Source organism: Sporanaerobacter sp. PP17-6a (assembly GCF_900095615.1).
Taxonomy (GTDB): Bacteria; Bacillota; Clostridia; order Tissierellales; family Acidilutibacteraceae; genus Acidilutibacter; species Acidilutibacter cellobiosedens.
Genome location: NZ_FMIF01000013.1, coordinates 57,672 through 115,342, shown reverse-complemented (window position 1 = coordinate 115,342; position 57,671 = coordinate 57,672). Strand labels below are relative to the sequence as shown.

Annotated in this window: 57 protein-coding genes and 1 pseudogene (2 of these 58 cut by a window edge); 8 read left to right on the top strand and 50 right to left on the bottom strand. The window is 33.3% G+C overall.

The window, feature by feature from the left end; genetic code table 11:
* The 8 genes from pcrA to PP176A_RS06795 all read right to left on the bottom strand — a co-directional run.
* Positions 1-692, bottom strand: partial view of a DNA helicase PcrA gene (gene pcrA / locus PP176A_RS06830; protein ID WP_071139715.1) — the 5' portion only. Its footprint begins 1,501 nt before the window's first position; the window shows 692 of its 2,193 coding nt (coding positions 1-692); it begins with the start codon at positions 690-692; the stop codon falls past the left edge of the window.
* Positions 693-835: 143 nt separating this feature from the next.
* Positions 836-1,297: a flavodoxin family protein gene (locus tag PP176A_RS06825; protein WP_071139714.1), complete on the bottom strand. Its 462-nt coding sequence runs from the start codon at positions 1,295-1,297 to the stop codon at positions 836-838.
* 105 nt (positions 1,298-1,402) lie between these two features.
* Positions 1,403-2,665, bottom strand: a complete 1,263-nt coding sequence (gene hutI, locus PP176A_RS06820; protein WP_071139713.1) for an imidazolonepropionase — start codon at positions 2,663-2,665, stop codon at positions 1,403-1,405.
* 73 nt (positions 2,666-2,738) lie between these two features.
* On the bottom strand, positions 2,739-4,745 hold the full coding sequence (locus PP176A_RS06815) for a urocanate hydratase (RefSeq protein ID WP_071139712.1): 2,007 nt from the start codon (positions 4,743-4,745) through the stop codon (positions 2,739-2,741).
* Positions 4,746-4,784: 39 nt separating this feature from the next.
* Positions 4,785-5,402 (bottom strand): cyclodeaminase/cyclohydrolase family protein, encoded by a 618-nt coding sequence (locus PP176A_RS06810; protein ID WP_071139711.1) that lies wholly within the window; start codon positions 5,400-5,402, stop codon positions 4,785-4,787.
* 23 nt (positions 5,403-5,425) lie between these two features.
* Positions 5,426-6,325, bottom strand: coding sequence for a glutamate formimidoyltransferase (gene ftcD, locus PP176A_RS06805; RefSeq protein ID WP_071139710.1), 900 nt, complete (start codon positions 6,323-6,325; stop codon positions 5,426-5,428).
* Positions 6,326-6,399: 74 nt separating this feature from the next.
* Positions 6,400-7,935 carry a histidine ammonia-lyase gene (gene hutH, locus PP176A_RS06800; protein WP_071139709.1) on the bottom strand — a complete coding sequence of 512 codons (1,536 nt, stop codon included), beginning with the start codon at positions 7,933-7,935 and terminating at the stop codon, positions 6,400-6,402.
* 252 nt (positions 7,936-8,187) lie between these two features.
* Complete coding sequence (locus PP176A_RS06795) at positions 8,188-8,499, bottom strand: YerC/YecD family TrpR-related protein (RefSeq protein WP_071139708.1); 312 nt, start codon at positions 8,497-8,499, stop codon at positions 8,188-8,190.
* Between the two features lie 252 nt (positions 8,500-8,751).
* Between PP176A_RS06795 and PP176A_RS06790 the strand changes: the two genes are divergently transcribed.
* The gene (locus PP176A_RS06790; protein WP_200796072.1) at positions 8,752-9,399 is read left to right on the top strand and encodes an MBL fold metallo-hydrolase; all 648 of its coding nucleotides are present in this window, start codon (positions 8,752-8,754) and stop codon (positions 9,397-9,399) included.
* Between the two features lie 253 nt (positions 9,400-9,652).
* Here PP176A_RS06790 and mtnA read toward each other — a convergent pair whose 3' ends face one another.
* Positions 9,653-10,690 carry an S-methyl-5-thioribose-1-phosphate isomerase gene (mtnA, locus tag PP176A_RS06785; RefSeq protein ID WP_071139707.1) on the bottom strand — a complete coding sequence of 346 codons (1,038 nt, stop codon included), beginning with the start codon at positions 10,688-10,690 and terminating at the stop codon, positions 9,653-9,655.
* Between the two features lie 371 nt (positions 10,691-11,061).
* On the opposite strand from mtnA, the gene PP176A_RS06780 reads away from it, so the two are divergent.
* Both PP176A_RS06780 and PP176A_RS06775 read left to right on the top strand, forming a co-directional pair.
* Positions 11,062-11,985, top strand: coding sequence for a hypothetical protein (locus PP176A_RS06780; protein ID WP_071139706.1), 924 nt, complete (start codon positions 11,062-11,064; stop codon positions 11,983-11,985).
* Between the two features lie 259 nt (positions 11,986-12,244).
* Positions 12,245-13,648 carry a sigma-54 interaction domain-containing protein gene (locus PP176A_RS06775; protein WP_071139705.1) on the top strand — a complete coding sequence of 468 codons (1,404 nt, stop codon included), beginning with the start codon at positions 12,245-12,247 and terminating at the stop codon, positions 13,646-13,648.
* Positions 13,649-13,851: 203 nt separating this feature from the next.
* Here PP176A_RS06775 and PP176A_RS06770 read toward each other — a convergent pair whose 3' ends face one another.
* The 9 genes from PP176A_RS06770 to PP176A_RS06730 are packed head-to-tail and all read right to left on the bottom strand — an operon-like array spanning position 13,852 to position 21,396.
* The gene (locus PP176A_RS06770) at positions 13,852-14,526 is read right to left on the bottom strand and encodes a class II aldolase/adducin family protein (RefSeq protein ID WP_071139704.1); all 675 of its coding nucleotides are present in this window, start codon (positions 14,524-14,526) and stop codon (positions 13,852-13,854) included.
* Positions 14,499-15,029, bottom strand: a complete 531-nt coding sequence (locus PP176A_RS06765; RefSeq protein WP_071139703.1) for a hypothetical protein — start codon at positions 15,027-15,029, stop codon at positions 14,499-14,501. The genes PP176A_RS06770 and PP176A_RS06765 overlap by 28 nt, the downstream gene beginning before the upstream one ends.
* 21 nt (positions 15,030-15,050) lie before the next feature.
* A complete protein-coding gene (locus PP176A_RS06760; RefSeq protein ID WP_071139702.1) occupies positions 15,051-16,412 on the bottom strand; it encodes a PTS galactitol transporter subunit IIC in 1,362 nt (453 codons plus the stop codon).
* Between the two features lie 21 nt (positions 16,413-16,433).
* Positions 16,434-16,718, bottom strand: a complete 285-nt coding sequence (locus tag PP176A_RS06755; protein ID WP_071139701.1) for a PTS sugar transporter subunit IIB — start codon at positions 16,716-16,718, stop codon at positions 16,434-16,436.
* A 26-nt stretch (positions 16,719-16,744) separates the two neighbouring features.
* Entirely contained in the window at positions 16,745-17,266 is a 522-nt protein-coding gene (locus PP176A_RS06750) for a YjbQ family protein (protein WP_071139700.1), read from the bottom strand.
* Positions 17,267-17,281: 15 nt separating this feature from the next.
* Positions 17,282-17,968, bottom strand: a complete 687-nt coding sequence (locus PP176A_RS06745; RefSeq protein WP_071139699.1) for a triose-phosphate isomerase — start codon at positions 17,966-17,968, stop codon at positions 17,282-17,284.
* Between the two features lie 3 nt (positions 17,969-17,971).
* Positions 17,972-18,820, bottom strand: a complete 849-nt coding sequence (locus PP176A_RS06740) for a class II fructose-bisphosphate aldolase (RefSeq protein WP_071139698.1) — start codon at positions 18,818-18,820, stop codon at positions 17,972-17,974.
* Positions 18,821-18,851: 31 nt separating this feature from the next.
* Positions 18,852-19,307, bottom strand: coding sequence for a PTS sugar transporter subunit IIA (locus tag PP176A_RS06735; protein ID WP_071139697.1), 456 nt, complete (start codon positions 19,305-19,307; stop codon positions 18,852-18,854).
* A gap of 16 nt (positions 19,308-19,323) precedes the next feature.
* Positions 19,324-21,396 carry a BglG family transcription antiterminator gene (locus tag PP176A_RS06730; RefSeq protein WP_071139696.1) on the bottom strand — a complete coding sequence of 691 codons (2,073 nt, stop codon included), beginning with the start codon at positions 21,394-21,396 and terminating at the stop codon, positions 19,324-19,326.
* Between the two features lie 554 nt (positions 21,397-21,950).
* On the opposite strand from PP176A_RS06730, the gene ald reads away from it, so the two are divergent.
* Together ald and PP176A_RS06720 are read left to right on the top strand one after the other, a co-directional pair.
* Entirely contained in the window at positions 21,951-23,072 is a 1,122-nt protein-coding gene (ald, locus tag PP176A_RS06725) for an alanine dehydrogenase (RefSeq protein ID WP_071139695.1), read from the top strand.
* Between the two features lie 261 nt (positions 23,073-23,333).
* Positions 23,334-24,671 (top strand): APC family permease, encoded by a 1,338-nt coding sequence (locus PP176A_RS06720; protein WP_200796070.1) that lies wholly within the window; start codon positions 23,334-23,336, stop codon positions 24,669-24,671.
* 94 nt (positions 24,672-24,765) lie between these two features.
* On the opposite strand, the gene PP176A_RS06715 is transcribed toward PP176A_RS06720, so the two are convergent.
* The 7 genes from PP176A_RS06715 to PP176A_RS06685 form a co-directional block, all read right to left on the bottom strand.
* Positions 24,766-25,620 carry a MurR/RpiR family transcriptional regulator gene (locus PP176A_RS06715; protein WP_071139693.1) on the bottom strand — a complete coding sequence of 285 codons (855 nt, stop codon included), beginning with the start codon at positions 25,618-25,620 and terminating at the stop codon, positions 24,766-24,768.
* 242 nt (positions 25,621-25,862) lie between these two features.
* Entirely contained in the window at positions 25,863-26,753 is an 891-nt protein-coding gene (gene dapA / locus PP176A_RS06710; protein ID WP_200796068.1) for a 4-hydroxy-tetrahydrodipicolinate synthase, read from the bottom strand.
* A gap of 54 nt (positions 26,754-26,807) precedes the next feature.
* Positions 26,808-27,758: a D-2-hydroxyacid dehydrogenase gene (locus PP176A_RS06705; protein WP_071139692.1), complete on the bottom strand. Its 951-nt coding sequence runs from the start codon at positions 27,756-27,758 to the stop codon at positions 26,808-26,810.
* Positions 27,755-28,558 (bottom strand): HpcH/HpaI aldolase family protein, encoded by an 804-nt coding sequence (locus PP176A_RS06700; RefSeq protein ID WP_071139691.1) that lies wholly within the window; start codon positions 28,556-28,558, stop codon positions 27,755-27,757. Before PP176A_RS06700 ends, PP176A_RS06705 begins: the two co-directional genes overlap by 4 nt.
* Positions 28,559-28,576: 18 nt before the next feature.
* Positions 28,577-29,512: a phosphoglycerate dehydrogenase gene (locus PP176A_RS06695; protein ID WP_234958856.1), complete on the bottom strand. Its 936-nt coding sequence runs from the start codon at positions 29,510-29,512 to the stop codon at positions 28,577-28,579.
* A 36-nt stretch (positions 29,513-29,548) separates the two neighbouring features.
* The gene (locus PP176A_RS06690; RefSeq protein WP_071139690.1) at positions 29,549-30,154 is read right to left on the bottom strand and encodes a KpsF/GutQ family sugar-phosphate isomerase; all 606 of its coding nucleotides are present in this window, start codon (positions 30,152-30,154) and stop codon (positions 29,549-29,551) included.
* A gap of 16 nt (positions 30,155-30,170) precedes the next feature.
* On the bottom strand, positions 30,171-30,611 hold the full coding sequence (locus PP176A_RS06685; RefSeq protein ID WP_071139689.1) for a PTS sugar transporter subunit IIA: 441 nt from the start codon (positions 30,609-30,611) through the stop codon (positions 30,171-30,173).
* A 191-nt stretch (positions 30,612-30,802) separates the two neighbouring features.
* On the opposite strand from PP176A_RS06685, the gene PP176A_RS06680 reads away from it, so the two are divergent.
* Positions 30,803-31,732 carry a hypothetical protein gene (locus tag PP176A_RS06680; RefSeq protein WP_071139688.1) on the top strand — a complete coding sequence of 310 codons (930 nt, stop codon included), beginning with the start codon at positions 30,803-30,805 and terminating at the stop codon, positions 31,730-31,732.
* A gap of 90 nt (positions 31,733-31,822) precedes the next feature.
* Here PP176A_RS06680 and PP176A_RS06675 read toward each other — a convergent pair whose 3' ends face one another.
* From PP176A_RS06675 to PP176A_RS06585, 19 genes are all read right to left on the bottom strand, one after another.
* The gene (locus PP176A_RS06675) at positions 31,823-32,674 is read right to left on the bottom strand and encodes a ketose-bisphosphate aldolase (protein ID WP_071139687.1); all 852 of its coding nucleotides are present in this window, start codon (positions 32,672-32,674) and stop codon (positions 31,823-31,825) included.
* A gap of 3 nt (positions 32,675-32,677) precedes the next feature.
* Positions 32,678-33,745: a zinc-dependent alcohol dehydrogenase gene (locus PP176A_RS06670; protein ID WP_071139686.1), complete on the bottom strand. Its 1,068-nt coding sequence runs from the start codon at positions 33,743-33,745 to the stop codon at positions 32,678-32,680.
* Between the two features lie 23 nt (positions 33,746-33,768).
* Positions 33,769-34,476, bottom strand: coding sequence for an RraA family protein (locus PP176A_RS06665; protein WP_071139685.1), 708 nt, complete (start codon positions 34,474-34,476; stop codon positions 33,769-33,771).
* Positions 34,477-34,493: 17 nt separating this feature from the next.
* Complete coding sequence (locus PP176A_RS06660) at positions 34,494-35,474, bottom strand: D-isomer specific 2-hydroxyacid dehydrogenase family protein (protein WP_071139684.1); 981 nt, start codon at positions 35,472-35,474, stop codon at positions 34,494-34,496.
* A 75-nt stretch (positions 35,475-35,549) separates the two neighbouring features.
* Positions 35,550-36,410 (bottom strand): PTS system mannose/fructose/sorbose family transporter subunit IID, encoded by an 861-nt coding sequence (locus tag PP176A_RS06655; protein ID WP_071139683.1) that lies wholly within the window; start codon positions 36,408-36,410, stop codon positions 35,550-35,552.
* Positions 36,400-37,164, bottom strand: a complete 765-nt coding sequence (locus tag PP176A_RS06650; protein WP_071139682.1) for a PTS mannose/fructose/sorbose/N-acetylgalactosamine transporter subunit IIC — start codon at positions 37,162-37,164, stop codon at positions 36,400-36,402. The genes PP176A_RS06655 and PP176A_RS06650 overlap by 11 nt, the downstream gene beginning before the upstream one ends.
* A gap of 34 nt (positions 37,165-37,198) precedes the next feature.
* Positions 37,199-37,690, bottom strand: a complete 492-nt coding sequence (locus tag PP176A_RS06645) for a PTS system mannose/fructose/N-acetylgalactosamine-transporter subunit IIB (RefSeq protein ID WP_071139681.1) — start codon at positions 37,688-37,690, stop codon at positions 37,199-37,201.
* 514 nt (positions 37,691-38,204) lie between these two features.
* Positions 38,205-38,927, bottom strand: coding sequence for a sugar isomerase domain-containing protein (locus PP176A_RS06640; protein WP_071139680.1), 723 nt, complete (start codon positions 38,925-38,927; stop codon positions 38,205-38,207).
* Positions 38,928-38,959: 32 nt separating this feature from the next.
* Positions 38,960-39,673: an N-acetylmannosamine-6-phosphate 2-epimerase gene (locus tag PP176A_RS06635; protein WP_071139679.1), complete on the bottom strand. Its 714-nt coding sequence runs from the start codon at positions 39,671-39,673 to the stop codon at positions 38,960-38,962.
* 93 nt (positions 39,674-39,766) lie between these two features.
* Complete coding sequence (locus PP176A_RS06630; protein WP_071139678.1) at positions 39,767-40,588, bottom strand: PTS system mannose/fructose/sorbose family transporter subunit IID; 822 nt, start codon at positions 40,586-40,588, stop codon at positions 39,767-39,769.
* Positions 40,588-41,355, bottom strand: a complete 768-nt coding sequence (locus PP176A_RS06625; RefSeq protein ID WP_071139677.1) for a PTS mannose/fructose/sorbose/N-acetylgalactosamine transporter subunit IIC — start codon at positions 41,353-41,355, stop codon at positions 40,588-40,590. Before PP176A_RS06625 ends, PP176A_RS06630 begins: the two co-directional genes overlap by 1 nt.
* A gap of 27 nt (positions 41,356-41,382) precedes the next feature.
* The gene (locus tag PP176A_RS06620) at positions 41,383-41,883 is read right to left on the bottom strand and encodes a PTS system mannose/fructose/N-acetylgalactosamine-transporter subunit IIB (protein ID WP_071139676.1); all 501 of its coding nucleotides are present in this window, start codon (positions 41,881-41,883) and stop codon (positions 41,383-41,385) included.
* 50 nt (positions 41,884-41,933) lie between these two features.
* Positions 41,934-42,347, bottom strand: a complete 414-nt coding sequence (locus tag PP176A_RS06615) for a PTS sugar transporter subunit IIA (protein ID WP_071139675.1) — start codon at positions 42,345-42,347, stop codon at positions 41,934-41,936.
* Positions 42,348-42,449: 102 nt separating this feature from the next.
* Positions 42,450-45,305, bottom strand: coding sequence for a sigma 54-interacting transcriptional regulator (locus tag PP176A_RS06610; RefSeq protein WP_071139768.1), 2,856 nt, complete (start codon positions 45,303-45,305; stop codon positions 42,450-42,452).
* Positions 45,306-45,661: 356 nt separating this feature from the next.
* On the bottom strand, positions 45,662-46,318 hold the full coding sequence (locus PP176A_RS06605; RefSeq protein WP_071139674.1) for a rhomboid family intramembrane serine protease: 657 nt from the start codon (positions 46,316-46,318) through the stop codon (positions 45,662-45,664).
* A gap of 122 nt (positions 46,319-46,440) precedes the next feature.
* Complete coding sequence (locus PP176A_RS06600; protein WP_071139673.1) at positions 46,441-47,013, bottom strand: GNAT family N-acetyltransferase; 573 nt, start codon at positions 47,011-47,013, stop codon at positions 46,441-46,443.
* A gap of 16 nt (positions 47,014-47,029) precedes the next feature.
* On the bottom strand, positions 47,030-47,797 hold the full coding sequence (locus tag PP176A_RS06595) for a nucleoside phosphorylase (RefSeq protein ID WP_200796066.1): 768 nt from the start codon (positions 47,795-47,797) through the stop codon (positions 47,030-47,032).
* A gap of 250 nt (positions 47,798-48,047) precedes the next feature.
* A complete protein-coding gene (locus PP176A_RS06590) occupies positions 48,048-48,809 on the bottom strand; it encodes a DpnI domain-containing protein (protein WP_071139672.1) in 762 nt (253 codons plus the stop codon).
* 4 nt (positions 48,810-48,813) lie between these two features.
* Positions 48,814-49,014: a DpnD/PcfM family protein gene (locus PP176A_RS06585; RefSeq protein WP_071139671.1), complete on the bottom strand. Its 201-nt coding sequence runs from the start codon at positions 49,012-49,014 to the stop codon at positions 48,814-48,816.
* Between the two features lie 267 nt (positions 49,015-49,281).
* Here PP176A_RS06585 and PP176A_RS16745 point away from each other — a divergent pair.
* Positions 49,282-49,530, top strand: a pseudogene (locus PP176A_RS16745) (Fic family protein); the annotation flags it as partial.
* Between the two features lie 55 nt (positions 49,531-49,585).
* On the opposite strand, the gene guaA reads toward PP176A_RS16745, so the two are convergent.
* Together guaA and guaB are read right to left on the bottom strand one after the other, a co-directional pair.
* Complete coding sequence (gene guaA / locus PP176A_RS06575) at positions 49,586-51,106, bottom strand: glutamine-hydrolyzing GMP synthase (RefSeq protein ID WP_200796065.1); 1,521 nt, start codon at positions 51,104-51,106, stop codon at positions 49,586-49,588.
* 17 nt (positions 51,107-51,123) lie between these two features.
* Entirely contained in the window at positions 51,124-52,575 is a 1,452-nt protein-coding gene (gene guaB, locus PP176A_RS06570) for an IMP dehydrogenase (protein WP_071139668.1), read from the bottom strand.
* Positions 52,576-52,847: 272 nt separating this feature from the next.
* On the opposite strand from guaB, the gene PP176A_RS06565 reads away from it, so the two are divergent.
* A complete protein-coding gene (locus PP176A_RS06565) occupies positions 52,848-54,023 on the top strand; it encodes a CD0519/CD1768 family membrane protein (protein WP_306341340.1) in 1,176 nt (391 codons plus the stop codon).
* 145 nt (positions 54,024-54,168) lie between these two features.
* Here the strand turns inward: PP176A_RS06565 and PP176A_RS06560 are convergent, their stop codons facing one another.
* The 4 genes from PP176A_RS06560 to PP176A_RS06550 form a co-directional block, all read right to left on the bottom strand.
* Positions 54,169-55,398: a metallopeptidase TldD-related protein gene (locus PP176A_RS06560; RefSeq protein ID WP_071139666.1), complete on the bottom strand. Its 1,230-nt coding sequence runs from the start codon at positions 55,396-55,398 to the stop codon at positions 54,169-54,171.
* A 15-nt stretch (positions 55,399-55,413) separates the two neighbouring features.
* Positions 55,414-56,751, bottom strand: a complete 1,338-nt coding sequence (locus PP176A_RS06555) for a TldD/PmbA family protein (RefSeq protein ID WP_071139665.1) — start codon at positions 56,749-56,751, stop codon at positions 55,414-55,416.
* A gap of 34 nt (positions 56,752-56,785) precedes the next feature.
* Positions 56,786-56,947 (bottom strand): hypothetical protein, encoded by a 162-nt coding sequence (locus PP176A_RS16205; protein ID WP_159429045.1) that lies wholly within the window; start codon positions 56,945-56,947, stop codon positions 56,786-56,788.
* Positions 56,948-57,188: 241 nt separating this feature from the next.
* Positions 57,189-57,671 carry the 3' portion of a hypothetical protein gene (locus tag PP176A_RS06550; protein ID WP_071139664.1) on the bottom strand. Its footprint extends 426 nt past the window's final position, so 483 of the gene's 909 nt are visible here — the last part of the coding sequence; its start codon lies off the right edge, out of view — the gene reads right to left on this strand; the stop codon is at positions 57,189-57,191.

Below are 57,671 nucleotides of genomic sequence, written 5' to 3'. Positions count from 1 at the left end.
AGTTCATATTGGGATTTATTAGTATCCTGATATTCATCAACAAATATATACTCAAATTTGCTTTGATATTTCTCACGAATTCTTTCATCGGATTTAAGAAGAAAAACAGTTTTCAAAATCAAATCGTCAAAATCCAATGCGTTGTTCTTCTTAAGTTTTTCTTCATAAAGGTCATATATTTCTCCCACATTTCTTCTATAATAATCCTTATAATTTTCATTTATGTAGTCATCGGGATCAATCATGTCATCTTTCAGAGAACTGATAATACTAATTATAGGCTTTTCCTGAAAAGTTTCCTTATTTAAATTTTTTTCTGTTATACATTCCTTTACTAAAGTCTTTTGATCGAGAGAGTCATATATGGAAAAGTTTCTTTTATAACCAATTGATTCAATTTCTCTCCTCAATATTCTTACACACATGGAATGAAAAGTTCCCATCCATATATCTTCCACTCTCCCCTTAAGCAAACCCTCCACCCTTTCTTTCATCTCTTTTGCTGCTTTATTCGTAAAGGTTATGGCCAAGATATTGCTCGGAAATACTCTCTTTTCCTCAATCAGATAAGCAATTTTATGAGTGATAACTCTGGTTTTCCCGGAACCGGCTCCCGCCAATATTAACAATGGGCCTTCCGTGTGAAGAACCCCTTCCTTTTGTTTTTCATTAAGTCCCTGTAGATAATCCACATCATTTCCACCTTTCCCTAAAATATCTCGGAAATTATTTTTCTAAATTATTATATCATATATTATCTTTCTTAACATATTAGTTAAAAAAGACTTTTCCATAGGAAAAAGGGATTTTCCTTATTGAAAATCCCTTTTTAAAATTAGTTTATATTATTGAATTTGTCTGAAATGGTATGAGTAAATTTTTCTGCGTTTTTTAAATCTTCTTCATCAGGATGTCCCTTGGCAAATCCTCCCCACAATTTAAATATAAAAAATGTATCATACCCTGTACAGCTAAATTCACCTAAGACATTTGCTCCCTTTTCCTTTAAGGATTTTATAGCATGATCGTTGCAGTTAGTATTTCCGCTTCCTCTCGTGGAAAATACAAAAACATTCTTGCCCTTCAAGTCCGCATTCTCAATTATATTTCTCATGTTTTTATGATATCTTCCCGCATATATTCCTGAGCCAAAGCCGATTAAATCGTAATCCCCTATCATACCGTTGTCAAAATCAACATCCTTTATCAGCTTTCCATCCAATGCGGCGGATATCCTTTCGGCAACCTTTTTTGTGTTAAAATGATGAAAAGATGAATAAACAATTAACGCTTTCATTTTCATTCTCCTTCTAACAAAAAATTTTATCCATTAAAATAATTATATCATTTTAAAGGATAAAAATAAACATTATGGTAAATAAACTAATAATATCTTTTTATATTACTTTATTCCATTACTATAAACCAATACTCCATTCTTTATAACTTTCTCCACTATATTAACTCCTGTGTTATAAGGAAGAAATTTATAAGAAGGATATTCCAATACAACCAAATCTCCTTTTTTACCAACATCTATGCTGCCTATGGTATCTGCCCTGTCTAAGGCTGCCGCTCCGTTTATAGTCATGGCTGTAATTGTTTCTTCTATTGTCATATTCATGTATATGGCAGATAAAGCAAAGATAAGGGGTATCGAATTGGTAAAACCGCTTCCCGGGTTGAAATCAGTTGCCAATGCTACTCCACAACCATTATCTATCATATATCTACCCTTTGCAAATGGTTCCCTTAAACAAAAAGCCGTCGTCGGAAGCAATGTACTTACAACTTTTCTTTCAGCCATATCTTTTATTCCCTTATCGGAAGCATGGAGAAGATGATCTGCAGAGACGGTTCCCAATTCTGCACCCAGCTCTGCTCCTCCAAGAGAAGCTATTTCATCTGCATGAATTTTTAATTTCATCCCCAACTCTTTTGCCTCTAAAAGAATTTTTCTTGATTCTTCTACGGAGAAAACTCCTTCTTCACAGAAAACATCACAGAATTCCGCTAATTCGTTTTCCGCTACATAGGGCATTACTTTCTCTATCATAAAATCTATATAATCATTCTGCTTTCCTTTATATTCAGCGGGAACAGCATGGGCACCCAAAAACGTTGATACTACATCCACCGGATGGATATCATTAAGTTCCTTCATAACTTCCAACTGTTTTATTTCCGTATCATAATCCAATCCGTATCCGCTTTTCCCTTCCACCGTCGTTACTCCAAAATGCAGCATGGAATCCAATCTTTTCTTTCCTAAGCCTATAAGTTCTTCTCTTGAAGCTTCTCTTGTAGCTTTGACAGTATTGGCAATGCCTCCTCCTCTGTTCATTATATCCATATAGCTGTCACCCTTAAGCCTCCAGGAGAATTCTTCTTCTCTGTATCCTCCGAATACAAAATGGGTATGGGAATCCACAAAACCCGGCAATACACATTTGTTTTCCAGATTTAAAACCTCATAATTATTTTCATCATATTTGCCCAGAATGTCCTCTGTCTTCTCTGCTGCTTTGATTATCCCTTCTTCTATTACCACGCTTCCGTTCTCAATTATGTGAATATCGGACATATCCTTCCCGAATTTAGCCTTGTTCCCACTGCATGTAACAATTTGGGAAGCATTTTTTATCAAAATATTTCCTTTTTTCATCTTTTCACCTACCAATTATAGTTTAAAATAGGACCTTACACCATACATTAAGTATGATGTAAAGTCCTATTCATTATTTTAACTTTTCAAATATATCTTCTACAGCATTTTTAATCATTTTTTCATCTGTCAAATAAGGAATTGTAATATGGCCTTTACCTTCATTATCTTTATTAAATTTAGCGGCTGTTTCCATGGAATGTTCATTTCTTGCCCAAGATCGTCTTGCAACTCCGCTCATAACATCCCACAATATAGCTGACTTGATCACTTCATCTACTCTATAACTTCCATCAAGTACCAATCCAAATCCTCCGTTTACTGCCTTACCTATTCCTACCCCGCCGCCATTATGGAGAGAAACCAAACTCATACCTCTTGCAGCGTTTCCTGCATAACATTGAACAGCCATATCTGCCATGACATTGCTTCCGTCTTTAATATTTGAAGTCTCCCTAAATGGGGAATCAGTTCCGGATACATCATGATGGTCTCTTCCTATCATTACAGGACCTATTTCTCCCTTTCGTACCAGATCGTTAAATTTAAGAGCTATTCTTATCCTGCCTTCCGCATCCTGATATAATATTCTTGCTTGAGTTCCCACTACCATCTTATTTTTTTCCGCATTTTTTATCCAATTATAATTATCCCTATCCTGATATCTTCTGTTAAAATCAATACATTCCATAGCGGCATGATCGGTTTTTATCAAATCCTCGTGCTTTCCGCTTAGGCATACCCACCTGAATGGGCCATATCCATAATCGAAAAGAAGGGGTCCCATTATATCCTCTACATAGGAAGGCCATATGAATCCGTCTTTTTCATCCACGCCATTTTTTGATATTTCCTTGATGCCCGCATCATATACGGCCTTCATAAAAGAATTTCCGTAATCAAAGAAATAGACTCCTCTTTCTGTTAAAACCTTAATCAACTTAAAATGATGCCTTAAGGTGCTGTCAACTAATTTTACAAATTTTTCCGGATTTTTGGCCAAAAGCCTCGTTCTCTCTTCAAATGTTATTCCTTCAGGACAATATCCTCCTTCATGAGCATTATGGCATGACGTCTGATCGGAAAGAAGATCTACATGTATGTTATTATCTACCACATATTTAAGCAGATCAACTATATTTCCAAGATAAGCTATGGACATAGGCTCCTTTTTCTTTAAAGATTCATCTGCCCATGAAAATACTTCTTTCAAATCGGAAGAGCACTTTTTTACCCATCCTTGTTTGAGGCGAGTATCTATTCTGGATTTATCAACTTCCGCTATTATACCTACTCCATGAGCTATTTCCGTTGCTTTGCCCTGAGCTCCGCTCATTCCCCCGAGACCGGACGTAACAAACAGCTTTCCTCTTAAATCTCCGTCATTGGGAATCCCCAATTTTAATCTTCCTGCGTTCAATATGGTATTATAAGTTCCATGGACTATTCCTTGAGGCCCTATATACATCCATCCTCCGGCAGTCATCTGTCCATAATTGGCAACTCCCATCTCTTCAGCAATTTCCCAATCTTTCATATTGTCAAACATTCCAACCATTAAAGCGTTTGTAATTATTACTCTTGGCGATTCTGGTCTCGACTTAAATAAACCAAGGGGATGTCCCGATTCCAGTACAAGAGTCTGATCCTGAGTCATTACACTTAAATATTTTTTTATCAGCCTGTACTGCATCCAATTTTGACAAACACTTCCTGTTTCCCCATAAGTAACAAGTTCATATGGATATAAAGCCACATCAAAATCCAAGTTATTATCAATCATAACCTGAAAAGCCCTTCCTTCAATGCAGTTGCCCTCATACTCGTCAATGGGCTTACCATAAATTCTGCCTTCCGGTCTGAACCTGTATCCATAAATTCTGCCTCTTGTTGTTAACTCATTTAAAAATTCCGGGATTAATTGTTCATGATATTTTTCAGGAACATATCTCAATGCATTCTTTAATGCAGTTTCTGTTTGAGACTTAGTCAAATGAAATCCCCTGTCCGGTGCTCTTCTTATACCTTCGACAAATTTAGGCATCTCCGGAAGATAATCATCAAGTTTTATTTTAATCATTTTTACACCTTCCTCATTAATAAATATTTATTTAATATGCTATAAATTAACTTTTGATAGTATTTCCCTCTCCTTATCATTAACTTTTGATTCCAATTCACATACATCTCTTCTCACAGCCTCTGTGAATTTTTCATCTTTTATGGAACCTAAATTTATTTTGACATTATATAATGCGGAAATAACCGCAGTCCTTGCCGAGAGAGCAGCCACCGCACCATCTGTTACGGCATTTTTATTACCTTTCAATACTACCTTCTCCGCTAAAGAAAACAGTTCATAAGCATCCTTTGCCACATTTAACGGAACCAAAGCTGCCTTTTTAAAGGATTCCTGAATGATATTTTTTCTCTCATTCTTTTCCTCATCGGTGTTCTTAGGAAGCTTGAAAGCTGCCATTATACTGTTAAAAGAATTTGCATCTTCATCTATATAATTGATAAATTTTTCTTTATAATCTTGTGCCGTTTTTTTTATCTCTTCCATTTCTTTTTGAACATTCTCGTATCCTTTTTTATCTAAGGTCAAATTGGCAACCATTTGTATTAAGGCAGCTGCCGATGCCCCATTCAATGCTGCAATGCTTCCTCCTCCAGGGGCGGGTGAGTCTGATGAGGTTTCATCCATAAATTTTTTAATACTCATTTCCTTAAACATATACTCAAATCCTCCATATATCATTATTTAGAATTAAGAAGCCTTTTTTCCAATACTTGATTGATATCAAAACTTTCAATCTGTAGATAATATTCGGCGCAATCCAGCAATGCCTTCATTGGAACTGTTCCTATTACTTCGCTTCCTACCACGTTTATTCCATATCTTCGAGCTTCCATCTTAACCATTTCAAAAGCTCTGTATACAGAAGTCTTTTCATAATTAACCAAATTCATCGAAACCTGAGTTATATTTCTTTCCTCTAATTTTAATCCGATAGCCTTTACAAATCTCAATCCTCCGCCAATAAATCTCACCTTTTTAGCTATAGCAGTAGCTATCTCCAAGTCATCCGTATCTAAATTTACATTAAATGCCACTAATGGCACTCTTGCTCCTACTGCTGTACATCCACTTTTTTCATTCATAATTTGAGGACCGAAATCCGGTTTCCATTCCTCTTTTTTAATTTTTTCAAAGAATCCTTCGTATTGTCCTCTCCTTATATCAGCCAAATTTTTTCTTTCAGGTTTAGTTGCCGCCTCCTCATACAAATAAACGGGAATTTTCAGATCTCCTATTGTCTTTCCTACTTCCTTTGCTAATTCAACACATTCTGCCATGGTTATATCTGAAACAGGAGTAAAAGGCACCACATCTACAGCACCCATCCTCGGGTGACCTCCATGATGTTTAGTCATATCTATAAGCTCAATTGCAACCTTTGACGCATTTATAACTGCCTCTTTTACCTTTTCGGGAGAACCGATCATTGTAACTACAGTTCTGTTATGGTCTTCATCTGATGAATAATCCAATAGTTTAACTTCTTTAACCTTTCTTACCTCTTCAACTATTTTCTCTACAACATCGTTGTTTCTTCCTTCGCTGAAATTTGGAACACATTCAACTAACTTAGACATTTCTTTCCTCCTCATTTTAGGTAAATAATCTTTCTCATTTTAACTTTATTATATCATTTTTCCAAAAGACTTCATCAATATTCCAATTCTACTTTTTCTTCAACGGCTTTCAATATTTTTCCGCTGTCTATAAGGTCCGTAACCTTGTCAAGTTCTTTGTACATTTCTATGTCGCTGTCCTTTTCTATAAATTTTACTGCACCTCTTATTACCTTATATGCTTCTTTAGTACCCTCTCCAAGTTCAAACCCTTCGTCCTTTCTAAAATCTATAGCTTGACATGCTGCCATCACTTCTGTAGCCAATATCCTCTTTACATTGTTTATTATATCCCTTGCTTTTCTTGCTGCGATAGTCCCCATACTTACAATATCTTCCTGATTAGCCGAAGACGGTATAGAATCTACAGAGGCAGGATGAGCAAGTATTTTATTTTCAGATACTAATGCTGCTGCCGCATATTGAGTAATCATAAACCCTGAACTCAATCCTCCATCCTTTGTTAAAAATGCAGGCAAATCGTTTAATTGATGATTTATAAGTCTTTCCAGTCTCCTTTCAGAAATATTCCCTATCTCTGCTCCTCCGATTCCTAAGAAATCAAATGCTACAGCCATAGGTTCTCCATGGAAATTGCCCCCCGATATTACATCTCCTTCTTTTGTGATTATGGGATTATCCGTAACGGCATTCAACTCTGTTTCAACTTTCTCTTGTACATAATCTATAGTGTCCTTGCAAGCTCCATGAACCTGAGGTACACATCTTAAAGAATACGCATCCTGTACTCTTAATTCTCCCTGCCTTGTTACATAGGTACTTCCTTTTACTAACTTTAATATATTTCTTGCAGTCTTAAGCTGCCCTTTATGGCCTCTTATTATATGGATTCTCTCATCAAAAGCATCTGTTATTCCTCTCAATGCCTCTATAGTCAATGCCGCCGCGATATCACTTATCTTTAACAATTTTATCCCGTCATAAACCGCTAAGGCGCCTGTGGAAGTTAATACCTGAGTTCCATTAATTAATGCAAGGCCTTCTTTTGCATCTAATTCTATTGTTGGTATCCCGCCTTTTTCCATAGCCTCCTTACCCGTCATATGCTTTCCTTTATATTCTGCTTCTCCAAGTCCAAGCATTGGTAAAACCATATGAGCTAAAGGTGCTAAATCACCGGATGCACCTAAAGAACCTTTTTCAGGAATTAACGGATGAACCCCCTCATTCAACATTTTTATAAGAGTATTCAGAGTTTCTATCCTAATCCCGGAATACCCTTTTGCTAAAGCATTAGCTCTTGTAACCATTATAGCCCGCACAATATCTGTGGAAAAATAAGGACCGTAACCGCAGGCATGAGAACGAATAAGATTCTCTTGTAATGTCTTACAATCTCCCTTGGATATATTAACATTGCAAAATTCCCCAAATCCGGTAGTTACTCCGTATACCACTTTCTCATTTTCCACTATATCGTCTATTATTTTTCTTGATGATAAAACATTTTTTTCGGCTTCTTTACTTAAGGATACCTTCCACCCTTCCCTTGCTGCCAATACCAACTGTTCTAATGTTAAATCATTGCCTGTTAAAACAATTTCCTTCATTCACATTCCCTCCTTAAATTATCACAATATTTAAAATTAGTCTCAAAAAATTTCCCTCATAATATAAACATACCTTATTTTTAAAATAATAAATTGAAACCGTTATCCCTTATCTCCACCACCTAAATATGATCTATTTATTATATTTATTATAACACAGTTTCGTCAAATAACAGTCAACTGGGATATATAAAAAAATACTCCCACCTGCAACTTCTTTACTCACTTAGCGAGTATACAGGTGGGATCATGTCACCTTTTCTCTTTCGAAGGAACTCCCATACGTTCAAATACAATGTCATATCCATCGCAACCATAATTTAACGATCTATTTATTCTGCTAATAGTTGCTGTACTGGCCCCCGTTTCCTTTTCAATTTCATTATAGGTCTTATTCATACGCAGTAATTTTGCTACTTTAAATCTTTGGGAAATGGACTGAACTTCTTTTACCGTGCAAATGTCTTCAAAAAAACGATAACATTCTTCCAAATTTTCAAGTTTCAGAATTGCATCAAAAAACAAATCCGCTTGCTTGCTTTTAATTTTGGAATCATAAGTCATAATAAATTCCCCCTTGTTTATTATAATAATATTCTACATTTTTGTCGAAAAACCTTTTCATTTTCTATTTATGAATATTTTTTATAAATTACTATGTTATTGTAATAAAGTCATTTCTTTTTTTTAAATACTTATAATCACTATATAATAAAGTTCAATTTATTGCAAGCTCTGCCTATTTCTATTGAAGAAAGTCAAGTTCAATGATATAATTAAAATCAATTAAAAATACATTAGTTGGAGGTGTTAAGTTTGATAAACATAAAATGGTTTGGTCATTCATGTTTTAAAATAACATCTAATAAAGGTATTGTTGTTGTCACAGACCCCTTTGATCCAACTGTAGGGTATTCTCCTTTAGACATAGAAGCTGATATTGTAACTTCTTCTCACTCCCATTATGATCACAACTATTTCAAAGCTATAAAAGGCGACTTTAAAATAATAGATAAACCTAAGGAATATAATGTAAAGGATATTATCATAAATGGTATCAGGACTTTCCATGATAACGTTTATGGGACTAAAAGGGGAAAAAATATTGTATTTCTGATAAATATGGATGGTATTAAATTATGCCATCTGGGCGATTTAGGTCATACTCTTACAGACAAGCAATTAGAAGAAATAGGCAAAGTAGATGTCTTATTCATTCCTGTAGGAGGATATTATACTATTAATAATGAAGAGGCTGTAAAAGTGGTAAAGCAATTAAATCCAAAACTGACAATCCCCATGCATTTTAAAACTCCCGAAATTGATTTCCCAATAACTGATGAAAAAAATTTTTTAAAGGAATTAAATGGGGGGAAAATTTCATCAAATAATATTGATGTAGACTCTGCCTTTTTAAAGACTGAAAAAGTTATAAGCTTAAATTATAAACAAAAAATTTTATGAATATAATTTTTTGTTTTGGAGATTATAAAGTATGTAAGGTTCGTAAAAAGTTATCCAGCCAAATCTTTTAGGCAGCTCTTTAATGAGTACCCTATAGAGATAGTCAATGGTAGTATTTAATCTAATTGATTTGATACTGCTTTGATGAGAATAATATATCTCCAATATTTTATATGGTCCGTAATGGATCCATATAAATAATAGATATATTATATATCTGGATCCATTACGGACCTTACTTTTTTATTCATAATCATAAACCGAAATATTTTTTTAAATTGATATCATAAGGGGCCCGAACAATCCCCTTTTCTGTGATTATTCCGTTAATCAATTCATGAGGAGTAACATCAAAAGCAGGATTAAATACCTTAATATTCAGTGGTGCTGTCTGGACTCCAAATCCCCTGATTATTTCCTCTTTATCTCTTTCTTCTATAACAATATCATCTCCTGTAGACGTGTTTAAATCTATAGTTGAAAAAGGTGCGGCTATATAAAACGGAATATTATGTGCTTTAGCCAAAAGGGCTACTCCGTAAGTCCCTATTTTGTTTGCTGCGTCCCCATTGGCAGCTACCCTATCACAGCCCGTGATTACCATATCCACCCAACCTTTTTTCATCACTACTGCTGCCATACTATCTGTAATTAAAGTCACATCTATACCCGCCTGACTTAATTCAAATGATGTCAGCCTTGCGCCTTGAAGAAGCGGTCTTGTTTCATCGGCGAATACTTTTATGTTTAAACCCTTTTCTTTAGCCATATAAATAGGAGCCAATGCGGTACCATATTTGGAAGCAGCCAATACTCCTGCATTACAATGAGTGAGAACAGACATATTATCCTTTAAAATTTTCAGGCCATTCTCTCCTATTTTTCTGCAGACATCTTCATCTTCTTTCTGAATCAGTACAGCTTCTTCCTCCAAGGCTTCTTTTATTTCATGCAAAGGTCTGTCTTTTAAACTTAAAACTTTCTTATCCATCCTGTTCAGAGCCCAAAAAAGATTGACTGCCGTAGGTCTTGAAGAACTCAAATATTCCTTGATTTTTGTAAACTTTTTATAAAATTTATCGAAATCATCTTCTTCGACATCTTTAACTCCCAGAAATATTCCATAAGCAGCAGCTATCCCTATAGCCGGAGCACCTCTTATTTTGAGTCTCTTTATGGCATCAAAACACTCTTCCGCATTTTTTATTTCGATAGTTTCATTAACTACAGGTAATTTTGTCTGATCGATTATGTACAACTTTCCCCCGTCATATTTAATAGTTTGAAGCATCAGATCACTCCCTCGTTGAATTTTAAAAACCTCAAATAAATTATATCTGAATCGGACAAATATATTTTATCATATTAAAGGCAATCTATATAACTATATGATTATTGCCATTATATTTTTATTAATATAAAAATCAGTAAACGGGACAATCCAAGTTATGGATAATTTTCTATTATTAAAGCTAAATTATATAGTGACGATAGATATTTTGATATATAAATTATTATTAAATCCATCATCAATTTTAGAAAGGGGAGATTGGTAAAATCTTTTTGTTACGAATATGAAGTACTATCTACATATATAAAAAGTTGGCCACTTTGATTTTGCACAAGGATTTCCATAATAAAATAAAGAAAATAGGTGAATTTATGAGAATCAATAATAATATTATAGAAAGATTTTATACAATCAATAATAGCATCTTTTCAAGAAATATTTTAAGTAATAATTTTACTATTAAAAACGAAAATTCAATATATAAATCTAATTTCAGCAGCTATATTCCATCTAAATTTATCAATTTAAATAAAATAACTCAGAAAATGATAATAAACAGAGAGATGATAGATTTTAACAGCGGAATTGTTTCCTTTGAATATGGTGCTAATAATTTTTATATCGAAAAAGATGGAATGTCAATTGAAATACCGATTAGTGAAGTATCACCAATTATAAATGAAGATAATGTTAAAACTTTAGAAGTAATAAATAACAGGCTGACGTTATCACCAAATACTTACTATAAATTTAAACATGCAGATGGTATTGAAAGATTATATGGTGCTACAAATAATGGCTTTAAAACAATTGATTTTGTAGACAGTATATATGATGAAAGTAAAACATCATATGATCAAACATTATTTGATACGGTAGATATAATAAATGAACTATTAAGAGACAGTTCTTATATGATCATTTCTTCAAAAAAGTCTATAAATTTTTTAACAAATGAGCTCGGATTTAAACCCGGATATTTCGAAGTAGGCATGAGTACAGGAAAAACTAATAGGTATTTCTATTTAGATAGCGGAAGAATCATCAATGATAAAGCATTTAATAATCAAATTTATTGTTTAAATAGTATAAATCATTTAGAATATGGAGTACCCAGGGATGCAAAATGGATTATCGGCGGCATTGAATATAAAATGAATGAAGACGGATATTTTAATCTTCCATACCTAAATAGCGGACTCACAAGTGGAGAATTTAAATTAGTCAATTCTGAGGGTAAAGAAATTCATTTAAAAAATCCGGATATGGTGAAGCAATCGGAAAATGTGAAATAGTTTGAATAAAAACCCTACATGTTAATGTAAAATAATTTAACATGTAGGGTTTTTTTATGATACAAAAAATCTTTATTGGAAATTTGATGCGGGATATCTGTTTACAAGTAATGATTATTGCCATTATATTTTTATTAAGGTATTATTTAATTGATATCTTAATTATTTTTATGATTTTAGAATATTTATTTTAAAAATTCTTATGCTCAATAGGATTAACTTTTCCTTTTCAATAAATACAATAGAGAGGGGTACGATTATGTTATTTAATGATATAAATATGGAATATGTGGATGCCATAATGATAGTGGATCATAACGGAAATATCGTATATTCCGTGAGATATAATCCCAGATTCGACAATAATTCAAAATTAAACGATTTTAAAGAAATTATAAACAAAAATTTTCTTGAAATATATCCCGCTTTAGATATCGAAGAAAGTACAATAATTAATTGCTTAAAATATGGTACTCCGCAATATTTTGAGAATCAAATTTTCCACGATAATAAAGGAAGAGTCTATAATACCCAAAATCTTACACTTCCTATAATCAGGAGAGGAAAGATATTAGGAGCAATAGAAATATCCAAAGATATAACTAAAGTTAAAGAAATAACAGAAAGGTTAAAAACAAGGAAAACGTTCCAAATTATTGGAAATAAAAAATTTAATATGGGAAAAAATACGGCAGAGTACAATTTTGATAGTATAATTACTCAAAACAAAGAAATGAAATACAATATAAAAAAAGCAAAGATGATTGCAAATAGTTCATCTCCTGTTTTAGTCTATGGAGAAACCGGAACTGGAAAGGAATTATTCGTTCAATCGATCCATAACTATAGCAACAGACATGATAAACCGTTTATCGCTCAAAATTGTGCCGCTCTCCCGGAAAATCTATTTGAATCAATATTATTTGGCTCAGTAAAAGGTGCTTTTACCGGTTCTGTAGATAGACCGGGACTCTTTGAACTTGCTGATGGCGGGACGCTGTTCTTAGATGAGATAAATTCAATGCCTAACGGATTACAGGCAAAACTTTTAAGAGTACTTCAAGACGGAATGGTTAGAAGGATAGGGGATTCAAAAGACAGAAGAATTAATGTAAGAATAATAACCGCCATGAATCAAGATCCCATTAAATCCGTTAAAAGGGGAAATTTAAGAGAGGACCTTTTCTATAGGTTAAATGTAGTAAGTATAAAATTATTACCTTTAAGGGAACGAAAGGAAGATATTTCACTATATATTCCATATTTTATAGATAAATATAATAAAGAACTCAATAAAAATGTATCAGGAATATCTAAAGAGGTAAAAAAGATATTTTATGAATATAACTGGCCGGGAAACGTAAGAGAGTTGCAACATATAATAGAATCTTCCGTTAATATATTAAACAGCGGAGATATACAATTAAAACATCTGCCCATATATTTAATCGAAAACATAAATAATAATTCTATAAATGAAGATATAAGGGAAATTAAACCGTTAAATCAAGAAATCGAATCCTTGGAAAAACAACTAATAATAAATGCCTTAAAAAAAGCTAACGGAAATATTACTTCTGCAGCAAATATGCTTGGAATTCCCAGACAAACTCTTCATTACAAAATAAACAAATATTCCATCCAAATAAGCAAATATAAATAAGGTTATAAAAATATAAAACTCATACCTTTAAAGATAATTTAATGTTTATATAAAAGACGAACTATTGACAATTCTGACAATAATTCGTCTTTTATTACTTATAGCTAATAATAGCTAATATTTGTTATAATAAAATTTATTAGGAAAACAATATGACCGGTCACAAAACCGGTCATATTATCATATAATTTATTTAAAAATTTTTACTGATTGACTAAGAATTCAGGAACTTCCTCTTTCCCTTGTCCATAATAATCAAATATTCTTACTGCTTGTTCAATTTGTTTATCAGTCATCATGGCAATATTATCACTCATAGATTTAGCTATACAGTATGTTTTTGCTGCTTCCTCCAAATATACACACGAATAAAGAGCTTGTTTTAAAGAATTCCCCACTGCTATTACTCCATGATTTTTTAATATTACTGCTAATTTACCATTTAAATTTTCCACTGCTTCTATACCCATTTGCTCACTGGCCGCAGATGAAAACGAACATACCTTAACGGAACCCTTTGTGGCATTAGCTAATGTTGTAAGATTACACTTAAATTCATCCTGAATTAATCCCAATGCCGTCGCATAAGGCTGATGGGTATGAATTATGGCCTTAACACCTGTCATATTATTATATATATATAATAATGCTTTAGTATCAACGGAAGCCTTTCTCTTTCCTTCTATTATATTGCCTGTCAAATCCATCAAAATAATATCATCTGTCACCATTTCTTCATAAATCATTCCTGAAGGAGTAACTAATATCTTATCCTTTTCAACTCTTAAACTTACATTTCCCCCTGAAAGTACTATTAAACCATACCTGTCTAATTTAATTCCTGCTTTTATTATTTCATCTTTCTCTTTTTTATACATTTTTTATCTTCCTTTCTACGTAAAGAGTAAAGAGAATTATTAACTTTTATTTTCTGCTTCAGAGAATCGGGATGCTTCATCTCTTCAATTTTTAAAAGCTCAGTTTCTAAATCCTTATAATCGTCATAAGCTCTCAAATCTATCCAATATCTTCCTCTAAATAATGAAGGAGAATTAATTCTTATATATAGCTTTCCGGCAAGCCTTTGTTCTTTAATTTTAAAACTGGTAATTTCGCCCATACTGTATACATGAGATCTTTTAAAGGCTTTAAATATTATTTTATCTCCTCCTATAATTATTTCACCAGGATAGCTGATTGATACAAAATTAGTTATAATTGTATATATGCATAGAAAGCATATAAACATCCACAAATATTTTATATTCGTACCCGTAAATAATTTATAAATACCTATAAATAATACTATAATTGTTAAAACACTTGCATAAACAATCCTGACTAAAAATAGCTTTTTATCAAATTTATATTCTCTTTCCATCTTTCACCATACCAATCTAAATTATGCTTTTTGTTCCATTTCATGTGCTTCTTTTAAGATTCTCTTTCTGTTAATTATCGCCAAGGATATTGCAACTACTGCTATAACTGCCATGCCAATCCACCCAAAATCATTTATTCTCACAATCAGCCAAGTCAATGGATTTGCACCATCGCATATACTTGAAATCTGAGTTGCACCTGAAGGCATAGTATAATTTGCATTTTGGGCTGCTATGGTTATAAGAGGTGCCAAATTAGTTGAAATCAATAAACCTACTGCCAAAACAATTATACCATTTATTAAAGCCCTGAACCCATTTCCGTTAACAACCGGTGTGATTAATACAAACATCCATGGTATCACTGCTAAATCAGCAAAAGGCAAGACCTTATTACCGGGTATGAGAACTGCCATAAAAACTGTTAAAGGTACTAATATAAGTGAAACCGACAATGTTACGGGATGCCCTACTCCTACTGCCGAATCAAGTCCAATGTACATTTTCCCCTTTTTTGAAAATCTTTTATTTATGAACTCTGAGGCTGCATCAGAAATAGGTAATAATCCTTCCATAAGCAATGATGCCATTTTAGGAATTAAAACAAGCACTGCACCCATAGTGATACCTAAAGTAAGAACATCTTTAATTCCATAGCCTGCAATAATACCTATTATTATACCAAGGCTTGTCCCTATTAAAATAGGTTCTCCAAACACTCCAAATCTTTTTTGAACTTTTTCCATACTTATATCTATATCCCTTACTCCCGGAATTAAATCTATAATTTTATTTATTACGATTGCAATGGGTGCATATGCTCCTGTAAATCCATGGGGCAGAGAAACTCCCGGTAATCCCAGCGTTTTTTCAACTCCCGGTGCTGTATAATCTCCTATCACCATAATTATTATCATATTCAATACCGCTGCAATTACTCCCATCATCTGACTACCCGTAGATATTGCTACCAATGCTCCCGTAAAAGCAAAATGCCAATAATCCCAAATATCAACATCCACTGTTTGAGTTGTATTAGTTAAAATCATCACGATATTCACAATTAAACCAACAGGAATTATTATCATTCCTACAGTTGAAGCAAATGCTATAGCCGCTGCGGCAGGCCAGCCAACATCAATCACCGAAAGTGAAAGGCCAAAACGTTTAATCATCTGTTCAACAGCCGGACCTAAATTAGCCCCTAATGCATTTATTACCAAATTTAATCCAATAAATCCAACACCGACTGTTAATCCTGCTCTTAATGCTTTACCTTTCTCAGTTCCTAAAATAATTCCAAATATGAAAATTATTATGGGCATCATCACGTTGGCGCCTAATCCCTGAATAAAATTGAAAAATCCTAAAATATATGACATAAATAACTCACCGCCTTATTTTTATTTTTTCATGAGATCTAATATCTCTTTAGTTGTTTTTTCAATGCCTACACCTGTTAAAAAACACAAACCACTTACAAAAGGACATTTTACTCCATCGGGTTGCATTGTTGTTGATATTACAAAATCAAAATTAGTTGATTTTGCTGGCACTTCTGCTATTTTACATTGTTCCATTTTGTATTGTCCCTTGTATCCATTTGCATCCAATATTTTTTCAACTTTTACTCTGGCAGCTGTAGATGTGCATACTCCTGAGCCACAAGCCAATAATATTCTTTTCATGTTAACACTCCACTTTCTTTTTTATATTATTCACCTAAAACAATTATTTTACATTTACGTATACGTGATCTTGTCCTGTCAAAATCAACAAAGTATATATACCCTGTTGTCCCTACGCCAAGTTTTCCCTCATCCACTTCAAAGGTCTGGCTTGATCCTATAAGGGTTGCCTTAAGATGTGCATCACAGTTTAAAAGAGCTCTCCTGTCCCCATTTGGCAAATATGCCTCAGCATTTGGCCATAAGGCAACTGCTTTATAATGCTTTTCCCCGGGATAATTATACTGCCCTTCCTCCACGTTATCAGGAATTATTTTCTTTAAAATATTATTTAAGTCCTCCTGAAGAAACTCATCCCCTTCTTCATTATAATCATGAACAAATTCTTCAAAAAATACAGAACAAGTGGTATGAGGTGAGATGACTACACATATCCCATTTTTTACCCTGCTTTTCTCTATGGCCTCTTTTACCTGTGGTGTTATATCAAAAAAGCTTGGTCTTCCTCCATGAGATGTTAAATCTATTTGTTCCTTGTAAATATTCACTTTTCTTACCTCCAATTATTTTCTATCCTTAACAGCCTTTTTCACGGCTTCCGCCCATTCAACTATCCTCTTTTTAGGGTCAGGAGCTTTCAATATACCGCTTGTTCCTCCTGTTCCGTCAGCTCCAAGTTTTATAACCTTATAAACATCATCCGCTGTGGTAACTCCTGAGGCTATCATAACAAGTATATCCGGATTTATCTCTCTTATCTTTGATATGGTTTCAACTACATAGCCTTTGCCTGCTGTTTTGCCTGTCCCTATTAAATCTGTAGGCTCAGCTAAAACTATGTCAGGGTTCAATTTGCATACCGCAGCAGCTTCAAATACTGAATCCGCACATACTATGGTTATCATATCCAGCTCATGTGCTCTTTCAATGGTCTTTGATAATTTTTCTACTGTCATAGGATTTTCGGCATGATTTAGGAAAACTGCTTCTGCTCCTGCTTCCTTTAAAGATTCCGGCAGTATATGTCCCATTCCCCTGCCCGGCTTTAAAGGGTCCATATGTTGAGCAGTTACTATAAGATGGTTTGTCCTCTCGCTAATATACCGTATGTCTGTAAATGGACATGTAAAAAACATTTCAATTCCTGTTTCCTTTGCCACTTTATCAGCCGCCAAGGCTAAATCCAAAGATTTTTCTCCATAAAGATATGATTTTGGATTAACAACTAAAAATGGCGTTCTTACCTTCATTTTTTATTCATCTGCCTTCCTGTATTTTTCAGTTTCAAATACAACGTAATAATGCTTTAAACATTCCCTTATTCCTTCAATCTGTGCACTCCTTAATTCATAATAATCCTTCCACTCCATCTTCGCCGCCTTCTTATAGGCTGCCGTTACTAAATCTGTGTATATATTTATTTTACTTATTCCGTTAAGGGCACATCTCTTTAAATTATCATCTCCTGACGAAGAGCCTCCATGAAGAACAAGAGGTACATCAACCTTTGATCTTATTTCCTTCAATCTTTCAAAATCTATTACAGGCTTTCCTTTATATGCCCCGTGTGCTGTTCCTATAGATATAGCAAGAGAATCTACCTCTGTAAGCTCAAAAAATTTTTCTGCCTCTTCAACAGTTGTATATCTGCTGTCGTTGTCATCCTTGCTCTTATATGTTTCTCCTCCTCCTACATGTCCAATTTCCGCTTCCACTACTACTCCTTTTAAATGTGCATATTTCACTATTTCCCTTGTTTTCCTCACATTTTCTTCAAAGGGGTCCGATGATGCGTCTATCATAACTGACTTAAACCCTATGTCTACGGCCTTCATAATTAAATCCTTATCTGTTCCGTGATCAAAATGAAGTACTACGGGAACTTTGGCCTTTTCCCCATAATATTTTCCTAATTCTACAGCTTCATCAAATGATAAAAATTCCTTATGAGCTTGAGCATATGCTAATATCAACGGTAAATTTAATTCTTCCGCCACTTCTATACATGCCTTTGTCGAATTCTGGTCCACAAAATTAGGAGCAGGGAAAGCAAAATTGTATTTTCTTGAAACCTTATATAATTCTTTAGAACTAACTAACATCATACCGCCTCCTTAAAATCCAGAAATTATTTTATGAAATATTAGCTTTTTTCATTATTGCTTTAAATTCACTAATATTCGTACATGATATGATTTCATTTAATAATTCCTCATTCTGAAACATGTCTACCAACTTTTGCAACATCTGCACCTGTTCTTCTGACTTTTTTAAGCCAAGCATAAATATTACATTAACCTTTATTTCATCATTTTTATCTACCATGTTCTTGAATATTACCGGTTCCTTTAAAGACATGAAGCCTATTTGTGGTTTTATTATATGAATACTGTCAGTATGCGGAATAGCTATGCCTTTACCGTTTACACTAAGACCTGTGGGATATGCGACTTCCCTATTAATAACAGCTTCACAAAAAGTATCTTTAACTAAATTATTTTCCATAAACTTCCTGGCAAGCTTTCTTATAGCTTCCTCTCCAGTTTTAACTTTTTCATTAAAAAATGTAATCTCTTTGTCTAAATACATATTAATACCTCCGCATTTATTGTATTCTTCTCTCATATAATTCAATAGTTCTTGCCATTTCTTCACTGCTTTTTGATTTATCTAATGCTTTTTTAAATTCCGATATCTGCAGTAAATTTATTAAATTAAACAAAGCATTCAGATGTCTTTCTTTATCAACCGCATTTATTATGCATATATATTTTATTGGATCATAGATACCAGCATTAAACATAACAGGCTCTCTTAACCTTATTAAATTAAATCCCATAATTTTTCCTCCATCCCCAATTTCAGAATGAGGAATAGCAAATCCTTTAGAAATCACATAATAAGGTCCATTTTCAATAGTATTTTTTATTATGGATTTTACATATTCATTAGTTATAAATCCTTTATCCAATAAATTTTGAGAGGCTTTTTTTATAGCATCCTTCCAATCCTCCACCTTAACATCCAATTGTATAAAATCCTCTGTCAAAAGATCAGCGAGACTTAAATTCACTTTATTTTTTTTATCAAAATATTCGTTTAAACTTTTTCTAATTACATCTAATATTTCATCATCCTTTATTATTAGTTCTATTTTTTTCATTATTTCCGAGCAATTATTATCATGTATTTCGTCAAAATTTACAGAACCATAGTCTTCAATCATTTTTCTCATTCTCAGGAAATCGCTGTCTGTTAGCTGAGGAGATACCCTTATATATGGCAAACATGTCTCATCTAAATCGACTGTGGAAATTATAAAGTCTATATCATTTCTTATTGAATCTTTAAGTCTATGCTTAGGTAATACATTTACTATATTTAAATTAAATCTATCCAAAAGCTTTGATTTTAAAAATTGACTCGTTCCTATTCCACTGTTACAAACGAGAATTACATTACATCGATTCTTATGAATTTTTATTTTTTCAATCGAAGCACATATATATATGACTATATAAGCTATTTCTTCATCTCCTATAGGTCTCTTAGCATATTGCTCTAATACTCCTATATTTTCTTCAACCTTACTTTTTACATATGAATATTTTCCTATGATAAAATTTATTTCATAATTATCCACTAAACTTGTAAATCCGTCCAGAAAGATTCTCTCCAAATGATTTGAAAGGCTTTTGAAAAGTTCATAATCTTTATATAGCGGAATATTCAATGCTTTTGATACTTTCATAATAAACAATCTTGTAATAGTTTGTATTTTTACTATTTCCTTGCTTCCGTCAGTTGTGTTATTTTTTTTAAGATAAGTTAAACTTTTGGAAAAATTATTTAAGTAATAAAGTTCATTTTCATTTTCTTTTAAATCAAAATGCTGAAATACTAAAGTGTATAATCTTTCTATCAATTTATTGCTCACTTCGCCACTTTCAGACTTATAATTTTTAAGATATTTTCCCGACCTTATTCTGACAATAACCATACATAAGTAATTCCACAATATATTAAAAGAATGTTCCGTTAACTGCATTTCTGAATATTTTTCAGCTTCCGATATAAGATTTTGAAGTATTATGTTTCTTTCTACGTCTATTGCCTTTAATTCTCCAAATTTCATATTTTTAATCTTTTCCTGATGAGAAAATAAATTATATAAATCTCTATGCTTAAATAATATATTTACAAATAGATTTCTTATACTTTCCTCAGAACCCCTAATTTTTATGCCAGTATTGGTCTGAGAATCAATAGAAAGATGATAATTACCAAAAAACCTGTTTAAATATTTAATATCCCCGATAACTGTGGATCTGGAAACATACATGAATTCCGCCACATTAAAAAGAGTAACATGATTCTTTGTAAATATTAGCAAAAGCGCTTCAATTATCAGCCTTTCATCCTTCGACAGCTTATAATCATAAAAGCTCAATGTTGAAAGAATTTCATCAATCGATTTTTGTACTTTTGTAATATAAAACTTATTTTCTTTTTCTTTTAAGGATGCAATTCCCGTACTTTTCAAAAATTCATTAACTTCCTGTATATCTGCTTGTATTGTTTTTATACTGACGTTTAATATTTGTGCAAGATCTTTTATATCCAGCTCATTTTGTTTGTCATAAATAATTTTTATTATTTTACAAGCCCTTCTATACAAATGCAACACCTTCCTTTTTAATAAATCTTAAATTATAATAAAAACTTTCAGGATGGCAATTGCTATAAAACCCATAATTAAGATATATTTTTATTATATGGCCATCTAATTACTATATCTTACATTGTTACTTTAACATCTTTCGCTATAAAACAAAAGTTTAAAAGCATTCCTATATTTAGAACAAAATTGTACCAATTTATTAAACATAATAAACATCCGCCAGTTAAGTTGGTAATTTTCTTTTATGGGCACAATGCCCTTACTTACTAAACATATCTTTAAAGATAATTTAATGTTTATGTTTATATAAAAGACAGGTTATTGTCAGAATTGTCAATAATCTGTCTTTCGTTATTTATAGCTAATATTCGTTATAATAAGAGTTATTAAAAAAGAAAATAAAGACAACTTTTTGTCTTTATCTGAAAACGATTCCTTTATGTTTTTATTGAGGCTTTGAAATAACCTGCAAAATAAGATGTTTAATCTTGGCATTCCATTTGCAATATCTATTATCAGTTTAAAAATATTAACATAAAGGAGGAAATTTAATGATTATAGGAATAACAAAAGAAATAAAAGCTAATGAGAACAGAGTTTCGTGTACCCCGGAAGGAGTAAAAGAATTTGTAAAAAGAGGACATACTGTTTTTGTAGAAAAAGGAGCAGGCGATGGAAGCGGATTTCCCGATAAGGAATATGAATCTCAAGGAGCAAAAATATTGAAAACTCCGGAAGAATTATATCGAAATTCTGAAATGATCTATAAAGTAAAGGAAATATTTCCTGAGGAATACAAATACTTAAGGGAAGGGCTGATTGTCTTTACTTATATTCATTCCAATGCTCATAGAGATCAGACCGATGCTCTTCTTGAAAAAAAAGTAACTGCCATCGCATACGAAGACGTTACCGATAAAAACGGTGAATTTCCTCTTCTTAAACCAATGAGTGAAATAGCAGGTAAAGGAGGATTCATTGCAGCCCTCAACTTTTCTCAGAAAATTCACGGCGGCAAAGGAATTCTCCTTGCAAGAGTTCATGGAATCAGAACTCCGGAAGTCACTATTATCGGAGCGGGAAATTCAGGAATAGGTGCAGCGGAATTGTCATCAGCATTTGGAAACAAAGTTACAATATTAGATATAGACATAAATAAATTAGAAAGAGCCAAAGAGATACTCCCTCCTAATGTGGAGTTATTATATTCAAATGAGCAAAATCTAATAAAATGCCTGAAAAGAACAGACGTCTTAATGAATTGTATATTATGGCCAAAATGGAGAAAAGATCATTTGGTTTCAAGAGACATGCTGAAGTTAATGAAACGGGAATCACTAATTGTAGACGTAGCCTGTGACGAAGCGGGTGCTATAGAAACTTGCAGATCCACAAGCCATGACGATCCTGTATATATCGAAGAAGGGATTATGCACTACTGTGTAGACAATATTCCGGCAGCATTCCCTCAAACTTCGACCTATTCTTTATGTAATGCGACCTTGCCTTATGCTTTGGAAATAGCTAATAAAGGCGTTAAAAAGGCATTAACTGATAACAAATATTTAAGGAGAGGGCTTACATCCTATGGAGGAAAATTGACTCTTGAAGAAACAGGGAAAAAACAAAACAGACCATATATTTCTCCTGAAAAATCATTAGGAATCGAGTAACAAATATTTCCTTATAACGAATAGGAAAGTCCTCACTTATAAACATTGATTAAGAGGACTTTCCGTAAATGAGTTTCAGGAAAAACTACATTATACTTTGATAGAAGCTTTTCTTATAACCCATAGGGAAATCAAAATTTCATTAATATAAATTTCCCGTTAATTGGGTTTCAAGAAAAGCTACATTATAATTCTTCAATGGAAGCTTTTCTTATAAGTATCTTAATTAAAATTGATAATATAAAAGGAGGGGAATTATTAGTGCATCAGGAAGAAGGAAAGTTAAAAAGAAATCTCGGGTTACGGGAAGGTATTGCATATGTAATAGGATTTGTAATCGGCACAGGAATATTTTTAAAGCCTGCGGTAGTATTAGTTAATATGGGTTCATCAGCATCCGCGTTGATCATTTGGATTGTCGGAGGACTAATTTCAATGTGCAGTGCATTGACCATATCAGAAATTGCTGCATATATTCCTAAAGTAGGAGGGCTTTATACTTATTTGGTGGAATTATACAATGATGTCGTTGGTTTTTTGTATGGATGGATAGAAGTGATTATTTCAAGTCCGGGTGGTTCAGCAGCTTTGGCAATAGCTTGTGCTACATTTGCAACCTATTTTATACCGATGGGTAAATGGGAATTAAAATTTTTTGCAATATTTATTACTTTATTAATAGTAATATTGCAGATAATATCCACAAAGCTCAGCCTTCAGATGCAAGGCATTGCAACCATAGGGAAATTAGTTCCGATGGCTGCCATAATTATCTTTGGGTTAATTAACGGTACTGCCCATGATATCAGCTTTGCAACAAGTGGAATTATAAAGGGTGCCGGAACGGGAGTTGCCCTTCTCGGTGTATTATGGTCTTATGATGGTTGGATGAATACTTGTACTCTTGGCGACGAGATGATTCACCCGGAAAAAAATTTGCCTAAAGCTATAATAATAGGTCTTGCTTTTGTAATAATAGTTTATGCTTTATTTAATACGGCAATATTTAATGTAATGTCTGCACCCCAAGTAGCAACTTCCGAAAGTATAGGAGTAGATGTTTCCAAAAAACTCTTTGGCCGCGGAGGAACCACTTTGATAACAATAGGAATGTTGTTGTCTTCCTTTGCTGCTCTAAATGCTCAATTAGCCAGTGGGATAAGAGTAGCCTTTGCAATGGGGCAAAAAAAGCAACTTCCCAAATATAAAATTTTGAATCGTGTAAATCCAAAATTAGGTACACCGGTTAATTCGATAATATTTCAGACAGTGATTTCGATAATATTTATTCTGTTAGGCAATTTTAATACAATTACCGATTTGTGTATATTTGTTATATGGATATTCTTTACTCTCGGAGTATTCAGCATATTTATACTGAGAAAGAAATATCCCAGAGATGAAAAACTGTATAAAGTACCTCTTTATCCCATAATACCAATAATAGGAGGTATTGGAGGTCTATATCTAATATTCGTAACAATCAGAGACTCATTTAAGGGTTCTATGTTAGGACTTGCTTTGACATTAATTGGTCTGCCCGTATATTACTATTGTAAGAAAAAATATTCGGACAAGGATGATGCTGTAAAGGAATAGACAATATAAAATATTATATTGGAATTCAAAAACCTCTGCTAAGATTAAATAAATTTTAACAGAGGTTTTTTATAGCCCATAGTGAAGTATCTTATCATATATCCACTTTTAATTGGCTTAACAGCTTCCTCGTCTCGGTTACCTTTTCCTTTATCTGGTCAATATTCTTTTGAACAGTCCCTAAATAAAGAATATCCGATACTATTGATGTAGAAATCCTGGAAGCAACTGACCCGATCTTACGTTCGGTTTCCAGAGCCGGAACATATATTGGTACCGTAGCTTTTCGTGCCAAATATGCTTTGGAAATTTGTGTAACGGAAACAGACGGAACATTTAATTCATTTGCACGTTTTAATGCAAAATTTGCTAATTGTGTTGAACCGGAATATGAAAAGATAACGATTGCATCTTCCGGAGTTAAATCATTTACCTGAGTCAACTGTGTATGTGCATCCGAATGACAGCAAGAATCGATTCCGACCAAAATAAATTTATGTGAAAGGTCTTGAGCCACAAGAGACGAAGTCCCTTCTCCGACAACAAAGATTTTTTTTGCTTTTCTTAAAATATCAACAGCTTTTTTTATTTTTACCTCGTCTAAATTCTCAAAGGTTTTATTAATTGTGTTTATATTAAAGTTTTTAAATTTCTGCAGCATTTCCGGAATACTATCACTTTTAGTCACCTCTTCTATTAACTCATCTGAGGACATCAGCTGACGTTCCGATTCCTTTGCTAATATCAGCCGAAACTGAGTGTAACTTTCAAAGCCGATTTTTTTAACAAAACGTATAATACAAGACGGGCTGGTTCCCGAAGATTCTGCAAGCTGCTGAACAGAATAATCATATACTTCCAAAGGATGAGACAAAATATAATCGGCTACTTTTTTTTCATTTTTGCTGAGCAACGAATATCCTTCTTTAATTTGTATTAAACAACTCAAAGACACCACTTCCTTTCTCATTAATTTTAAATGTAAATCACAATTGAATAAATTAATTAATTTCGGAATAAATAATTTCATCATTTATTAGATTGGAATATTATTTCACCGTCTACTTATATTAAACTGAAAATTAAATCAATATCAGTATAATTGAAATGAACAAGAAAATCAAATATACATAAAAATACTCTTTTCTGGTGGAAATCTGAATAAGATTAAAACCAGAAAAGAGTATTTCTTTAAATCAAATTATAGTGCTTAAGCATTTCTTTAATTTTTTCATCAACTTCTGGCGTAGTTTCCATAACCGGAAGACGTGCAGGTCCAACAGGAATACCGGTAAATTCAAGGGAACGCTTCATAACTGAAGGTATCGTACCTAACTTTAATGCACTGCGCAATACTTCAATTTCTTGCTGTAAACGATCTGCCTCTTCATCATTACCCGATTTTAATGCATTATATAAATTAACATCTACTTCGGTAATAAGATTACTTGTACCGGCAATTGCGCCGGCTGCCCCTAAACGAATTGCGGGAGCTATTTTAGAATCAGAACCTATTAGAACTTTCATATCCGTTCCCTTAGCAGCTTCCACATAACCTTTCAAGTTTTCCATGTCACCCGAGCTGTCTTTGATTGCCTTAATATTCTCAACTTTAGCCAATTCAGCAACAATTTCTTTTGACAAGTTAATTTTTGTGTTCTTTGGAATATTGTATAAAATAATTGGAAGATCTATACTTGCCGCTATTGTTTTGTAGTGGTTTATAATTTCTTTATCATTAGGTGAAACAAAATATGGGGTGATAATAGATACCGCATCTGCACCAACTTTTTCGACTTTTTCTGATAAGCGGATCACATTACGTGTGCTGTTTCCGCCGGTACCAACATAAACAGGTACACGATGGTTCACAATTTCAACCGTCTTCTTTGCAAATTCCAATTTTTCATCATCATCGACAACGTGGAATTCACCATAACTTCCTAAAATAAAAATCCCTTTTATACCTTTTTCAATTAAACGATCAATTAGTTGTTTTAATGCATCATAGTTAATCGTCTGATCTTTATCTCTATTGAATGGTGTAACAATAGGTGTAATAATTCCCTCAATATTTATCATTTAATAATCCTCCTTTAAGCGACATTGTCTAAATTTCCTTTTGTATTTCATCTCTTACACTATTCTATTTACAGCTTTGTCATTCAGATATCCTTGAATATTTTCGTAAGTCATATCCATAATACGCTTTCGAGCTTCCACCGATCCCCAAGACATATGAGGTGTAATATAACAGTTTTTTGCTTTCAGTAGCGGATTGTCTTTTTCAATTGGTTCCTTTGAAACAACATCAATTCCTGCAGCATATATTCTGCCCTCATTTAATGCATCCGCCAAATCTTTTTCATTAATCAGTTGACCCCGAGCATTGTTTATAATAATTGCATTCTTTTTCATCTTGGCAATTGCTTTCTTGTCAATGAACTGCTGATTTTCTTTTGTTAGGGAACAATGAAGTACAATTACGTCTGCACGGGAACACAAATCATCAAAAGAAACATATTCAACATCTTTTAGAGTAGGATTTTCATGCTTATCATTAGCAATGATTTTCATGCCAAGGGCCCTTGCAATTTTTCCTGTCGTCTGGCCGATTCGACCATAGCCAATAATGCCCATAGTTTTGCCATACAATTCCAATAACGGCTTATCCCAGAAACACCAGTCAGCACTGTTTTCCCATCTTCCTTTTTTAACCGCATTGTCATGATATCCTACATGGTAACAAACTTCTAACAGCAATGCAATTGCAAATTGAGCAACAGAATATGTGCCGTAAGCCGGAATATTGCAAACTGCAATTCCCAGTTGTTTTGCTGCCTCAATATCAACTACATCATATCCAGTAGCTAAAACACTAATCAGTTTTATATTAGGACATGCTTTCATCGTTTCTTTTCGAATAGGAGTTTTATTTGTCAATACAACTTCTGCATCTCCGATACGCGAGATTATGTCAGCTGAATCTGTTCTATCATAAATAATAATATCTCCCAAAGTTTTGATTTGATTCCAGTTTAAATCTCCCGGATTCAAAGTATATCCATCCAATACTACAATTTTCATATTTTTTCTCCTCTCAAATCGTTGAGTTTTCCCATTAAACATTCACCATTGTCTGTCCAGAACATCTTCTCAATTTTCAATTCTGAACCTAAGGCAAAATGTCTTACCCCCAATTTGATATAGCGTTCTGCTTCTTCGGCAGAGTTAATTTCAGCCCTCGGACTAACTCCATATTTCAATGCAGTTTTAATTACCTTTTCTTCCGCTTCTCTTACTTTCTCAACTTCTTCTTTTGCGTTGAATCCACTATTCATAGAAAAGTCAGCAGGTCCAAACTGAACAAAGTCAACCCCGGGAACTTGACATATCTCCTCAATATTTTTTACTGCTTCCACTTTTTCAATCATAAATCCCATAACACATTTTTTTACTTCGGCTGCATAGGTCAACTGATTTTTAAAACCTTCGTTCTTATAGAAACGACGGCTGACATATCCAAGTCTTCCACCCTCATGGGGAATCGACGGTGTTACCATTTTTAATGTATTTTCTACCTCTTCTGCTGTTTTGTGATCAGTAAACAGAATACCTTGAAATCCTGAAGCCAATGCCTTTTGAGCTACATAGTCGCGGTTGGCATAATCTATTTTAATTATGCATGACATATTATGAAGTTCACATGCCCTTGCAATATTTTCTAAATCATATTGGTTATACGGAGCATATTCGCCCAAAAACTCAATATAATCATATAAGCCTGTGGCTCCTACAACTTCCGCTATCATTGGCCATGTACTGTTAATACGTGTAGCTATAATATTTTTTTTACCTTCTAAACATTCTCTTAATCTGTTTTTCATTTTTATTTCCTTCCTCACTTATCCTTCGATATCTGTAATAAGGTTTGTAATTGACATCTTTATCGTATTCATATCAGCTTCTAAAGTTTTTGAAGCAGCATGAGGAGTTAAAATAAAGTTGTCCAGACGTAACAGTTTCTCATCAGTTTTTGGTGGCTCCGTTGAGAAAACATCAAATCCGGAAGCAAAAATTTCTTTGTTCACTAATGCTTCATACAGATCAGCTTCATTTATAATTCCGCCTCGGGCTGCATTGATCACAATTGCTGTCGTTTTCATTTCTTTTAAACGCTCGGCATTGATCATATCCTTTGTTTCAGATGTCAGGGGCGTATGAATAGTAATAACGTCACTGGTTCTAACCAGTTCATCCAGCAAACATATTTGGATATTATGTTCCTTTGCATATTTCTCATTAATAGGAAATACATCATACGCACATACATTCATGCCGATACCCTGAGCAAGCCTGCCTACATGTCTTCCAATATTGCCAAAGCCAATAATACCGATTTTTTTACCCATAAGTTCTATTTCGTAGTTCTTGTTCCATTTTCCATTTTTAACGTTAATTGCTCCGTCAACAATACGTTTAGCACATGCAAACATTAATGCTATTGTATGCTCTGCAACTGACACCGAGTTAGAACCGACAGTCCTTGAAATTTTGATTCCTAATTCTTTTGCAGTATCTAAATCAATATTATCAACACCAACACCATACTTGGCAATAGCTTTCAAATTTTTACAGCCCTTAAGCATCTCACGATCTGCAATATCAACGCCAATAATGATACCATCAACATCTTTCGCATATTTTACAAATTCTTCGTGGCTATATGATTTGCCTGTATCATTCAGATGAATTTCCCATCCTTGTTGTTTTAATTTTTCAATTTCCTTCATTCCATTCTTAGCAAATGCCCTTGGTGTTATTAAAATTTTTCCTTTCACTGTCTAACGCCTCTTTTCTTCTTATTATAAATTGTCCTATTTAATTGATTTTCCCAAGGCTCCGCCTGGATGCCATTTTTTATAATCCTGTAAATCAATATTCTCTTCATTTTGAAGTGCAATAGATAAAGCTTGCAAAACAACAATTTCGGCCAAGTATGAAATACGAGGTGCTTTGTTTAAAGGTCCTCCTTCTTTATCTACGCCTGCAAATAAGAAAGCATCTCCCTGTTTAGCCAACCATGATTCTCTGTTTCCTGAAACCGATATAACTTTTGCTCCGTTATTTTTAACTGTAGTGACTGTTTTTATAAGTTCTTCTGTTTCACCACTGTTAGAAATTGCAATTACTATATCCCCTTCTTTTACTTGCCCGCTGGATCCATGAATCGCCTCGGTCCCATGAAGAACATAGGCAGGAGTACCGGTAGACGAAAATAAAGAAGCAATGTAACCAGCTACATAGGAAGGTTTCCCAATTCCGGTAACATGAACACGATTTCCATTCTTTTTAGCCTTAACAATCAAATTGTAAGCCGGATTTAATTCCTCTGTACTTAGATTCTTTACAAATTCACTTAATTCCATTTCAGTAATCTCTTTGAAAGTTTCAACAGCTTGAACATGCTTACTGATATCCATTATTTTTTACTCCTTTCTACTCCTCATCATCTTCACATTCATTTGAAGCCATTTCTTCTAATAATTCTTTGATGCCGTCTTTTCCTGTAGTCAAACAAGATTTATATAAAGAATCAATATTCTCTTCGATGTTTCTCATATTCAATACTTCAATCACCATTGGAAGATTTACACCTGTAATCACTCTAACTTTTTTCTTCTCACTTAGCAATTCGTGTAGATTTAAGGCTGTAATGTTATATGGCGAAGCTCCAAATAAATCAACGAATATGATTACACCGTCACCAGTATCCAACTCTAAAAATTTCTTTTTGATATCAGCTTTAAACTGATCTAAATCCTTATCAGGAAATAATCCAATTGAATCAAATTGTTCATTATTGCCCATAATCATCCTCGCACTGTCAGCAATACCTTCTGCCATTTTTCCATGGGTTACTATTAAAATTCCAATCATTCTACTTCATGACTTAAGTCACTTCCTCCTTTCTAAAACTTTCTATTTTCATAAGTAAGCGCTCTCAATTCATTTCTATACTATCATGAATAGAATAATTTTTCAAGTTAAAAATATTATATTTAGAATTTTATTTCATTTTGGATTTAAGTATGATATAATTTTAGTGTAGAAAAAAGGAGGTTTGCCTTATGGATTTTGATATGAAAGATTCCATATTAAAATATGGAGTAATAGCTAAAAAAAGGTTTCGAAAAAAAGAAAAAATCAGATTTATTAATAATATTGAACCCGAATTTAAAGGTATGGGATATAAAACTTCAATACTTTCACCGCAAGGTTCAAAAGGAAAAGCGATTGACTTAATTATCGGAGATGTCAAGAAGGCAGATACCATAATTATGGCAAATTATGATACACCGTCAAAAAATTTTGGATTCTACAAATATTATCCTTTTGATATAAGAAACAGAAAACTTTTATACAGCCTGACTGCATTTATCCCATTACTTTTCATTACTGTCCTTTGTTTTATATTTTCAGCTCACTTTTTAAGGATAAAATGGTTAGAAGGATTTTTCAGTTGGAAAGATTTTATGACGCTTTCGGTCTATATCATCGGTATTTATCTAATTGTTCATTATTCAAAAGGAATCCCCAATTCTCATAATTTAAACAGAAATACTTCGGGAGTTATTGGTTGTCTTGCAATCGCTTCCACTTTAACACCTAAGCAACAAAAAAATGTTGCCTTTGTTCTTACTGACTTTGGATGTATCAACAATATGGGAGACCAAATGATAAAAGAATTTTTAGGAGATTCTGCACATAGAAAACGATTTATCCTACTTGACTGTATCGGGTCAGGAAAAAATATAGCGGTTAATTACAGTGATACTTTTAAAGATGAACTTAAAAAACTTGACTCATCAATTCTCCGATTTGAAAAAAACCAGACAAATTACAGCAGTGCGAATATATATGATCACTGTATAATTTTCGCCGGAGGTAACCAGGCAGGCAATAAATTTGTCTGTGAAAATATCGGAACGAGAAGGGATCTTGATATTGATCCTGATAAAATCAAATTTGTTGTTTCTAATGTTTTAAAGTTATTATAATTAAGTTTCCCAATTTTCATCTCCGCAATCCTGTATAACAAAAATGCCCTAAAAACGTTAAAAAATGTTTTTAGGGCATTCCCAACTATCTCAGTTCTTCATAAACATCTTCATTTTCTCCACAATTTTATCTTTTGCCGCTTTTATAGGAGACTGAAACACCACCTGAGTTTTTACCGAATCAGGGTATTCTCCCAAATACTTATAAAGTTCTTCAAAATATGCTTTTTTCACTTCACTGGAAATATTTATTTTAGAAATCCCATGCCTTATGGATTCAATCACTTCTTCATCAGCGTTACCTGAACCTCCATGTAATACAAGAAAAGCTGATGTTCTTTCACGAATTTTTTGAAGAATATCAATTCTTAGTTTTGGCGTTTTCCCTTTCGGATACATTCCGTGGGAAGTTCCGATGGCAACTGCTAAAGCATCTACTCCTGTCAATTCACAGAATTCTTTTGCTTTATCCGGATCTGTATAAATGATTGAGGTATCAAGCCCTTCTCCGCAGGAACTATTACCTGTATTTCCAATTGTCCCTAATTCTCCTTCAACATAAACATTTAATGAATGTGCATAATCAACTACTTCTTTAGTAATATTTACATTTTCCTCAAAGCTTTTATTTGATGCATCAATCATTACCGAAGTACAGCCATTATTGATAGCTCGTTTTATATCTTCCAAATTTGAACCATGGTCCAGGTGTAAACAAAATTGGGCTTCCGATTTTTTCAGGCGTACTTTTACATAAGAAAAAAATTCATCCCCTAAAAAATTCATTTCCGGCACAGATACGGCAACAATTGCAGGAATCTTTTTTTCTTCTGCTGCAGCAATAGTCGCATCTAAAATATCTTTATTCCCGATATTAAAGGCTCCTACTGCATATTTCCCATCCGTTGCATTCTGCAACATATCCTTAAAAGACACTATCATGTACTATTCATCCTCCCATTCGTTCAATTTAACGCAGACACGATAAGTGTTCGGTTCGCTGGCTCGTTTGAAAGCTTCTTGTATATCGTTCAAATCATATATTGAATCAACCAGCTTGCTCACATTGACTAATTTGTTCCCCAATAATCTCGATGCTTGATAGAAATCAATCAATGTTGAATTAAATGCCCCAAGAAGTCTTAACTTGTCATAGTGGATCCTATTTGCCGGTATATTCAATTCAGCTGACGGATATGAGGCTGAGAAGAACAATATCTGCCCGTTTTTCTTCTTAATAAGATCTAAGGCTTGATTCAAAGCAACCTGATTTCCAACTGCAAGAATGACTATATCCAGACCTTCATGATCGGTAAATTCATCAATCACAGTTTTTATATCTGTCTCCTGCGGATTTATAGTTTCAAATCCCATCTCTTCAGCTTTTTTTAATTTTTCCTCCATCACCTCTGAGACAATTACCTTTGATCCGCGTAATCTCTCAACTTCAGCATTCAATAAACCCATAGTTCCTCCTCCGATAACAAGAACCGTATCTCCAAGGCGATGGGTTAAATTGTTCTGAGCATTTAATACTGTGGCAACAGGTTCTACAAAACATGCTTCCGGCAATGGCAATTTTCTTGAAATTTTTACACAGTATCTTGAATGACGAACCATGTATTGTGAAAATCCAAAATATTGTTGGGTCCCCTTTAACGGAAGCTTTACTTTTTCTCGGCATGTACATTCATCCTGTCTTCCCATTTTACAGTTTTTACAATGCCCACAATATGGAAAAATAAAAGCGATTCGATCTCCCAAATTAAATTCATATACATCATCGGCCTTTGCAATTACAGTTCCCACGCCTTCATGTCCACCGGCCATTGGATAACCTCGATGTTCCCGTTGTCCAAGCCATTGTGTATAATCTGCAGTACAGATGTTACATGCTTCCTGGCGAATCAAAATTTCTCCTGATTTTAATTCGTCAGGAAGAGAAATCATACGAACTTCCGCATGAAATTTTGATGTCAAACAACCGTATTTAGTTTCTTTTGGAATTTCCATTATATTATTCTCCTTTAACTTGATTAGTCGTATAATCCACTCATAATCTTAATTAATTCTTCTACATCATTAGTATTTCTCATCATTCCCTGACGTTTCGATTCAATTTCTCTTAGCCTTTCTGCATATTTAATTACATCATCTAAACATTCTTCCGGAAATTTTACTGCGCCATTTTCGTCCATATGAACGATATCTCCGGGGGCAACCTGCATGCCGCATACTTCAACTGGAGTGTTAACAGAATGTACAGCAAATTTGCCATGTCCGGCCGTAATACCTGTTAACATGTACTGCATTTTTAAAGGCCGAATTTCATCAATATCCCTGGAAGGGCCATCAGAAATAACGCCGACTACACCAGCAGATTTTAATGCAGTCATCATATTGCCCCCCAGCATGCCATTGATATTTTTAATTTCTTCCGGCATGTTCTGTTTTACAATTAAAACAACCGGTTTTGACATTTTTGCAACTGCCCTCAACACATCGGCAAATTTCAAATTTGTAAAGTTCGGGTCGGGAAGGCCATAAGTGCAAGTTACCGCATATCCTACCGTTCTGCCCAATTCAGGATACATGCATTTCAATGTCTGATCTGTATACCACTTTCCTTTCCATGGATGATATAATCCAAGACAATAGTCTTTATCAGGATAAGTAGCTACCACATTTGTAATACTTGGAGTGTCAAATTGCTTAAGTTCTTCTAATTTGTTATTTTGTTCCATGTTTTATTTTCCCTCCTTTATTTTTCAAGTACGATACTGGGTTTTTCATTATGATAAACACGGATCACATCATCAACAACGCTCTGACACATTTGGCGATTACATTCAGCATTGTATGTCCCCACATGAGGCGTAATAATTGCATATTCAAGAGGTAAAAGGGGATGATCCATTTTAGGGGGTTCATTTTCAATTACATCTGCACCATAACCAGCGAGTTCTCGGTTTTCTAATGCCTGGGCAACAGCTTCTTCATCTACCAATTCACCCCGTGCAGTATTTATAAGAATTGCATCTTTTTTCATAAGGGACAGCTTTTCCTTCGAAATCAAATGATAGCTTTCCTTAGTCAAGTTAATATGCAATGAAACAATATCACTTTCTTTTAACAAATCATTTAATTCTCGCTTTTCTCCTCCACGTCTTTCAATTTCCTCTGCTGATAAATAGGGATCATATGCTAAAATCTTACACTGAAATCCTTTAGATAATATTCTTGCAAAAGTTGAACCGATATTACCAAATCCTAAGATTCCTACTGTCTTTCCATTGATTCTACGTCCTAAAAATCTTCCACGATCGACATTCCACTCATCTTTACGAACCGCCGCATTAGCATTAACTATATGTTTACACAAAGCCAACACCAAAGCAACTGCCTGTTCTGCCACATCTTCTTTTTCTAAATATCCGGGAATATTAGATGCAACTACGCCAAATTCTTTTGCTCCCAACACATTTACATTATCGTAACCAATGCCGAAACGGGCAATATATTCTACTGACGGGGTCTTTTCAAAGAATTTCTTTGAAAATTTAGGAGTTGTTCCAACAATCAGATATGAATATCCCTGTAGTTTTTTTGAAAGTTCCTCTGCAGAAATATCGGACGGAAATTTAAATCTTGTGACTTCTCCTACATTCTCTTTCAAAATATCAATAAATTCCGGAAAATAGCGTCCAAAACTGTTAGCATTTACAATTGCAACCTTTTTCATTATATTCCTCCCAAAATTAATAATAGGTACATGTTTAACATGTACCTATTTAATTGTTCATGTATACTTTAAAAATTAAACGATACCTAATAATGACAACAACAATGAAAATCCTATAATCGCACCTACAATTCTCAGGTATTTCGGACCTCTCTTTTTAATATAATAATAAATTAGAAATACTACTGCTAAAGGTAATAACTTCGGTAACATTCCATCCAATGTATCTTGGATCTTAAATGCTCCTCCACTTGTATTGATAACTACCTTTGTCGTTAGTTTTACATAGGATGCACTCAATGCTCCCATCATGAACAGACCCAATACTCCTGCCGAGTCTATTAATTTACTGATTCTTCCCGACTGTAATACACTTGCTACCGAGTCTCGTCCTAATGTATATCCTTGTCTCACCAAGAAGTATGCCAAGAATGACATGTACACTCCAAATAGTACTAACGGTCCGATTCCTCCAAGAATGTTCCCTTTTGCTGCTAACGGTATAAACAAAGATAGGAAAATTGGTCGTATAGTTCCCATATCGATGGAGTCTCCGATTCCTGCCAAAGGTCCCATCAAACCTATCTTAATATTCGTTATCATCTCTGTTGCATTTTCTTCATCTGTTGCCGAATCATATTCCGGCTTGGACACCTTATTTGCGTTTTCTTCTTCCAGCGCCATGGCTATTCCCACTATCAGTGAACCCCATGTTCCTTCTGAATTATAAAACGAAACATGACGTTTATATGCTTCTTTAAGCTGTTCCGGATTATCTCCATATAACTTTTCCAGTACCGGTGCCATTCCAAATCCGAATGCCAAAGCTGTCAGTCGTTCATAACTGTTTCCTACTTCAGTTACTGTATAATATCTCAACCATGCCTTTATCACGTCTTTCCTTGTAAGCTTTCTTTCCGCTACATTAGTCGTCATCTGATTCACCTCCGTTTGCTGTTGCTGGGGCAAAGTTTCCCTGTAGCAATGCAATACATAAACCTAATATTGCGATTCCAATAGTACTAATTCCCGAATATGCCATTATTATAAATCCTACTAAAAAGTATGGTAATAATGATTTCTTTCCTATTACAATCATTGTTACCGCAAATCCTAATGCCGGAAGTACTCCTCCTGCTACTTGCAATCCGTTTGTTACCCAAGCCGGTATCCAGTTCATAAATGCCTGTACCGCGTCAGCTCCAAAATATGCTGCTAAGAATGCCGGAATCACACGTAACGGAATTGCTGCAAAGAAAGGATACCAAAAGCATGCTCTTCTTAATGCTTTTCCGTCTCCCTTTTCTGCTGCTTTATCTGCCAGTCTTACGAATGCAGATGCATATGTCCTACGTAATGTATCAAGAAGTACACCTAACAGTCCTACCGGCACTGCCAATGATACTGCTACTTCTGCGCTAATCCCTGTTTTAATTGCAATGGGAATAGCTACACATGCTGCAAATGCCTCATCTGCCGGAATATTTCCTCCGGGTGCAATGGCTCCCAAATATATCAGCTGTAATGTCCCGCCGATTATCATTGCTGTTTGAATATCTCCCATAATTAGTCCTAAGGGTACTGCCATTACTAATGGTTGTCTGATAACTGTCGTTGTTCCATACCATAAACGATTGGTTCCCAGCCAGTACACCAAGCCAATTAATAGTGCTTGAATGAAATTATTCATCCTTCTTTCCTCCTTATAACTTTTTTTCTTTCAATTATTTGACTTTTTCTGCTGCTTTATCAATTGAAAGTTCAGATTCCTTTGGTACAGCCTGTAAATAAACCTTTACCCCCTTTCCATTCATATCAAGTAATTTATCTGTATCTTCCTTGTTTAGATAAATTTGATTTGTAATCTGTACCCGATCTGGCCCTGAACCAAGGCCTCCAACTTGAAGTTCGCTGATAGGGAAACCCTTCTCATACGCTTCTTTGGCATCTGTAACTGATTTAAACAATACAATCAATTTTCTATTAGAAGTATATTTTTCACTTTTAATCTTTTCCAGTGCTGTATCAAGATCAAAAATACTTACTTTTACTCCCTTTGGTGCCGCCATTTTGTATACATTATTCATAAACGGATCTTTCGATAATTGTTTGTTGACAATCATAATTGCATTTCCATCTACTTGATTCAACCAGTTTGCAATAACCTGTCCATGCATCAATCGGAAGTCTACTCTTATTAGACGAATGTCTGCCATGTTAATCCTCTCCTTATATTTTTATAAAAGCGCTTTCATCGCTGTTACTTATATTATATTCAAAACGGTATATAATTTCAATATATATTTTAATTTTTAGGAATATTTTTTTATATTTTTGTTTTTTTGCGTAGTTAATGCGAAATTAATGTCATATATTATAAAAAAAAGATAAGTTCAAGCGCTTAAACTTATCTTTTACAATTTGATTCATCAATATTCAAAAAATAACTGACAAAGAAAAATGGACAAAACACTTTTCTCTTACCCGTCTACCAAATTTTAAATATCCAAAATTATAATTTTAATACAAAACTTTGTCCCTCCAAAATATTCGCTGAAATAATTTAAGATTTTTAGCATTTAAAGAAAAAGGTAGTGTCGCTCTCTACTTAAAATCAGTTTTGCAACACCCCTTTATATATTTTTTTTTATTTTTTACATTAAATAGTTTTTAAAATACTTAAATCCTCGTCAAAAACAATTAAATTCCTAAATTTAATTACTTGTTTCTTTAAATATGTTTGATTCTGTGAGAATATTTTTCATATATCTCGTCATTGTTATAGCCATCCACATTTTGACTTACATATACAGGCAATTTACATCCTTCTTCTGATAATATGTTTAAAGTCTCAGTAGCAATAGCATTTACTATTACAGAACCTGCTACAGTCGAACTTGCCCCTGATTGCACTCCATTAAAATCTAATAATCCATCTCCTTTTGGTACACAGTTATCTATTACTAAATCCGCCAATTCAAATAGCCTCTTGCCACTTACATGCCTTGATTCACAATTTTTTGAATGCTTTAAGGAAGTTATAGCTATTGTATATATCCCTTTTTCTTTCGCAAGCATTGCCATTTCTACCGGTACCGCATTTCTTCCTGAATTGGATACTATAATCATAATATCTCCATTTTGAATCTCATAGTCATTCCAAATTATTTCTGCCAATCCACTTAATCTTTCTATATTTCCGCTTTTTCTGGCCCCAAAGTTAGTAAGTATAGTATTATCCAGCATTGCTTCTACATTGGCTAATCCTCCTGCTCTTACAAACATTTCTATTCCAATCATATGGGAATGACCCGTACCAAAAACGTGAATTATTTTATCTCTCTTTATTGTTTCTACAAACATTTCAGCCGCTTTTTTAATATTATCATTTTGTGTGTCTTTAATGTCATTTATCAATTTTTGTACTTCCTCTATATATTTTAAACTTGACATGTTATATACCTCCCAAATTAACATAATATTTATTATTCGTGTTCTGCTTCATATTTATTATATTGATTTAGCCTATCTACAAATCTTTTAGTTATCAGCTGTGGTCTGGTTATAGCGGTTCCTATGGTTACAGTCCATGCACCGGATTCAAAGGCTTTTACCATTTGTTCCGGCTCCCAATAGCGTCCTTCTGCATTAATGGGATTGTCTATCTTTTCAACTAATTCTTGGATTAACTTATAGTCCGGTTCAATAGATTGAGTACTATAATTTGTATATCCGGATAATGTGGTAGAAATAATGTCAGCTCCAAATTCGGCAGCATTAACTCCCTCTTCTAATGTGCTGATATCCGCCATTACAGTAACATTCAATTCTGTCTTTATCCTATATATTAATTTCTCTGTTTCTAAACTGCTTCTTCTCTTTGTACAATCTAAAGCAATAATATCTGCACCTGCTTCATATATTTCTTTGGCGGTTTCAAAAGTAGGAGTAATAATTATATCTCTAAATACATCAGTCTTTTCATCCATTACTTTATAAATACCAACTATAGGTAGATTAGTTGTCTTCTTCATTGCTTTGATATCATCCGGCCAACAACCTCTTAAACCAACAGCTCCGCCTATTTTCGCAGCTTTAGCCATTTTAGCCATATTGTCGGAACCATACAAGGGTTCGCCTTCAAAAGCTTGGCAAGAAACTATCAGCCCATTTTTTAATTTTTTCAGCAACTCATTCATTAATTTAAGTTCCTCCTTTATTTTTTATTAGCAATAATTTATCCATAATATATCCCAACATTTCGTTTTAGGATATATTATGGATTTAATTTTTTAAGGTATTAAAAATCCTGTTAAAGATCCAATAATTGCTATTACAATAAATATAACAAATACCCACCCAATATTTATCTTTCTTTTATCCAATAATCTCCAGCTCATTATTGTCAATAATAAAGGAAGAAGCGATGGAAATATTCCATCTAACATTGGTTGAAGTTCCAATGCCATATCGCCTGACTTATAACTTAATCCAATTTTTGCTGCAACATATTGAGCAGATATTCCGCCTAAAACCATTAAACCGGTTATATTAAATGCTCTTGTTATCATGTCTTTCTTTCCACCTGATAAAATAACCTCTGCGGATTTTAAACCGGTGGTATACCCTTTATGAAATAAAAACCATGTAAGAGGTAACATAATTCCTAAATATGCTGCAACATAAAATATGGGTCCTGCAATACTACCCGTATCCTTTGATAATCCCAACGCAATACTTAATAATATCGGTACCAAAGTTCCGGCCATTAAAGAATCACCTATACCGGCTAAAGGCCCCATTAATGCAGTTTTTATCCCTCCTATTAATTCATCAGGTATATCTTGCCCTGATGCTTTTTGTTCTTCCATTCCTAATACAATTCCGGGAATAATAGATCCTATAAGAGGTTCCGTATTAAAAAATTGAGTATGCCTTGACATAAGCTGCTTTTGATCTTCCTTATTATCATAAAGTTTGTCTGCAATTATTCCCATAATTCTGACAAATGCCGGTGCTTCCATACGTTCCATGTTTTGACAAGATAAACTATACATTACCCAGTTACGATATACTTTGCGTAAATCCTTTCTAGATAATTTTTTCTCGCTCATTAAGCTGCCCCCTCTCTGTTATCAGTTCTGTTATATTTAATGTCCAAATACGCAAATAATAGAGCTATAATAGTAGCCGGAATTATAGATATTTTAAATACCGAGACTAAAACAAATCCAAATAGGAAGTATAATATTTCTATATTATCCTTTAACATGAATTTAAGAAGTAAACCAAATCCAACTGCCGGTAACATACCACCCAATATTATAAATATGTTACCTAAGGATTCCGGTATAATGCTAACTAATTTCGATATATACGGAGAACCAAAATAGTTTGCTAAAAGAATAGGGAAAAATCTAACTGCAAAGTTGGTTAAACTTCCAAATACCGGTACACCATTAGCAAGTTTAAGTTTACCTTCTTCAATCCATTTTTCTTGTTTATGAACAAATATGACATTTACGGTAACTACTAAATATACAAAGGCAACTCCAAGAAAACTTAGTGGAACAGAAAGACTAACCGCATATTCTGGAGAGGCACCGCTTACAATTGCTAATGGAATTCCTATATATGCGGCAAAGTTAATATCCCCCGGCATAGATAATCCGGGAGTTACAAGTCCGATATATAATGCTTGTATAGCTGCTCCTATTAATATACCGGTTTTGATATCTCCCAATATTACCCCTATAACAGCCCCAGCTATTAACGGTCTGCCTATTGTGTACCATCCGCCCATTGTTCCCAACAACCATGGTCCATAAATAGAGGCACAACTACCAATAAGGGCGATCAGTAATGCTTGAAAAAAATTCATAATAATACCTCCTTATATTAATAATTTTTATTTAAAAACTTGCAAAACCTTGTCTCTAATAGAACTCCATTCAATTTCTTTTTGATCGGTTACTTGCTGAAAATATACTCTGACTCCTAATTGATATAATCCTTCAATAGCCTCGGCTTCTTCTTTTAAAAGATTAGAAAAATAGGTAGCTTTAGCAGTACCCTTTCTGCTGCTCATAGGGCCAATATTTAACTCTTTTTTCAGTCCATTTACATTTTTAAATATTTCAAAAGCTACTTTGGGATTTTTAATAAGAATTAAATTGTTTAATTCATTATTAATAGCCTCTTTTATCTTTTCATAGGAATCGGACGACCTTAAAACTTCTACTTTAACAGTCGGTGGTACAGCCATTTGATAGACACTTTTGATTACAGGATTTGTCGCTGTAAATTCATCTACTAATAAAATCCTTTTTATATGAAAATCATTTAAAACCCTAACAATACATTGCCCGTGAATTAACCTATCATCACATCTAAATATACTTATACTCACGATTTCACCTTCTTTCTTTAATAAATGTAATTATTTAGGCAGCTAAAAATTTATTTTTTAATATTATTTAAAATCATATCTTTATTTATATATCTAATACTTGATTTCCCTACTTCTAATAAAGAATCTATTAAGTTATCTCCTTTTGAACTATTTCTTGACACAATAGCCTCCATTAACATTCCTAAGTTAACACCTGTTACAATGGTTACATTGTATTTAGTACAAATTACAGAAGCTACGTTTGATGGTGTATCTCCAAACATGTCTATAAATATAATCCAATTTTCATATAAAGTATTTAATAATATAATATCTTCAATTTTTTTATATAAGTCCTCCAAAGATTCTCCTACATAATATCCAACAGAGAAAAAACCTTTCTGTTCCCCTACTATCATCTCAGCTGCATCCTTTATTCCATCCGCCATATTTGAGTGTGTAACTACTATTATTCCTGTCAAAACAACTTACCTCCCAATTTTGCTAATTTGTCTTTATAATAAAGCAAGAACCATGCCAAATGGCCTTATGCCACTTAAACATGGTTCTTTATCCTTATAATTTCAATACTTAGCGTCAAGTTTTACATTTAAAATTTCATATAAATAATATATCTCACTGATAGGTATGTTAACACTATAGTAGTTTTCTATATAATTAAAGCTCTTTTTTATAACACCAATAAAATCTTTATGATTTTCTTTAAACAATTCAATGTTTTTTATTCCTTCTTCCTCTAACTGTGTTTTAGTTACCAATCTTTCAACTAAACAACTCAAATGTATATATAAACATATTATAGTATCACCGGAAAATTGTCTTCTCATTTCATATTGTAATGTCTCAATTGCAGTTTCCAGTTGATCAATTATTTTATCCGGATTCAAGATGGTAATATAACTAAGAACACTCTCCAAAGTAAAGTATTTCATTATGGATTGTTTTACCTGTGGAATCTTTTCTTTAGGGATAACATCCTCCAATATATTACTTACCATATGATCTTTATTAGTAGATATTATATCTTCCAAATATAAAAACGGTATTTCTAAAATTTCAGGATCTTCTGTTCCAATAATGGCTACTACGTCAAAATCCTTAAAGATATTATCATTATATTTGTTTTTCTCAAGTTCCAAATAACTATACGCTGTGACTTTTATATTGTCAGCATATTCTCCTAAACTCTTAATCAATAGGTCTTTAATCTTCATTGCTGTCCCTATACCGGTAAAACAAGTGACTATTAACGTTTTTTCTTTTTTATTCTTTATACGTATTATCTTACATTTATAGCATTCAACATTTTCTATATCCTTAATTATTTCTTCGGCAGATAAACCTTTTTTTATATCGCTTCCCACTTTTAAGGCTAATTTTGTAGTTAAATTGTTTATAATTCCAATTGTTCCATGGGATATGTCTTCCAGTCCTTTATATATTTCCTCTAAAGACCCCATATCTACCAGTATAACAATACCTTTTGAGGTATTCACTTCCTTAAAATATTGTTTTATTCTATTTACAATATCTTGAGTACTGGTCTCAATAGGCATATCAAAGGATTCAAAGATATTGGTCCCTAACAGATGATTAGTCACATTAGCAATACTGCTGGCGGTAGAGTACCCATGAGCTATTAAAACGGCTTTTACGCTTTCTATGTTTTCTTTTCCTGTTAAGCTAATGAAATATAAAATCATAACTACCATTTCTAAATCCCCAATTGTAATATCCAAGTTAGACTTTATAAAATCTGCAATTTTATATGCTAAATCATATTCCTTTGAATAATGGTCTTTTAATAAATTCATATATTTTTTAAATTTAATTTCATAGTTTTTTAAAACTAAACCATAGTAATCTTCCATTCCTTTCTCTAAAAAACAAGTCAGTTTATAAATCTGGTTATCATGATATCTAACATCATATCTGGATTTTAAAATGGAAAATATATCCTTCATATATTTATACAAATTATCAAATCTAGCATGTCTAATATCTTCTTTGCTATAAAAATTCATATTTAATATTAACTTACCAAAATAATCGTCTACTAAGTTTTTAATTTTTTCTATAATTATCGGATCTTTTTCGTTCGGAACTATTTGGGAAAAAAGTTCTAACATATCGTCATAAAATTTTTCATGTATTCTGTTGCCATATTTTCTGTTTATGATTTTAACATCATTATCTGATTCACTAACAACTAAATCCTGTAAAATATATCCATTATAAAAACTGTCTATATAACTCATTTTATCGTTTACCGCATTATTTGTAATATTATCTGAAAGACACATTGAATTAACATATATATATTTACATTCTTTGCTTTCAGTAAAATCATTATTATTATAAGCCCTGGCACAAGCAAGCCTAATTTCATTTTTTAACTGTCCTACATTACCGGTAAAATTAGCATGAGTTAATATTCTTAAAGCATATTTAGATACTTTTATATTACATCCTATGGAAATAGCTTCTTCTCTAAAAAAATGGTGTATAAGTTTAAATTTTTCATTATTAGGTCGTTCATTTAGTGATGGTATTTTTATAGTTATAGGGATTCTCCTTAAAAAAGTTTTTAATAATACATCCTCCGGATTTTCTGTTGTAGCAAATATAAACCTGATATCAGAATGTCTGCATACGTCATTTTCTCCTATTCTTCTAAATTCCCCTTTATCCATGAAATAGAAGAGCAGTTCTTGACCTTCCGGGGATAATCTATGCACCTCATCTAAAAAAATATAACCCCCATTTCCATTCTCAATAACACCTTTCATATCTTTATCAGCACCGGTAAAAGCCCCCTTTTTATAACCTAATAAGTTAGCCGCAAGCAATTCTTTATTATGAGCATACTTAGCACAATTAAAAACTAAAAAAGGTGCGTCCTCCCCTATATAACCGTTAATCTTAGCATATTCATAAACCTTACTTGCCAGAAAACTTTTTCCTGATCCGGTAGGTCCTTCAATAAGAATAGACAGTCCTTTGGGCGGATACTTAACGGACGCTTTACATTGTTCTAATTGATAACTTAAACTGCCCTCATATCCTATTAAATCCTTAAATATATATTCATCAGTCTGAAAACGATGTCTATTACTTTTTATTCTATCCTTTACCTCAATCAATTCTCTAAAACTACTATATATAACTTCATCTTCTATATCTACATTAAAATAATCTTCAAAAACTCCTAAATCTATAAAATACACCGGTCTGGTATTAATCTTTATTGCATTTTTTTCCTTATTAAGAATGTTTAAACAATGGCTTACTAAGGTTCTGTTTAAAGATGTGATCTTGGATATCTCTTGAGCATTTGTACCAAACTTTTTATCATTATCGTTTATATTTTCTAAGGTAATCCTCTTTAATTGTTCTTTAATTATTTCTTTATTTGTCATTGTAGTAACCATCCTTTTAAAAGTATTACCTATGCAATTTTCATAAAACTCTTTAGTATAAAAATATCCTAATATATTATTTATATACCTTTTTAGAACATCTGTTGATACAACATCTTTTGTTAACATTCCTAAGTCTATTTTATATAGAGCAAGAACCATGCCAAATAATTTTTATTATATAAGGTATGGTTCTTTACTCTTGCAAACTCAATACTTAATATCAAATTTTATATTCAAAACTTCATATCAATAATATATATCATTGATAAACAAAATAACACTATAATGGCTTTCTATATAATTAGAACTCTTTTTTATAACACTAATAAAATCCTATTTTTCTCTTTAAACAATTAAAATTCCCCCATACTTTTCCTTCTTTTGAGGAATTTCCTATATAAAAATACTCCTGCCAAAAAACCAAATATGTGAGCCCACCAGGCTATTCCCCCTGCAATTCCATAAATACCCGAACGAAGTTGGCTAATAAACCATAAAAACAGAAAAACCCCGGCAGGTATCCGTATGAAAAACGGAATAATAGGGATTAAAGTTAATATTCTGGAATGAGGAAACATTATGAAATAGGCTCCCATCACCCCCGCAATAGCTCCTGAGGCTCCCAGCGTCGGTATATTTGATATCGGGTCAAAGATAAAATTGGCAAATCCTGCTATCAAGCCGGTTAATATATAAAAAACAATAAATTTAAAAAATCCCATACGTTCTTCCACATTATCGCCAAATAGCCATAATGACCACATATTGCTGACGATATGAATTATATCCCCATGCATAAACATACTTGTGAACAAGGGAATATAAGATCTAATGTCGGTCAATCCGTTGGCAAAGCGTGCCGGTATAAAAGCATATTTATATACCATATTTAAAGCTTCGTCATAAGGCAAGGTGAATTGTTTTATAAATACCATAACATTTAAAAATATAATAAACAGCGTAGCCAAGGGAACTTTTCTACTTGGTTCGCTATCCCTGAGCGGAATCATATTATCCCCTACTTTCCTGAAACAATAAAGACAATTCTATATATATCATTTTTATTTATATTTAGATTATAACATGTATTTATAATATGATATACTCTTTAAACTCACTCTGCCCCATTTTTTTATTTCTGCAGTTTTTTCCCCACTATATCATTTATATAAACCGACTCATACTCTTTATCCAAGATATCCATAAAAATCTCATCATAAGCTTTTCCCGCTATAAATTTTGATTCACGAATTCTCCCCGCCTCTTTAAAACCAACTTTTTTATAACATTTTATTGCTTGTTGATTAAATGAATATACTTTTAGAGAGATATTGTGCAAATTCAATATATTAAAGCCAAAGTCCAACAAAAGCTTTAGTACTTCCTGTCCGTAACCTTTGCCCCAATAGTCCTTATTGCCAATAAATATTCCCACTTCTCCTGCTTTATTTAACTGGTCTAGCTTTGGAAATCCACAGTTCCCAATGAGTTCATCTTTCTTTATGTCTATAATGGCAAAATTATATCCGTCAATAGAAAGCCTTTCTAAAGTTAATTTTTCGGCTTCCGGTCCTATGAGATTAGATGCAAATATAAGTCCTGCAGCTACTTCCATGTCATTAACCCATTCCGTATATTTTTCGTAGTCCTCCTCATTTATTGGAGATAAATAACATTTTTGTCCTACAATTTTTTTAAAATACATATTCATTCCTCCTTTTTTATAGTTTCAAACAGGCTTCAACAGCAAGCCAAAATAAATTCTCTCTTATGTGATTTCTTGTATTATAACTTCTTGAATCCCATTCTTCACAGCTTACATCGTCCCCACCATATAATATCTGCCCAAATTTTATGTTTCTGAATTTTGCTACTGCAAAGAAAGCAGCAGCTTCCATTTCAACAGTTGAACATCCTTCTTCTCTTCTCAACTTCACTTTTTGCGGCGTTTCTCTATAAAAAGCATCTGTTGTCCATGTCTTTGATATCAAATATTTATATTTATAGTTTTTCAAAACCTCTTTTATTGCTTCTACTGCCTCTCTGTTAGCTTCTACTTCTCTACCTGGTGGAAGGTAATGGTATGACATTCCTTCGTCTCTTACCGCTGAAGTTGGTATTATAATGTGACCAACTGCAATTTCCTTATTTAAAACCCCGGCACTGCCACAGGCAATAAATTTATTTATACCCATAGCTATTGCTTCTTCCAATACTGAAGCAGCCAATGGAGCGCCTACGCCAGGGTTAAAAACGGCAACTTTATTTCCTTCGTATTCCAATTCATACATAGGATTTTCCCCCATCTCAGATTTAAAGGAGGCTATAGTCCTTAATTTCCCTTGATCTTTGAACTTCCGCAAAATATCGTTAAAAAAGCACATTACCCCATATTCCGGTACATTTAATTTCTCTATTGTTTTGTGCGGTTCAATAACAGCCTCTTTTGTATCGTCAAATTCTAATATTGGAAATTCTTTTCTCAGCATATCAATCCCCCCTTATAGCAATAAAAAATAATATAAAAAACCCGCAGAATCACTTTTTAAATAGTGACTCCGCAGGTTTAATTTAATCTGCGTGTAGGAAATTCAAAACTATCCCTGTATCGCTTAGGTATAACCTAATTCAAGCCTACCTTAGATACACTCACTTTATGTGTATGCAATTTCACTAAAAATTGTGTAATATTGCTTAATTGGGTAATATTTTAACATATCGTAGAACAATTATCAAGAGCTAAAGTTTTTTATATTTTCCTCTACCCAAAAATTCAATATAACCTTTATCTCTTAAAATCTGTAATTGTTGTCTTATTTTAGCTTCAATATTATTATTGTTAATATGATTTTTATGTAAATCGTCTGCAAATTCATAAACATCATTTAATGAAAAATAATAACTGGTAATTTTATTAACACAATTAAGGACATCAAATAACCATCCTCGATTTGATATATTATCTATTTTCAAATTAATTGCTTTATGATAGTTATTAATAACAACTTTCTTATCAATTTCTGTCCGATCTTTGATTATCTCAATTTTCCCTTGGAATGGTATTTTATCGTAAATTATATTGCAACCTGTCCACCCTGCACGTTTTGCAGTCGGGGATAAAGGCCTCCTTTTCTTGATAATATCAGGGACAAAGAAGAATTTTGGCACAACAATTAAATCCGTGACATTAAATTCATCATATTGAAGCAAGAATAAATCAGGATTTGAATAGCTTGTGATACGCTCTATCATTGTATCATAAGCACCATCCGCTACTTCCTTTCCAAATCTTCCCTTCTTGCTTTTCAGTTCGAATATTTCGCCACAACATTTGCATTTAAAATCAGCAACAGGGATATTGTTTGCCAGCTTCGATATTCTACTATTTCCACAATATGGGCAAAAAACATTTCTTTCTATCCAAGTTTCACTCATTACTCGAATTTTCTGGGAATTACTCTTATAAGAAATCGCTAACTGCTTATCGAAAACTAAATTCATAATATCAAAACTCCATCCATTCCGTTGCGGATATGTTATTTTCATCTTCAACCATCATCTGTTTACATACCAAACTACCGGGATCTAAAATAAATTCGCCACATTTGTACTTTCTCTCTGTAATTTGTGCCGCCTTGCAAGCATCATCAGCTTCAACCTCAAATGCCTTGCTGACCAACTCTTCAATTGTAACATAATATTTCATATTATTTCTCCTTCTTCCCTTCTACTTTATAGTATATAATTATTTTAGGATAAATTAAACCTAAAATAATTGCAAATACATAAAAAATTTCTCTATGGAATTCTTTGACATTAGAAGTTTTCTCCTTTAATTGAAATAGCTATGTACGCTCATGGTTTCAGTCATTAGTTAGTAACAATATATATTATAATAATATTGATATTATATTCTAAATCAGAAAGAAAGAAATATCATTCAGTGGAATTTGCGGCATAGCTCCATAAACGTTTTGTATTCATTTACCCCTTCATTGACGGAAACGGAAGGCTTGCCCGGCTGTTAATGAATACGTCACTCATTCAGGATGGATATGTGTTAGCCATAATTCCACTAAACTTAAGACTGGAATATATAAGTCTACTGGAGCAAGCTCACAAGAATGACAAACCATTCATAGACTTTATTGCAGAACGAGTATTGGAATCTGAAAAAGATATTATGAGACTGCTGCACATTCCATCTCCTAAAATGTCTTAAAAAAACAAATACCAGAAATTCAATGTTGTTTATATGAATTTCTGGTATTTGTTTCCTATTCCCACTCGATCGTACTTGGTGGTTTACTCGTAATATCATAAACAACTCTGTTAACATTTTCTACATTATTAACTATTCTGTTTGAAATCTTTTCTAATATATCTAAAGGTATCTTTGCAAAATCTGCGGTCATTCCATCTGTGCTGGTAACTGCCCTTAAGGCCACAGTGTAAGAATAAGTCCTTTCATCTCCCATTACTCCTACACTTCTCACTCCGGGGAGAAGCGCAAAGTACTGCCAAATTTCTTTTTCCAAATTAGCTTTTTTTATTTCATCTCTAAATATAAAATCCGATTCACGAACAATTTTCAGTTTTTCTTCCGTTACCTCGCCCAATACTCTAATAGCAAGACCCGGCCCCGGGAAAGGCTGCCTTTGTACTATTTCTTCAGGAAGCTCCAGATTTTTCCCTACTTTCCTTACCTCGTCCTTAAAAAGCTGTCTTAAAGGTTCGACCAATTGAAAATTTACGTCTTTCGGAAGTCCTCCTACATTATGATGGCTTTTAATAGTAGCTGCCCTTCCTGTTCCGCTCTCTATTACATCGGGATATATGGTCCCCTGAACCAAATATTCAATCCCTGAAAGTTTCTTCTGTTCTTTCTCAAATACTCTTATAAATTCTTCTCCAATAATTTTTCGTTTCTTTTCAGGCTCTGTTATTCCTTTAAGTTTCTCTAAAAACCTTTCTTTCGCATCTACAGCAATAAGATTCATATGAAATTTTTCTTTGAATACAGTTATTACCTGTTTGGCTTCATCTTTTCTCAGCAATCCGTGGTCTACAAAGACACATGTAAGATTGTCTCCTATGGCTTTATGGACAAGAACTGCTGCCACAGAAGAATCTACTCCTCCAGACAGGGCACATATAGCTTTTCCCTTTCCGATTTGGTTTCTTATAGCATTTATGGAAAATTCAATAAAATCATCCATGTTCCAGTTGCCAATACATTTACATATTTTAAATAAAAAATTGGATAATATCTCTTTTCCTTTTTCAGTATGGACAACTTCCGGATGAAATTGCACTCCATAAATTTTATATTTTGGATTTTCCATAGCTGCTACAGGACATTTTTCCGTACTGCCTATAATATTAAAACCTTCGGGAGCTTTTTCAATATAGTCCGTATGACTCATTAAGCAATTCATCTTATTTTCTAATCCTTCAAACAATAAACTGCTTTTATTTATCTTCACTTCGGTTATTCCATATTCTCTTGACGGAGATCTCTTCACATTTCCGCCAAAATGCTGAGCTATGAGGTGATTGCCATAACATATACCTAATACGGGAACTCCCATCTCAAATATTTTCCCACTGCATTTCGGTGAATTTGCTGCATAAATACTTGCAGGACCTCCCGACAAAATTATTCCGTCAGGAGATTTCTCTTTTATTTTTTCGATAGGATGATTATATGGTACTATCTCACAATATACTTTTGCTTCTCTTACTCTTCTGGCTATAAGCTGACTGTATTGCCCCCCAAAATCAAGAATAATTATCAAAATATACCCTCCTTTAACTATCTCTTGCTATAATTTGGAGCTTCTTTAGTTATGTTAATATCATGGGGATGACTTTCTATTAATCCGGCATTTGTAATCTTTATAAATCTGGCTTTCTCATGAAGTTCATCAATGTTCTTAGCTCCAACATACCCCATTCCTGCTCTTAATCCTCCCATAAGCTGAAATACTACATCTCCTAATGGTCCTCTGTAAGGAACTCTTCCTTCCACGCCTTCCGGAACTAATTTCTTAGAATCCTCCTGAAAATACCTATCCTTACCGCCGGCGGCCATACCTGCTAAAGAACCCATTCCTCTATATACTTTAAATCTTCTTCCCTCATATAATTCTTCATCTCCGGGACTTTCTTCCGTTCCCGCAAACAATGAACCGATCATTACTGCATTAGCACCTGCGCCCATAGCCTTAGTTATATCTCCGGAATATTTTATTCCTCCATCAGCAATAACCGGAATATTATAATTCCTTGCTACATTAACACAATTTACTACAGCAGTCATTTGAGGAACTCCTATACCCGTAACTACTCTCGTTGTACATATGGAACCCGGCCCTATTCCCACTTTTATTGCATCCACTCCTGCATCTATTAAATACTTCGCTCCTTCTCCAGTAGCTATATTACCTGCAATCAATTGCAGATCCGGGTACTTGGATTTAATCTTCTTTACCGCTTCTCCTACACCTTTAGAGTGTCCATGGGCAGTATCAAGAACTATTGCATCCACCTTTGACTTTACCAATGCATCTACTCTTTCCATCATATTGTGGGTAATCCCCACTGCCGCCCCTGCAAGTAACCTTCCCGATTCATCCTTGGCCGCATTTGGATACTTTATTGATTTTTCAATATCCTTGATTGTGATAAGACCTGACAATATAAAATTCTTATCAACTAAAGGAAGCTTTTCAATCTTATGTTCCTTCATTATTTCTAAGGCGTCATCCATAGAAATAGATGTATCAGCAGTCACAAGATTCTTTTTAGTCATAACTTCGTCTATTTTCTTACTTGTATCCCGTTCAAACCTAATGTCTCTGTTAGTAATTATGCCTACTAATTTTCCGTCATCATTTGTAATAGGAACCCCTGATATGTGATATCTTTCCATAAGCTCAAGAGCATCGGAAACACTATGAACCGCGGACAAATAAAAAGGATCCGTTATAATTCCATGTTCAGATCTCTTCACCTTATCCACTTCCATAGCCTGCTCTTCGATAGTCATATTCTTATGGATAATCCCTATTCCTCCTTCTCTTGCCATAGCTATAGCCATTTTTGCTGTCGTAACAGTATCCATTCCGGCACTCATCAAAGGTATATTTAATTTAATCTTTTTAGTTAATAGAGTGTTTATTTTTACTTCCTTGGGAAGCACTTCAGATTTACAGGGTAATAAAAGGACATCGTCAAAAGTAAGTCCTTCTCCAACAAATTCCATTAAAATTCCTCCTTATAGGTCTTATTCATAAATAATATAATTAAATATTACAATAAAAATATTTCCTTTAAAAATAACAGAGATTTGTATTATTGTCAAGCATTAATTTATTATTTTTAAATTTATGTAATTTATTTTGTATCAATAATTTAATTTAAATTATGAAAAACAATTAATACTTTTTACAATATTTAAAATGACACAAAACAAAATATCTTATACAATATATTTAGTATACAAATCAAAGTTGTAAATTTTGGAGGTAATATATCTTGAAAAGTAAGGCAGAAAATAAGACAATAGTAAAAGCAATAAGTAAAGAATCATTTATTTGGTTAGCCATTATTATAATTTTTTTTGTTTTATTTACCCACATTATGGGAGCTGCAAATATGTTTAAAACAATGATGGCCACAGCCCACGATCTTATTATCAACACATCGTTTTTTATTATGGGAGTTGCTGTCCTTGCAAGTGCTTTTTCAGCCGTACTATCTGAATTTGGAGTTATTTCCATAATCAATAAAATTTTGAGCCCAATTATTAAACCGCTATACGGCCTTCCCGGAGTTGCAAGTCTTGGTATTATGTCAGCTTATCTTTCCGATAATCCGGCAATTGTTTCTTTAGCAAGCGAGAAAAATTTTCAAAAATATTTTAAGCAATACCAATTCTCCGCTATTACAAATTTAGGCGTATCCTTCGGTATGGGACTTGTTGTATCAACCTTTATGATAGCTCAGGCAAAAAACGGCCAGAGTTTTTTGGGACCGGTTATTATCGGAAATATAGGTGCAATTATAGGAAGTATAATAAGTGTACGGGCAATGACAAATTATACAAAAAAAATTTATGGAACAGAAAAATATTTAATTTCTGAATCCGATTCCTCTTACGACATAACTAATTTTAGGGAGATAAGATCGGGAAGTGCATTGCAAAGGCTCCTTGAAGCTATGTTGGACGGAGGAAAAGCCGGAGTCAGTTTAGGATTATCCATTATTCCCGGAGTTGTAATTATATGTACCTTCGTAATGATGCTTACTAACGGGCCTTCCCTTAATGGAATATATACCGGGGCTGCCTATGAAGGTATTAAAGTCATGCCATGGATAGGAGAAAAACTTAAATTTATATTAAACCCGGTGTTTGGATTTAATAACCCCGAGCTAATAGCATTTCCGGTTACGTCAATGGGCTCTGTAGGTGCAGCTTTGGGACTTGTTCCTAAATTTTTAAGCAAAAACATTATCGGTGAAAATGAAATAGCAGTATTTACGGCAGTGGGAATCTGCTGGAGCGGATATCTGAGCAGCCAAATACCTATGATGGATGCATTACACATGAGACATTTAGCACCAAAGGCTTTAGCATATCAAACTCTCGGAGGATTTTCATCAGGTATATTTGCCCATCTTATTTATATAATATATGCTTCTATATTTTAAATAAAAAAGGCTTTTTTTGAAACCCATTTTACGGAGAATTTATATTAAGGAAATTTTGATTTTCCTAATAATCAAGAGGCATAAAACCCAAATAAATATAGGATTTTATACCTCTTGATTAAGACTAAAAGTAATCAATATGACATCAAATTTTTTTTACATTCAAATTAACTACCGTGCCCCGTTCTCCAAATAATGCTTTATCCTTGAAAGTCCCCAGATAATCTTCTCCGAACATCTTGTAAATATGCCCTGATACGTTTAATTCCGGAAGCCTTCCTAAAATCTTATCTCCGTCTGTCAAAAAAGGAACCTGAATAGGAGTGCCGAAAGTACCGTCGGAAGTAAAATCTCCTCCTGATGCTACTACAGCTATAATTCCCATCCTGCCATTCATAATTTCCTTTAAGGTCTTATTCTCCGGTTCGATTTTAATATATGGTCGTGATAAAGAAGGCACCTTATCATATTCGGCATAAGCACTTCCCGTCAACGGAAGATTAAATTCCTTGGAAGTCTTCTTATCAGTATAAGGACATATTATTTTCCCCTTTTCAATTAATGCATATCTATAATCCTTGTTTACAACTCCTTCCGCATCAAAAAAAGGAATAAGGTTCATATCTTCTACTTCGGCACTTTGGTATATGGTTAAATCTTTACTAAATTTTTCTTGCCCCGCAAGCTTTCTAAACAAAGATGCCCCTGTTCCAAACTTATATCCATTTAATTCTTCAGCAAATTTCGAAAGAATAAGCTCATCTGTTACTGAAAATATAACAGGCATATTATCTTCCTTTGGAATATCGACTCTGTTTTTATATCCCCTTATCATATCATCTAAACTCAAAATTAATCTTTCCTTATCAAATATCCTATCCCTATATACAAAAACGGTGTCAAAAATATTGGCGGAAGTTTTTTCTTTAATTAAAAGAGTTATCTCTACCATTTTATCTTTATATGTCAAGTTTAGCCCAACATCATTCAATAACCTGTTCTCTACTTCTACCATCCTCATCTGATTGGAAAAAATAAAGTCATCATATTCTTTCTTTAACAGTATAAGTACTTCCTCCATCTCATCGGCAAATTCCTCATCAGATAAGGAATTTGCGGCGTTATCTACTTCTTCAATATGATCCCTTGAAGCTTCACAAGGATAAGGTATATGAAGATTTAAATTTTCCCTTGCTTTTCTCTCCATATCCTTCTCGTCAATTTTCCCTAACCCTCCTGAAATTCCTATATATCCGTCTTTATATATTCTTAATCCGGTCTTTGTTATATCTTTTTTCCTTATGGATTCAATCTCAGTTTGAACTACATTTATAGATATTTCTTTAATCTTATCTGTACATTTCTCTTTAATCATATCCCATCCTCCCCTTTACTGAACATTTATATTATTTACTCTTATATAAGGTCCGCCAAAGCCAACAGGAAGAGGAAATTGTTCCATCTTACCGCATCCTCCCGTTGAAAATGCCATAAGCTCTATTTCATCTGATATTCCGTCAATTTCATTAAGGGTTTCCATTACATTTCCGCTTATAACAGCCACATTTACGGGTTCCGCAATTTTACCGTTTCTTATCATATAACAAATATTAGGAGCAATTGTAAAAGTAGACATTCCCGAACCATGGTTGATATCCACTATTAAGATTCCCTTATCTACTTCAGATATAATTTCATCTTTGGATTTGTCTCCTGCTTCTATATAAGTATTTGTCATTCTGACAATGGGTTCAAATTCAAAATTAACGGCTCTGGCATTTCCCGTAAGTTGTTCTTCCAATTTACTTGCTGTAACACTACTGTGAAGTCTTCCCGAAAGTATGCCGTTTTTAACAAGATATGTCTTAGTTGCCTTGGTTCCTTCATCATCAAAAGGTACAAATCCTCTTCCCAAAACATCACCTCTGTCAACAATAGATAAGTTCTTAACACCAACGGTCTTCCCCAAGGCCCATTCCTTCATCATGGTTTCATCTCCAACCATAAAATCCGATTCACTCTTATGTCCAAAGCTTTCATGAGTAAAAACTCCCGTTGCTATCGGGGAAAATACAACTGTATATTTACCCGGAATTACAGGCTTTGATTCTTTCACATATTCTATATCCCTTTTTATGACACTTCCAATTTCATCTTCAAGTCCTTTCAGTTCATTAAAATCTGTACTTGTTTTATCATATCTTCCGTTAAAAGTTTTCTCATTTATATTTAAAGAATATCTGAATACAACAGCGCATGTCTGATAATCAAACTTTAAATCCGCGCCCTTACTCGAATAAAATTCTTTATCAGTACGATTATCAATATAAAACGCCTTCCACGTTTTCAATTCTTCCTTGCCAGATAAAAAGGGAAAATAAGACTTAAGAAGTTTAACCTTATCCTCATGTTTTATATCCAAAATATTATTATCATTAAAACGATAATACACCCCTTTATTTATCTGAAACATTTTTACAACCGGATTTTCTCCTATCTTTTTATTAAGGACTGCCATCTTTGCCAAATTATCTATTTCCTTCTGAATATTATCTATATCCGTTGTCGAACAGTAAAACCATCTTTTGCCGTCAAATACCCTTATAAATGCTCCCTTATAATCCCTTTTTAAATTTTGTCTCAACTTCCCGTTTTCATAAAATATTTCAGTTGAATATACATTTTCAATTCTTACATCCGTATAAAGATCCTTTGGAAAAATAAACATAAAATCCCTCCTTTAAAACTATTTTATCATAAAATTATTTCCTGCTTTTCAATAAAAAATAAATTCCCGTGAATATTAATATCACAGGAGCAAATATTTTAAATGATAATGCCAAAGTAATATCTATTCCTACCATTATAAGTATAAAAAGCACAAAAACTAATACTAAGGTCGTAATCAAGCACCCGAGGATCATAATATTTTCCTCCTTGAAATTTTCTATAAATATATTCCTATTAATAATATTAACTCGAAATTTCAAATAAGTCAACGGCTTCCTTAATAATTTTAATTTAATAATTAATTTCATTAAGAAGTTAAAACAAAAAGTCGCTGCAAAAAACAAAATGCAGATTTCAAAAAACCCGCATTTCATATAATCAAATTATCGCGAAAAAGGCAAATCATACTATAAAAATTGTATAAAATACAATCTTTTATTTTAGTTCATCTACTGATATATCATTACAATTGAGTATATATATATTGCTATTCCCTTGTCCGCGTATTAATTCTCCCTTTACTTTTGGATTTTCTCCTGTAATATTCCATTGGGCATTTCCGTTGAGATTTGTTTTATCAGAAGCATAGGCATTTATTTTAACATTTGAATCCTTTCCCAACAGAATCTTTACACTCTCCCCCTTATCAATAGTCCAATCTTTTTTAATGTTTCCCAAAACTATTTCATAGGAATTGCCTCCCCTGATTTCGACCTCCCTATCTTCAGGTATTATCAAAGTCAAGTCTGCAGGTTCAACACTAAGCGTTTCATTATTATAATATCTGTTGTTTGCAAAGGAAATATATAATACATTATTTGATTCTCTCGTAAAAATATAATCTCTTTTTGAAATTTCCTTTGCTCTTTCCTCACTATCCGCTCTTACATTTAAAGAACCTGAAAAAAACAACTTGTT

What these genes read in the sequence shown, in the direction of transcription:
- PP176A_RS06825 (WP_071139714.1), bottom strand. Translation starts at nt 1,297, where the DNA reads ATGAAAGCGTTAATTGTTTATTCATCTTTTCATCATTTTAACACAAAA.
- hutI (WP_071139713.1), bottom strand. Translation starts at nt 2,665, where the DNA reads ATGAAAAAAGGAAATATTTTGATAAAAAATGCTTCCCAAATTGTTACA.
- PP176A_RS06815 (WP_071139712.1), bottom strand. Translation starts at nt 4,745, where the DNA reads ATGATTAAAATAAAACTTGATGATTATCTTCCGGAGATGCCTAAATTT.
- PP176A_RS06810 (WP_071139711.1), bottom strand. Translation starts at nt 5,402, where the DNA reads ATGTTTAAGGAAATGAGTATTAAAAAATTTATGGATGAAACCTCATCA.
- ftcD (WP_071139710.1), bottom strand. Translation starts at nt 6,325, where the DNA reads ATGTCTAAGTTAGTTGAATGTGTTCCAAATTTCAGCGAAGGAAGAAAC.
- hutH (WP_071139709.1), bottom strand. Translation starts at nt 7,935, where the DNA reads ATGAAGGAAATTGTTTTAACAGGCAATGATTTAACATTAGAACAGTTG.
- PP176A_RS06795 (WP_071139708.1), bottom strand. Translation starts at nt 8,499, where the DNA reads ATGACTTATGATTCCAAAATTAAAAGCAAGCAAGCGGATTTGTTTTTT.
- mtnA (WP_071139707.1), bottom strand. Translation starts at nt 10,690, where the DNA reads ATGCTTCAAACTATTAAATATGACGGGGGAAAGTTGTACATAATCGAT.
- PP176A_RS06780 (WP_071139706.1), top strand. Translation starts at nt 11,062, where the DNA reads ATGAGAATCAATAATAATATTATAGAAAGATTTTATACAATCAATAAT.
- PP176A_RS06775 (WP_071139705.1), top strand. Translation starts at nt 12,245, where the DNA reads ATGTTATTTAATGATATAAATATGGAATATGTGGATGCCATAATGATA.
- PP176A_RS06770 (WP_071139704.1), bottom strand. Translation starts at nt 14,526, where the DNA reads ATGTATAAAAAAGAGAAAGATGAAATAATAAAAGCAGGAATTAAATTA.
- PP176A_RS06765 (WP_071139703.1), bottom strand. Translation starts at nt 15,029, where the DNA reads ATGGAAAGAGAATATAAATTTGATAAAAAGCTATTTTTAGTCAGGATT.
- PP176A_RS06760 (WP_071139702.1), bottom strand. Translation starts at nt 16,412, where the DNA reads ATGTCATATATTTTAGGATTTTTCAATTTTATTCAGGGATTAGGCGCC.
- PP176A_RS06755 (WP_071139701.1), bottom strand. Translation starts at nt 16,718, where the DNA reads ATGAAAAGAATATTATTGGCTTGTGGCTCAGGAGTATGCACATCTACA.
- PP176A_RS06745 (WP_071139699.1), bottom strand. Translation starts at nt 17,968, where the DNA reads ATGAAGGTAAGAACGCCATTTTTAGTTGTTAATCCAAAATCATATCTT.
- PP176A_RS06740 (WP_071139698.1), bottom strand. Translation starts at nt 18,820, where the DNA reads ATGTTAGTTAGTTCTAAAGAATTATATAAGGTTTCAAGAAAATACAAT.
- PP176A_RS06735 (WP_071139697.1), bottom strand. Translation starts at nt 19,307, where the DNA reads ATGTATTTAGACAAAGAGATTACATTTTTTAATGAAAAAGTTAAAACT.
- ald (WP_071139695.1), top strand. Translation starts at nt 21,951, where the DNA reads ATGATTATAGGAATAACAAAAGAAATAAAAGCTAATGAGAACAGAGTT.
- dapA (WP_200796068.1), bottom strand. Translation starts at nt 26,753, where the DNA reads ATGATAAATATTGAGGGAATTATTACACCTATTGTTACACCATTCAAT.
- PP176A_RS06705 (WP_071139692.1), bottom strand. Translation starts at nt 27,758, where the DNA reads ATGAAAATTGTAGTATTGGATGGATATACTTTGAATCCGGGAGATTTA.
- PP176A_RS06700 (WP_071139691.1), bottom strand. Translation starts at nt 28,558, where the DNA reads ATGAAAAACAGATTAAGAGAATGTTTAGAAGGTAAAAAAAATATTATA.
- PP176A_RS06690 (WP_071139690.1), bottom strand. Translation starts at nt 30,154, where the DNA reads ATGGATATCAGTAAGCATGTTCAAGCTGTTGAAACTTTCAAAGAGATT.
- PP176A_RS06685 (WP_071139689.1), bottom strand. Translation starts at nt 30,611, where the DNA reads ATGATTGGAATTTTAATAGTAACCCATGGAAAAATGGCAGAAGGTATT.
- PP176A_RS06680 (WP_071139688.1), top strand. Translation starts at nt 30,803, where the DNA reads ATGGATTTTGATATGAAAGATTCCATATTAAAATATGGAGTAATAGCT.
- PP176A_RS06675 (WP_071139687.1), bottom strand. Translation starts at nt 32,674, where the DNA reads ATGATAGTGTCTTTTAAGGATATGTTGCAGAATGCAACGGATGGGAAA.
- PP176A_RS06670 (WP_071139686.1), bottom strand. Translation starts at nt 33,745, where the DNA reads ATGGAAATTCCAAAAGAAACTAAATACGGTTGTTTGACATCAAAATTT.
- PP176A_RS06665 (WP_071139685.1), bottom strand. Translation starts at nt 34,476, where the DNA reads ATGGAACAAAATAACAAATTAGAAGAACTTAAGCAATTTGACACTCCA.
- PP176A_RS06660 (WP_071139684.1), bottom strand. Translation starts at nt 35,474, where the DNA reads ATGAAAAAGGTTGCAATTGTAAATGCTAACAGTTTTGGACGCTATTTT.
- PP176A_RS06655 (WP_071139683.1), bottom strand. Translation starts at nt 36,410, where the DNA reads ATGACGACTAATGTAGCGGAAAGAAAGCTTACAAGGAAAGACGTGATA.
- PP176A_RS06650 (WP_071139682.1), bottom strand. Translation starts at nt 37,164, where the DNA reads ATGAATAATTTCATTCAAGCACTATTAATTGGCTTGGTGTACTGGCTG.
- PP176A_RS06645 (WP_071139681.1), bottom strand. Translation starts at nt 37,690, where the DNA reads ATGGCAGACATTCGTCTAATAAGAGTAGACTTCCGATTGATGCATGGA.
- PP176A_RS06640 (WP_071139680.1), bottom strand. Translation starts at nt 38,927, where the DNA reads ATGTCAAGTTTAAAATATATAGAGGAAGTACAAAAATTGATAAATGAC.
- PP176A_RS06635 (WP_071139679.1), bottom strand. Translation starts at nt 39,673, where the DNA reads ATGAATGAGTTGCTGAAAAAATTAAAAAATGGGCTGATAGTTTCTTGC.
- PP176A_RS06630 (WP_071139678.1), bottom strand. Translation starts at nt 40,588, where the DNA reads ATGAGCGAGAAAAAATTATCTAGAAAGGATTTACGCAAAGTATATCGT.
- PP176A_RS06625 (WP_071139677.1), bottom strand. Translation starts at nt 41,355, where the DNA reads ATGAATTTTTTTCAAGCATTACTGATCGCCCTTATTGGTAGTTGTGCC.
- PP176A_RS06610 (WP_071139768.1), bottom strand. Translation starts at nt 45,305, where the DNA reads ATGACAAATAAAGAAATAATTAAAGAACAATTAAAGAGGATTACCTTA.
- PP176A_RS06605 (WP_071139674.1), bottom strand. Translation starts at nt 46,318, where the DNA reads ATGATTCCGCTCAGGGATAGCGAACCAAGTAGAAAAGTTCCCTTGGCT.
- PP176A_RS06600 (WP_071139673.1), bottom strand. Translation starts at nt 47,013, where the DNA reads ATGTATTTTAAAAAAATTGTAGGACAAAAATGTTATTTATCTCCAATA.
- PP176A_RS06595 (WP_200796066.1), bottom strand. Translation starts at nt 47,797, where the DNA reads ATGCTGAGAAAAGAATTTCCAATATTAGAATTTGACGATACAAAAGAG.
- PP176A_RS06590 (WP_071139672.1), bottom strand. Translation starts at nt 48,809, where the DNA reads ATGAATTTAGTTTTCGATAAGCAGTTAGCGATTTCTTATAAGAGTAAT.
- PP176A_RS06585 (WP_071139671.1), bottom strand. Translation starts at nt 49,014, where the DNA reads ATGAAATATTATGTTACAATTGAAGAGTTGGTCAGCAAGGCATTTGAG.
- guaB (WP_071139668.1), bottom strand. Translation starts at nt 52,575, where the DNA reads ATGGAATTTGTTGGAGAAGGACTTACTTTTGACGATGTCCTTTTATTA.
- PP176A_RS06560 (WP_071139666.1), bottom strand. Translation starts at nt 55,398, where the DNA reads ATGATTAAAGAGAAATGTACAGATAAGATTAAAGAAATATCTATAAAT.
- PP176A_RS06555 (WP_071139665.1), bottom strand. Translation starts at nt 56,751, where the DNA reads ATGTTTATTTTTCCAAAGGATCTTTATACGGATGTAAGAATTGAAAAT.
- PP176A_RS16205 (WP_159429045.1), bottom strand. Translation starts at nt 56,947, where the DNA reads ATGATCCTCGGGTGCTTGATTACGACCTTAGTATTAGTTTTTGTGCTT.